Raw genomic sequence first — 46,570 nt, forward strand, 5'->3', positions numbered from 1 at the left:
GCCGGGGCCCGGGCGGGCCTGGCGGAGGCACGCTCCCGCTCAGGAGGCGTCGTGGTTGACCGAGTCCCGGATGATGTTCTTCGCTGGAGGGATCCCAAGCGCCACCTTTGGCTTCTCGCCCTGGTGGTACCCACGCTGCCCTTCCAGGCAGGTGCGCTGGCAGGGCTGACCGGGCTCAGGGCCTTCTGGTGGTGGGGCCCGTTCTTCGCCTTCGTCCTCCTTCCTGCCGTCGACCACTTCACCGGGCCTGACAGGGCGAACCCGCCCGAGGAAGTGATGCGGCGCCTGGAGGCCGACACCTATTACCGCTGGTGCACCTACCTCTACCTTCCTCTGCAGTTCGGCGCACTCGTGTTCGCGTGCGGTGTGTGGGCCCGCGGCACCATGACCGTCGTCGACTGCCTCGGGCTGACCGCCACCACCGGAGTCGTGGCCGGCGTGGCCATCAACACCGCTCACGAACTCGGGCACAAGCGTGAGCGGCTCGAGCGCCGGCTGAGCCGCATGGCCCTCGCCCAGAGCTGCTACGGGCATTTCTACGTGGAGCACAATCACGGGCATCACATACGGGTCGCCACCCCGGAGGACCCGGCCAGCTCGCGCATGGGAGAAGGCTTCTGGCGTTTCCTGCCGCGTGCGGTTCTGGGCAGCGCCCGTTCGGCCTGGTCTCTGGAGCAGCGCAGGCTGAGCCGACGCGGACGTCGGACGTGGAGCCGGCACAACGACATTCTGACGGCGTGGGCGCTCTCAGTAGCTCTCTTCGGCGCCCTTGTCGCGGCGTTCGGCTGGACGGTTCTGCCCTACCTGATCCTCCAGGCCGTGCTCGGGTTCTGTCTCCTGGAGACCGTCAACTACCTGGAGCACTACGGTCTTTCGCGCCAGCGACGTCCAGACGGTCGCTACGAACGAGTGAGCCCACGGCACAGCTGGAACAGCAACAACACGATCAGCAACCTCCTGCTGTTCCAGCTCCAGCGCCATTCCGACCACCACGCCCATCCCCTGCGCCGCTACCAGACCCTCAGGCACTTCGACGAAGCACCCCAACTGCCTTCTGGATACGCGACGATGATCGTGCTGGCGTGGTTTCCTCCGCTCTGGAGGCGCGTCATGGACAGCCGGCTTCTCACGCACTACGAAGGAGACGCGAGCCGCGCCAATCTGCACCCGGCGGCGCGCGGCAGACTGACCGAACCTCACCGAGGTCCGGCCTCTCCGGGGTCGGCGAGTACCGCGCACGCCGCGCGAGCGACACGCTCCGGGGCGGCTTCCAGCCCGGGTGAGGGCAACAGCATGTGACTGAGGGTCAGCCGCACAACCAGGTCGGCGGCTTCGAGACGCCGAGCCTCGCTCGCCCGGGCCGCTTTGACGCCCAGCCAGGCGGCCATCATGTCCCAAGCCTGGGAGAACACCGGCTCCGGCCGACTGGTCAGGAAGGGAAGCAGGGCATCGGTGCCGCCTCGAGCGGCCGTGACCACCGCGCGGATGAACGGGCTGTCCGCCGCCTCGGCCAGAGCGTGCGCCACACCGGCTTCCAGGGCCGCGGCGAGGTCATCATGCTCTTCGAGCACCTTTGCCACCCCCAGCAGGAATCGCTCCGTCTCCCGGTGCACGAGTGCTCGCCCGATGCCGGCCCGATCACCGAACTCGGCGTAGATGGAGGGGCGTGACACTTCCGCGCGCAAGGCGAGGTCGGCCACTCGGACCCGATCCCACCCGGCCCGGGAGGCAAGCTGCCATGCCTCTTCCAGGACCCGGGCGCGCATCTCCTTTCGCCAGGCCACGCGGGGCGGATCAGGAGGCGGGGAAGGTGTGAGCCGCGCGTGCGGCGACCGCGCGGATCGCATGGCGTCCAGTCTGCTTCACCTTCGCTCGATCCTGCGGGAGCGCCGTCATGGACGGCGGCCCCCCACCCCCTGATGACACCATGCAGCCGGCCCGGCGGGGCTACCCGCCATTCGTGCTCCCGCCGTTCAGGGCGGCGTTCAGGTCCAGCGGTGTGGAGGTCGGGTTGGGCGGCGGGTTGAGGACGACCTGGGGCTGGCCGGGCGCCGGCACCGGCGGGGTCGTGTCGGAGCTGGGGAGTTTGGGCGGGGTGGTCTGGTTGAAGACCGTGGTGTCGAAGTCGACGAGGCCGGTCTTCTCCATCACGGTGATGTGGTCGAGGACCGTGTTGTTAGCCTGATCGGCCAGAGCGCGGATCAGCGTGTTCTTGGTGGTCGAGCGGACCTTGGCGATCGCGTTGAAGATCGAGCCGTGGGTCATCCGCAGGATGTTGGCGAAGTCGGTGTCGAACTGCTTCCCCGACTCCGACTTCAGCTGGGTGACAAAACCTTCCTGCTGGGGGCTCGCCACGTTGGGCAGCGTGATGTTCAGCATCGGTGCGATCTTGCGGCAGCTGGTGTCCAGGGCGGCGTGCCCGTCCACGAGGTGCTGGCTGGCGGTCTTGACGGCCTTGCTCTGTCCCTTCTGCAGGCCGATCAGGCCGAGCGGGTGCTCCCACAGGCCGGCCGCGCGCACCTTGACCACGAAGTCCCGCTCTCCTTCCGTCAGCGGTCCCCACTGTGTGTTGGCGATGATCCGGTCGTTCGAGGTCGACACCGTGCTGATGCCGAGCATCGCCGGGTAGGCGAGAGCCGCCAGGGTCAGCGTGAGAGCACCGCCCACGAAGAGTGTTCCGATCACATTGCCCGAACGCTGCACCGTTCCTCCTGCCCGTCGGCTTCTCGCCGATCTGTCGTCGCCTGGTCGGGGCGGCCGAAGAACAGTACGCACGGGGAGCCGTTTGGACTCAGCGCACCGGGTGAAAAAATTCATGGGCGGCCAACGCGGCCAACGCGGCCGCCGCGCGCCGAGGGCGGTGTCGGGGGGACAACGCGTCCGCGCGACGGCTGCGCGGCGCGCAGGGGGGCGGCGCGCAGGGGGGCGGCGACGATCGTCCGAAACGATCTCCTCCTCCGCTCGCCCCCAACTAGGCTCGTCCGTATGGAGATTCTGGGAGCCACGCTGCGCGTCTGCGTCGACGACCTGGAGACTGCGGTCCCCTTCTACGAACGGCTCGCGGGCGGCAGAGCCCTCCGCTTCGAGCGCGGCGGGGTGTCGGTCGCCGCGATCGGCTGCTTCCTGCTGATGAGCGGGCCCGAGTCCGAACTCGACATGCTGCGCAAGGTCGCGGCGACCATCGCCGTCAAGGACGTCGAGGAGACCGGTCGGGTCCTCACCGACCTCGGTGCCCGCGTGGTCGCGGGCCCGGTGGAGACACCCGGCGGCCGCAACCTGATCGCCGTGCACCCGGACGGGTCGGTGTACGAGTACGCGGACCGCCGCGTCTGAACCGCGCCGGGTTCGGGTGCTCCGCCGTGCGGCGGAGCACCCGAGACCGTGGCCCGGCGGACTCGGGCTCCGGACGGCGTTGGACTCGGGCTGCGGACGGCGGCGGACTCAGGTGGCGGACGGCGGACGCATGCGGAAGTCGTAGCGCGCGGGCAGCGGCTCGTCGCTGAGCCGGGACCACAGACGCCCGATGGTCTCCGCGCCCTCGCGCAGGTCGGCGACCTCGAAGCCCGCGTCGAAGACCGCCCGCGCGTCCTCGCGACGGCCCTCGGCGAGCAGCAGTTCGGCCTCGACGAGACGGAACCGGCCGCGGTCCCGGGTCGCCGGGCGCAGCCGTTCCCACACGGCACGCGCGTCCGCGGGCCGGCCGGCCGTCAGCAGCGCCTCGATGGCCTCGCGGCCGAGCGCGGCGGTCGCCGCGGTCCACCGTTCCCCGTCGTCGCGCCGCTCCCGGCACAGATCGTCGAAGGCCTCGGCATAACGGTCGGCGGCGCGCTCGTGGTTGCCGGCCTCCTGGTCGGCGACAGCGAGGCAGCGCAGCAACGGCCACAGGGACGGGGCGAGTCCGAGCGCGCGCTCCCAACTGCGCACGGCCTGGGCGACATCACCGGCATGCCACTGGGCCACTCCGAGGTGGTACTCGGCGATCGGTACGGCCGGTGCCGTCTCCAGCATGTCGCGCCAGTGCGACGCCACCAGGGTCTCGCCGGGCGGTCCGACCCGCCGGGGCTCCGGGAACGCGCCGGACCGCAGCAGTTCCCGCCACGGCGCCTGGTCGTCGCCGAGCGTGCTCTCGTCGAAGGGCGTACCGGGCAGCTTGTGGGCGGCTCGCAGCACTTCGAGTGCTCCCCAGCCGGATCCGACGGCGAGCACCTCGCCGGGATCCGTGTCGGCGTACGGCAGCCAGGCGGCGTACGCGGCGTCGACCGCGTCCCGGGAGAGCGCGCTCTCCAGCCTGCCCTCGACGTCCGCCCGCGCGGCCTCCCAGTCCGCCCCGTGCGCCGTCTCCGCGTTCACGGACAACGGCCCGTACGCCTCCAGCCAGGAGACCTCGCTCTCGGCTTCGAGCCGTACGTGTTCGAGCTGCGTGCGGGCGAGCCCGGCCTGTATCTCGCAGTACCCGCCGGTTCCCGGCTCGGTGAGCCACTCCTGCCAGCGCCGCCCTCCGGGCCCCGAGCCCCAGACGAACAGCTTGCGCCCGCGCAGGGCATCGGTCGACGTCTGGACCAGCCCCTCGCCCGTGGCGTCGATCGCGGCGATCCAGCGGCGCCGCCCGTCGGGTACCTCGTAGAAGTAGTCGGCGGGGAACGTGCTGCTCAGCGGATACGTGCGGTCGATCCCGTCGTACGTCGGCACGGGCACCCGGCGCAGCCGCCGCTCGTAGCCGAAGTGCCACGCTTCCTGAGCCGGGGCGAGCACCCTGCGCTCCTCGGGGACCGCGATGTTGGACCACCAGTACAGCGGGGCGGGCTTCTCGTGGGGATTGCGGACGCGCACGCCGATGTACAGGAAGTCGGAGCCGTCCGGCAGCCACAGGTCGACCTGGAAGGGGAGGTCGCGCAGCCGTTCCCACTCCCACAGGCGCAGCATCTCGCCGCCGTCGGGGGCGGGAACGCGGGCGGCGTGGACGGGTGAGCACGACAGGGTGGTGTGCCCGGTGGCGCCGATGTTCCACTCGATGCCGCCGGAGAACCAGGCACCGTTGAGGGCGAAGCAGGCCGGCTGGAGCACCGGGTTGCTGTAGAGGAGTTCCGTCGCGGTCGGTTTGTGGAAGAGTGAGACGATACGGCCGCCGAAGCCGGGCAGCACGGTGGCGCGCAGCCGGTCGTTCTCGATCACGATCGTGTCGAGTTCGCGGTTCGGGCGCTCCCGTTCGTAGCCGTCCCGGATGCGTTCCGGCAGCACGCTGCGCAGCGGCTCGTACCCGATCTGCCGCGCCATGTCGCGCGGCAGGCCGACGCGGTCGCGGTCGTCGATGGTGTGCATCTCGTCGAGGGTCCGCAGGGGCGGCAGCGGGTTGTTCGGGCCCAACTCCGCCGCCGGGAGGTTCAGTACGTCACGTCGGATCGTCGTCACGATGACCATGGAACATGCTGATCGGCCTGCTGACCAGGGTCTCCGCTCGTCAGAATCGGGTCAGGATTCCGCAAAGGCGGCGACGATCAGGTCCGCGAGGAGCGCGCCCGCGGTCCCGTCGGGGTCCAGGTCGGGGTCGTAGATCGTGACGTTGAGGCCGACGCAGTGCGGCGAGCGGACCAACGGGCGTAGCAGCGCGAGGAGTTCGTCGGGCAGCAGGCCGTCCGGGTCCGGGCTGTCCACGGCGGGCATCACGGCCGGATCGAGCGAGTCGGCGTCGAGGTGCACCCAGAAGCCGTCCAGGTGCGGGAGTTCGAGGGTGCCCAGGGTGGCCCGGGCGATCGCGTCCGCGCCCCAGGTGCGCAGCTCGCCGACGGTCGTCGTGGGGATCTTCAGCGACGCGAGTTCGTCGCGATCGGTGTCGTAGTCACGGATGCCGAAGAGCCGTAGGTCCTCGTCCCGCAGATAGGGCTTGAGCCCTTCGATGTCGGACAGGTCGTCCTGGCCACGGCCGGTGGCGATCGCGAGTTCCTCGCCGCCGGCCGCCCCGATGCGGTCGGAGTTCCCGGCGTGCCGGAAGTCGGCCGAACCGTCGATGGCGGCCAGCCCGAACCGGCCGATGCGGCGCAGGGCGAGGGACGCGCCGAGCTGGATGGAGCAGTCGCCGCCGAGGACGACGGGGAGGTCACCGACGCGGACATGGCGTTCGACGCGATCGGCGAGCGCACGGGTGTACGTGGCGATGGCCGCCGCGTTGAAGACGCCGTCGCCTTCCTGCCAGTCGCCCCGGTCGTAACGCGGCGGTACGACCACTCCGCCCTCCAGCGCACCGAGCCTCTGCACGATCCGCTGCTCGCGGAGCGCGCCGGCCAGTTTGTAGCAGCCGGGGACGGTGCCGGGCGCGGGCGGGCGCAGGCCGAGGTTGGAGGGGGCGTCCAGCACGACGATGTTCCGCATGGATGCATCCTCACCCGGGCGGACCACCTCGGGGAAGGGCGCCGCGGGAAGCCCGGGGCCCGAGGGAGACGCCCTCACCGGGAGGGTACTGACCCGCCCGGTCGTCCGCGGGGCGCGACCATCTCCGCGGTGATCGCCCAGCGCTCGTGGTCCCGCCAGGCGCCGTCGAGGTGGATGAAGTCCGGCGAGAAGCCTTCGAGCCGGAAGCCGCAGCGCCGGGCGAGCGCGATCGACCCCGTGTTGCCGGGCTGCGCGTTGATCTCCAGCCGGTGCAGCCCCATCCGCCCGAAGGCGTACCGCACGACGAGGTCGAGCGCCTCGGTCATCAGCCCGCGTCCGGCGGCATGCGCGAAGGCGCCGTAGCCGAGGGCTCCGCACAGGAAGCCGCCCCCGACGATGTTGTTGATGTTGATGAAACCGGCGATTCCCCCGCCGTCCCGTTCGCAGACGAGGAACCCCGCCTTGGTCGGGTCCTCGATGAGCCGCCCCGCGTAGACGGCGTAGCCGTCGGCGCTGCCCGGAGGGAAGAGCCACGGCTGGTGCAGGCTCTTGCTCTCCCTGGCCCGTGCGGTGAACTCCGCACCGTCATCCCGGGTGAAGTGCCGGATGCCCACGCGAGGACCCTCGGCGAGATATCCGGCGTTCTCAGGCATCCCGTCACCCTACGCGGGCGCCTTCAGCGCCTGCGCCTCATGGCGTACGCACCGCACAGCGCCCCGATCAGTCCGGTGGCGAGCAGCGCCATCCACAGCGGCATGGTCACCTCGGGGACGAGCAGCCGGATCTTGGTGCTCCGGGTGTTCTCGAAGACGAAGATCAGAGCGAGGACGGCCAGCAGGGCCACGGTGACCCTGACCGGCGTCAGCAGCCCTTCGCGGGGGCTGCTCTCGCCGCCGCTCGCACCGACGCTCTCGGAGGTCTTCGGACTCATGCGCCCAGCATGATCCGGAAGGCGCCGGCACGCGCGGCGGAGCATCCTCCCGGGTGACTGCCCGCCGGGACGTCCGGCCCCCCGGACCGGCGACCGGCGCGCGGTCACGTCAGACCGACGCCCCGTCCACGACGGCAGGCCGGCGCGGGGCGCGACCGGGACATCAGGCCCGAGCGGGGGCGCGACCACGGCGTCAGACCCGAGCGGGGGCGCGACCGCTAGGGCAGGCCCGAGCTGGGCGCGACGCGGCGTCAGGCCAGCGCGGGCTCGTCCAGTGTCAGGGTCCCCGCGTCCGCGTCGAGTTCCGCCCGGAGACCGAAGGGCATCGTCAGCGCCCCCTCGGCGTGCCCGAACCCGAAGTGCTCGACGACCGGCACACCGAGCCCACCGAGCCGGTCGGCGAACACGGCGCGCAGCCCCTCGTACGGTCCGCAGTCCACCCACGAGCCGAGCGCGACCCCGGCCACCCCGTCGAGCCAGCCGGCGCGCAGCAGTTGCGTCAGGATCCGGTCCAGCCGGTAGGCCTCCTCGCCGATGTCCTCGATCAGGAGCAGTCCGCCCCGGGCGGACGTACGGGCGTGCGGTGTGCCGAGGTCCGCGGCCAGCAGACTCGCGCAGCCGCCGAGCGTGACACCGCGGGCCTTCCCGGGGACCAGCGCGACGGCTTCGACGGAGGCGATGGTCCGTACCGACTCGGGTTCGAGGAGAGTCGCCCGCAGATGGTCCTGCGCCCGGGTGTTCTTCAGGAAGTCGACGGCCGCGACCATCGGCCCGTGCAGGGTCGCGAGCCCCACCCGCGTCGCGAACGCCTCGTGCAGTGCGGTGATGTCGCTGAACCCGAGGAAGACCTTGGGGCCGGCCGCCCGGACGGCGTCCCAGTCGAGCAGGTCGACCATGCGCTGAGCGCCGTACCCACCGCGGGCGCACAGCACGGCCGCCACGTCCGGGTCGCACCACGCCGCCTGGAAGTCGGCCGCCCGGTCGGCGTCCTTCCCGGCCAGGTAACCGAACTCGCCGTGCCGGTCCAGGACGTGGGGGGCCACGACCGGGTCGAGGTCCCAGCCGCGGAGGATGTCGAGGCCGGTCTCCAGCCGTTCCTCGGGGACGGGCCCGCTGGGCGCGACGACGGCGACCCGGGCCCCGGGGGCGAGCCGCGCGGGCCGGGTCAAGGGGGTGATCGCTGCGGTCGTTCGGGTCACTCGTACTGCTCCCGTTCCTGGTGGTTCTTCCGGTCGCCCTCGTCTCGCGCCCGGGTTCGTGAAGGGTTCCGCCCGGTCCGGTCCCTGGCGGGCGGCGGCTTCATCCGGACAGCTCCAGCTTGGGGATCCCGGGCGGGTTCAGCCCGAAGACCTGCGCGTACAGGGAGAGTTCGGACTCCAGTGCCCGCACCATCGTCTCGGCGCGCCGGAAGCCGTGCCCCTCCCCCTCGAAGGTGATGTAGGCGTGCGGGGCTTGGCGGTCCTGTTCCTCCAGCACGGCCAGGAAGCGTTCGCACTGCACGGGCGGACAGACGGTGTCGTCGAGTCCCTGGAGCAGCAGGAAGGGTGCGGTGATGCCGTCGGCGTGTGTGGAGGGCGACCGCTCCAGATACCGCCCCGGCACCTCGGCGATCGGACCGACCAGCGACTCCAGGTACCGCGACTCGAAGTCGTGGGTCTCGCCCGAGGCCCATTCGCTCAGGTCGAGGACGGGATAGAGGATCGTGCCGCAGGCGTAGACGTCGGTGGTGGCCAGCGAGGCGGCGCTGGTCCAGCCGCCCGCGCTGCCGCCGCGGATCGCGAGTCGGCGCGGGTCGGCGGTGCCCTCGTCGGCGAGCGCGAGCGCCACGGCCGCGCAGTCCTCGACGTCGACGACACCCCACTGTTCGCGCAGCCGGTTGCGGTACTCCCGTCCGTGGCCGCTCGATCCGCCGTAGTTGACCTCGGCCACGCCGATGCCGCGCGAGGTGAAGTAGGCGATCCCCAGGTCGAGGACGAGGGGCGAGCGGCCGGTGGGGCCGCCGTGCACCCATACGACGTACGGCGGGAGTTCGTCGCCGCGCGCTACGTGGTCGGGGTGGTGCGGCGGGTAGATGTGCGCGTGGATCTCGCGTCCGTCGGGGCCGGTGAAGGCGCGGATCTGGGGCTCCGGGTAGTACGCGGGGTCGACCGGGTCGTCGTGCGCGGCGCCGATCACCCGGGCCCGCCCGGTGCTGGCGTCCAGCTCGACGACCTCGGGGGCGCTGCGGGGGCTGGCGCCGACACCCACGACCCTGCTGCCGTGCACCGCGAGCGTCGGCGCGAACTCGGTCCAGGGGCCGGCCGTGTCGACGAGCTCGCCGGTCTCCGGGTCGAGTATCCCGAGCGCGGTGGCGCCCCGTCCGTGCACGACGGCGACCAGGCCGGTCTCCAGGGGCGCGAACCAGCGGTATCCGACCTTCCAGAGGGGGCCGCCGAACTCCTCCTCGCGCGGACAGACGGCGATCGCCTCGCCGTCCGCGCCGAGACGGTGGAGGTTCCACCAGCCGGTGCGGTCGCTGACGTAGAGCAGAGTGCCGTCGGCCGCCCAGTCGGCCTGGACGACGGACTCCTCCGGGCCCCCCGCGACGGGCCGCGGGCGGGACAGAGTGCCGTCCTCGGTGACGTCCGCGAGGATCACCTCGGTGCCGTCCCACGGCATCCGCGGGTGGTCCCAGGCGAGCCAGGCCGCCTGCCGGCCGTCGGGCGAGAGCCGGGGTCCGGTGACGAACCGGTGCCGCCCGTCGGACAGTTCCCGCACGGCGTCCCGGTCGTAGGCCGCCGTTCCGTCCAGCGGCACCGCGACGACGGCCCGGCGCAGATCGCTGGGTCCGTCCCCGGTGAACTCCTCCATGACGCACCACACTTCGCCCCGCTCCACCCGGATCTGCGGGTCGACCCAGCGCAGTCCGCCGCCCACCGGCGAGAGGGGGGTCAGCGGGAGCGGTTCCCCGCCGGGTTCGCAGTGGTAGAGGCGCTGGTCGGCGAAGTTCACGAACACGAACAGCGGGCCTTCGGGGCGCATGACTCCCGCCCAGGGGTGACCGCCGTACTCGATGACGCGACTGCGCACGTTCCAGGGGGTCGGGAGCAGCGGCTCCTCGGTGCCGTCCGCCTTCCGCCGGACCAGCGTGCGCCGTCCGCCCTCGGTCGGCCGCGGCTCGGTCCACCAGGCCTCGTCGCCGACGAAACCGACGAACTCGGGATGTCCGTCGTGCGCGGCGGCGAGCGCCGCGTCGATGGGTGAGGGCCATGAACCGTATGACAAGGTCTGCATCTCGTCCCCTCTAGGCCGTGCGCAGAAAGCGGTCGAGAACGCGGACGCCGAAGTGGAGCGCCTCGACCGGTACGCGCTCGTCGACTCCGTGGAACAGTGCCTGGTAGTCGAAGCCCTCGGGGAGCTTCAGCGGTGCGAAGCCGTATCCGGTGATGCCGAGCCGGGAGAACTGCTTGGCGTCCGTGCCGCCCGACATGCAGTACGGGACCACATGGCCCTCGGGCGCGAACTCCTCCACGGCCGCCCGCATCCGCGCGTACGTCGGCGAGTCCAGGGGTGCCTGGAGGGCCACTTCGTGGTGGTGGAACTCCCACTCCACGTCGGGCCCGGTGAGCCGGTCCATCGTCGTGCGGAACTCGTCCTCGCCGCCGGGAAGATAGCGGCCGTCCACGTACGCGACGGCTTCTCCCGGGATCACGTTGACCTTGTAACCGGCGCTCAGCATGGTCGGGTTGGCGCTGTTACGGACCGTCGGCTCGACGAGTGCGGCGGCCGGGCCGAGCTTGCGCAGGAGGGCGTCCACGTCGTCCAGGCCGCCGTCCACGCCGTACAGGGCGGCGAGTTCGGTCAGGGCGGCCCGCACGGTCGGGGTGATGCGCAACGGCCACTCGTGGGCGCCGATGCGGGTGATCGCGGCGGCGAGGCGGGTCACCGCGTTGCTCCGGTTCACCTTGGAGCCGTGTCCCGCCCGGCCCCGGGCGGTGAGCTTGAGCCAGCCGGTGCCGCGCTCTCCCGCGGCGATCGGATACAGTTGCCGGCCGCTGCCGTCGTGGAAGGTGAACGCCCCCGACTCGCTGATGCCCTCGGTGCAGCCCTCGAAGAGTCCGGGGTGCTCGTCGGCGAGGAAGCCCGAGCCGTCCTCGGCGCTCGCCTCCTCGTCGGCGGTGAAGGCGATCACCAGGTCACGCCGGGGCCGCACCCCCTCGCGCGCCCAGGCTCGGACGACAGAGAGGATCATCGCGTCCATGTTCTTCATGTCGACCGCGCCCCGCCCCCAGACGACGCCGTCGCGGATCTCCCCGGAGAACGGGTGGACGCTCCAGTCCTCGGCCTGCGCGGGCACCACGTCCAGATGACCGTGGACGAGCAGCGCGTCGGCGGACGGGTCGGTGCCCTCCAGGCGGGCGACGACGTTCGTACGTCCCTTGGTGCGCTCCAGGAGTGTCGGTTCGAGGCCCGCCTCGGCCAGCCGCGCGGCGGCGTACTCGGCGGCCGGGCGCTCCTGGCAGTCCCCGCCGCCCCTGTTCGTGGTGTCGATCCGGATGAGGTCGGAGGTGAACCGAACGACCTCGTCGAGTGCCCGTGCGTCAGCCATACTGCTCCTCCACCGCGGCCGAGACGATCGTGGTGACCGCCTTGAAGGTCCGAATCCCCTCGTACATGGTGCCGCTGGTGTACGCGATCTTCCGCTCGCCGACGCGGCCGACACCCGGCACGACGGTGGCGGCCATCGCCAGGTGCTCGGCGTCGAACTCCAGAGCGATGGTGAACGGGCCGGCGACGACCGGCTCGTGCCGCACCGCGAGCGCCGCCGCCTCCTTGGCCGCGGCCCGGATGTCCGCGGCGGTCCTGGCCGGTGTGCGGCACACGGCCGCGTACCGCGAGACGTGGTCCTTCACGGCGACCTTCAGCGCCTCGGACGCGTACCCGAGGGCGTCCTCGCACGCCACGTCGTCGCCGGTCACCAGCACGACCGGCACTCCGTACTCGGCGACGACATGGGCGTTGAGCAGGCCCTCACTGGCCCGCACGTCGTTGATCCACACCCCGGTGATGGAGTTCGCGAGGTAGGTGTGCGCGAGGACGCCCTCCATGCCCGCACCCGCGTGATAGCCGACGAACGCGATGCCGTCCACGTCGTCGTGCTGCACGCCCTCGACCATGGAGAGCGACTTGTGCCGCCCGGTGAGCATCTCCGCTCTCTCGTCGAGCCTCTCCAGCAGCAGGTTCCGCATGGTCCAATGGGCCTCGTTGATCAGCACCTCGTCGGCGCCGCCGTCGAAGAAGCCGAGCACCGCGGCGTTCACGTCCGAGGTGAACATCGCGCGGCACCGCTCCCACTGCGGAGTCCCCGGCAGCACGTCGGCCGGCCAGGTCACACCAGTGGCGCCTTCCATGTCGGCGCTGATGAGGATCTTCATGCCCGAAACCGTACGCGCTTCGGCCCGGGCCCGGCAGAGCCTGTGGACAACTCTCACCGGTCCAGACCACTGGTGTCACCCGGAGCGGCCCGCCACCAGCCATTTCGACGGAAGTTCGATCCGCGTGCCGTCGGGCAGGTGCTCGGTCGTGACGAGCGGGAGATCGCCGCTCGCGAGGACCGTGAGGCCCGCCGCGCGCAAGTACTCGGGGACCGCCGCGTCCGCGACCTCGCCCGGGGCGAGGCCGTGCCGGAACACCGGGGCCAGCTTGGCCGGAGGGCCGTCCGGGCTCTGGGCCAGCCCCCGCAGGAGTGCGCCGGCGGCCTCGGCGAGCTCGACCAGGAAGACCCGGCCACGCTCCCCCGCCAGAGTGGCCAGACCGTCCGCCAGCAGCTGCCGGTCGTCCGTCTCGGCCTGATGGAGCACACCCCGCATATAGACGTTGGCGTCGCCGAGCTCAGCGTGCAGCGCCTCGGCCTCGGTCTTGTCCGCCGCGTCGAGCAGCCGGTACCGGGCCCGGCCCGCCGGGTCGGCGCCCTGGGCGAGGTCGAGCGCGGCGGGGGCGAGGTCGGTGCCGACGACCCGCGGGAATCGGTCGGCGAGGAAGCGGGTCTGGGTGCCGTTGCCGCAGCCGAGGTCCACGAAGGGCAGGTCGTGGGCCGCCAAGTACGGTTCGAAGAGGCCGAGATGGACCCCGACCGTGAGCGCGGGCTCGGCGTCCCAGAAGACCTCGCCCTGCTCTCCGGGGGCCTCGCGCCAGAAGCCCTCCCAGGCTCCCCTGTACCGACTGCTCACGCTCATGCCCGCTCCCGGGGTCGCGACCGCGCCCGCCGGGACCTGGCGGGCCTGATCGGTCTATCGCGCCCGACGCGCGGCGACAAGCGGACAGGGCATTCCTTCACCCCTCATTCGAAGCCCGTACGTCGTCGCACGTCGGGTTTCGAAGCCCGTACGCCCTCGCACGTCGAGCCCGACCCATGCTCAAGCCCGCCCCGTGCCGCGCGGACGTCACGCGAACGGATCAGCCTCGCGGGAGTGTCAGTTCGAACCACACGGTCTTGCCCGCGCCGGTCCGACTGGCGCCCCACTCACGGGACAGCGCGCTGACGAGTCGCAGGCCGCGTCCGAACTCGTCGCCGGGACCCGCGCTCAGCAGTGTCGGGAGTGTCTGGTCGTCGTCGTCCACCTCGCACAGCAGGGTGTCGCCGCGAACGAGTCGCAGCTCGATCCGGCGGCTGTGCGCGTGCCGTACGGCGTTGGTGACGAGCTCGCCGACCATCAGTTCGGCGTTGTCGGCGAGCCCGGTGAGGCCCCACTCCCGCAGCTGTTCGCGGACCACGGCGCGCGCCCGGCCGGCCTCGATCGGGTCGAGCGCGAGGCGCCATACGGCGACGTCCTCGGGTTCGATTCCGTTGAGCCGGGCCATCAGCAGCGCGACATCGTCCTTGCGCCCGCCGCGGGTGTTGAGCGCGCGGATGATGGTGTCGCAGGCCTGGTCCATGGAGGCGGCCGGGTGGGCGGCGGATTCACAGAGGGTGGCGAGGCCGACACCGATGTCCTCGCCGCGCACCTCGACGAGCCCGTCGGTGCACATCACGAGCCGGTCGCCGGAGGCCACCGGCACGCGGACCGCCTCGAAGGGAACCCCGCCGACCCCGATGGGCGCGCCGGTCGGCAGTTCGAGCAGCTCGCTGCGGCCGTCCTCGGCGCGGACCAGGACCGGCGGGATGTGGCCCGCGTTGGCGATGTGCAGCTCGCCGCCGATCGGGTCGTAGACGGCGTACAGGCAGGTCGCGAGATAGTTGTCGCCGAGGCGCTGGGCGAGGTCGTCGAGGTTGCGCAGGAGCTGGGCGGGCGGCAGGTCGAGCGCGGCCATCGTCTGCACGGCGGTGCGCAACTGGCCCATCATCGCGGCGGAGTTGAGGCCGTGGCCCATGACGTCGCCGACCACCAGGGCGGTGCGCGAGCCGGGCAGCTTCACCGAGTCGAACCAGTCGCCGCCGACCCGTCCGAGGAGCGTGCCCGGCAGATAGCGGGTGGCGATGTCGCAGCCGGCCATGCGGGGCGCGATGGTCGGCAGCATGCTGTCCTGGAGGGTCTCGGCGACGCTCTCCTGGTAGGTGTACATGCGCGCATTGTCCAGCACCAGACCGGCGCGGGCGGCCAGTTCGGCGCCGGTGACGCGGTCCATGTCGTTGAACTCGACGCGCTCCGGGTGACGCAGCAGGATCATGAACCCGAGCACCACATTGCGGGCCTTGAGCGGCACGACCAGCATCGAGCGGTGGGTGATGAGCGGCCTGATGTCGCGCTTCTCGAACTGCGCGGCGATCATGTGCCCCATCTGCTCGCTGATACGCGGCACGAGGACGGGCTCACCGGTGGTCATGCACTGGAAGAACGGCGTGTGCGCCGGGAAGGGCATCGCCTCGCCGACCGGCACGACGTCGTCCCAGCGGCCCGGCTCGTCCGTGTGCTCCAGGGCGACCCGGTGCCACATGGTGGTGGTGTCGGGCACGCCGTCGGGGAAGCCCTCGCCGGCGACGACCTGCTCGCGCAGGTAGGTGCCCGCCACATCCGTGAAGCGCGGCACGACGGCCCGGCTGACCTCCAGGATGGTCTGCGACAGGTCGAGGGAGGTTCCGATGCGCCCGCTGACCTCGTTCAGGAACTCCAGGCGCTCGCGCACCGCGACGTACTCGAGGTCCTCGGCCTCGTCCGCGACGCCCCGCGCCAGGGGCACGCCGGAGACGGCCGCCCGGGCCGCCCGCTCACGGCGCGCCATGCGTTCGGCACGCCGGGGCACGCCCCAGTCCGGGGTGACGGGCACCCGGTCGTTCTGGCTGAACTCCAGGACGGGATAGCCCAGTTCCAGGACCTGCGAGACGATGCGGGCGCTCTCGCCGACGCTCATGCTGGGCAGGATCTCGGGGAGTCGGCGGGCCAGCTCCTCGGCGCCGGGGAAGTCGGTGTGCAGCGCGAACCCGGGCGCGATGCGCTCGAAGGAGACGTCGTCGTCCTCGCGGCGCAGGGTGGTGGCGTCGGCGGCGAGCACGAGCAGCCGCTCCCGGCCGGGACCCACCAGCGGGTAGGCCCACCACAGGACGTCGATCCGGTCGGGACCCGCGGCGGTGAGCCGGGCGCGTCCGGCGGCCGGGTAGGAGATCCTCCCGTCCAGGGACGATTCCAGGCCGGGTCCGAGGCCGTCGTAGGCCGCGTAGCTCCCGAAGGGGGCCGCGTCATCGGGCAGCGCGCCGGAGACGGGGAGCAGGTCGGCGACGGGACGTCCCAGCGCCTCCTCCTTGGGGGCGCCGAACAGACGCCTCGCGCCGCTGCTCCAGTGCGAGACGAGCCCGTCGCGGTCCACGACCACCACGGCCAGCGGGATGCGACCGGCGGCGTGCTCCGCCGCGCCGTCCGCAGCTCCGCGGCCGGGAGCTGCGCCGACTTCGGTGCCACGGTCCATGGCCCAGGCCCTCTCTCCCCACGGCTCCGCAAGATCTGTGCCGCCTCCACTACCGTACGGCGGCGGCCTGTCGCGATGTGTGGCAATAGGTGAATTGACCTCCGCGGGGGCGGCTCCGGCGCGCGGCGCGCCCCTCGACGCCCGGCGGCTCCGGACCGCCCGGCCCGCGCGCCCGGCCCGCGCGCCCGGCTCGCGCCTGACCTGGTGTCAGTCCTCGTGCCCCAGTTCCAGGTCTCGTTCCGTCCGGCCGCCGCCCGCGACCTGGAGCACGGTGGCCACCGGCGGATAGCCCGCCGCGATGACGGTGTACTCGCCGGATGCCAGATCGACGAACCGGAACGTTCCGTCAGGGCCGGTGGTGAGGGTGTCCACGACATTGCCTGCGGCGTCCAGGAGCGTCACGCGCGCGTCCTCGACGGGCCGTCCGCCGACCGCCCGGACGGTGCCGCGCAGCACGGCGCCACCGGCGAGTTCGACGTCCTGGCGGGTCTCCCGGGCCGCCTGGACGGTCACCGGGAGCGCGGCCGGACGGAACACGGGCGCACCGGCGGCGAGGGTGTACTCCCCGGCCACCAGTTCCGTGATGACATAGCAGCCGTCGCGACCGCTGCGGGTGGTGGCCACCACTTCGCCGTGCACATTGGTGAGGGTGACGGCGGCCTCCCGCACCGGGGTGCCGTCGGCGGTCAGCACACTGCCGGTGAGGCGCCCCGCGCCGCCCAGCACGACGTCGAGTTCCACCGGCCGTTCGCCGACGGTCACCGAGACGGCCTGCGGCTGGTGCCCGCCCGCCGCGGCGATCAGCACGTACGAGCCCGCCCCGGGCGTCGACAGCGCGTACCGGCCGTCCTCGGCGCTGGCGCCCCGCCCGATCTGCTGTCCCCCGACGTCGATGAGGGTGAGCGCGGCGCGCGCCACGACGGTGCCGTCGGGGTGCCGCACCGTGCCGCAGACGGGGGTTCCGGCGGCGTACCCCGAACGGGCGGGCGGAATCCGGTCGTTCACCCGCGCGGCCTCCGGGTCGGCGGTGGGAGCGTTGTGGGACACCAGCGGTTTCTCCTTGAGGAAGAAGGCGATGAACAGCCCGAGGACGAGGACCGGCACGAGGTAGAGGAAGATCCGCGGCATGGCGTCCGCGTAGGCGCCGATGTACTGGTCGCGCAGGGCGGCGGGCATCGCGTGGACGAGCTGCGGGGTGATGGACTCGGAGTCCGGGGTCGCGGCGCCCGCGCGCGCGGGGAGGCGGTCGGCCAGCGCGTCGGCCAGCCGGTCGGCGAAGAGCGTGCCGAAGACGGCGGCCCCGACGCTGCCGCCGATCTGCCGGAAGTAGTTGTTGGCGCTGGTCGCCGTACCGAGGTCGGCCGGACGCACGGAGTTCTGCACGGCGAGCACCAGGACCGGCATCACCATGCCGATGCCCACGCCGAGGACGGCCATCCAGACGCTGTAGTGCAGCCGGGGGGTGCCGGCGTCGAGGTGGGACAGCAGCCACATGCCGACGACCGAGAGGGCGCTGCCGATGATCGGGTACGGCTTGTAGCGGCCGGTACGGCTGATGAGCTGCCCGGAGACGATGGAGGCGGCGACGATGCCGCCCATCATGGGAAGCATCAGGAGCCCGGACTCCGTGGCGCCGGCGCCGTCGACCATCTGAAGGAAGGTCGGGAGGTAGCCGGCGGCTCCGAAGAGCGCGACTCCGACGACCAGGCCGACCAGCGCGGTGACGTTGAAGACGCCGTCCCTGAACAGCCGCAGGGGGATGAGGGGTTCGGCCGCGAAGCGTTCGGCGACGACGAAGAGCGCCGTCGCGGCGACGGCACCCGCCGCGAGTCCCAGGACGACCCGCGAGCCCCAGGCGTACTCGGTGCCTCCCCAACTGGTCAGCAGGATCAGGCAGGTCGACGCGGTGGCGAGGAGCAGCACTCCGAGGAGGTCGACCCGCCCTCTGACGGCGGGCTTCGGCAGCTTCAGTACGACGGTGACGACGGCCAGCGTGAGCAGGCCGAAGGGCACGTTGATGTAGAAGCACCACCGCCAGGAGAGGTGGTCCGTGAAGTAGCCGCCCAGCAGGGGTCCCGCGACCGAGGCGAGACCGAACGCGGCGCCGATCAGCCCCATGAACCGGCCGCGCTGCCGCGGCGGCACGATGTCCGCGATGATCGCCTGGACGCCAATCATGAGGCCGCCCGCTCCGACGCCCTGGACCGCGCGGAAGGCGATCAGCTGGTCCATGGTCCGCGCCCGTCCGGCGAGCGCGGACCCGACGACGAAGACCACGATGGCGAACTGGAAGACGCCCTTGCGTCCGAAGAGGTCGCCGAACTTGCCGTAGACCGGGAGTCCGACGGTGGACGTCAGCAGATAGGCGGTGATCGCCCAGGACATCCTGTCGAGGCCGTGCAGCTCTCCGACGATCTTCGGGAGGGCGGTGGCCACGATCATCTGCTCGAGTGCGGCGAGGAGCAGGGCCGTCATGAGACCGAGGAACACCAACCGCACCTGACGCGGGGCCATTCCGGTGGGTTCCACGGCCACCGCAGCGGCCGCGGGCGGGGGTGCGACGGCCGGTTCGTCCTGCACCAGAGTGATCCCGCCCACGTAACGCTCCCCTCGTCGCGCCCACCGCACAATTCCCGCTAATCGCGACAACTGCGAGCAAGCACGACGAGTTACGGCGTCCTGTCGTGCGACAGGGAGATCCACTCGAAACGGTGAGAGCGCAACACGCCTTCAGGGACGGCCTCTTGGCGAGCGGCTTCGGGGCCCGCCGCCCGCCCCGCGAGGGTCATTGCCCGGCGTGCGGGGCTACTTCTCGGTCTCCTTGGCGAGGTTGGCGAGCAGCACGTCGTAGATGCGGCCGAGGCCCTTGGGCGCGAAGGTCCGCTCGAAGAAGCCGCCGATGCCGCCCGCGCCGTTCCAGACGCTGGTGACGACGACGCGGGACTTCCCCTCGCCGGCCGGGGTAACGCGCCATGTGGTGACCATGGAGGAGTTGCGGTCCTTCTCGACGAGCTCGCCGTCGGTGGGCTCGCTCACCTCGAGCAGGCAGTCGCGGACGCGCTTGCTGGTGGCCTGGAGCTTCCAGTGGACGAGGGTGCCCTCGCCGTCACCGCCCTCGCGCACCTCGTACTCGCTGAAGTGCTCGGGCAGCACCTTCGCGCGCGTGCCGTTGTAGTCGGCCAGGGCGTCGAACACCGCCTCCGCGTCCGCCGCGATGACCCGCTCCGTCGTGGCCTCGACCTGCGCCATGGCACTTCCTCCAGCACTTGGTTCCTCGGGGGTGTGCGGTCAGCCAACCACCCGGCGCCCCGGCCGCCCAAATCGGGGTGCCCCGGGGTGCGGGCGGTATCGACGGAGCGCCACGGCAAACATGTCGCACGATCAAGGGAACATGTGTTCTATTCTCTGCTCAGTGCTACCGAGGAGGCGCCATGCGCTGGGAGAACCTGACAGCGGACCCCGCCGGGGGACCGGCCCGGGACGCCGCGCTGTTCGGCGCGGAGGCGGTCACGACGAGAACCTTCGACACTCCGGAGTTCCGTGGGATCACGTTCCACGAGATCCGGGCGCGGTCGATCGTGAACCGGGTGCCGGGGGCCTCCCGCATGCCGTTCGAGTGGACGGTCAACCCGTATCGGGGCTGCACACACGCGTGCGTCTACTGTTTCGCCCGCAAGACGCACAGCTATCTGGACCTCGACACCGGACTCGACTTCGACTCGCAGATCGTGGTGAAGGTCAACGCGCCGGAGCTGCTGCGCCGCCAGCTCGCCTCGCCCCGCTGGCACGGGGAGCACATCGCGATGGGCACCAACGTCGACTGCTACCAGCGCGCCGAGGGCCGGTACGGGCTCATGCCGGGCATCATCGCGGCCCTGCGCGACCACGCGAACCCCTTCTCGATCCTGACGAAGGGCACGCTCGTCCTGCGCGACCTCGACCTCCTGAGGCAGGCGTCCGAGGTCACCGACGTCGGGATCTCGGTCTCCGTGGGCTTCACGGACACCGAGCTGTGGCGCACCGTGGAGCCGGGCACACCGGCCCCCGAGCGCCGCCTGGACGTCGTGCGGACGCTGACGGACCTCGGGATCGGCTGCGGCGTCCTGATGGCCCCCGTGATCCCCTTCCTGGGCGACCACCCCGCCCAACTGCGCGCCACCGTACGGGCCGTCGCGGCCTCCGGAGCCACCTCGGTGACCCCGCTGGTCCTGCATCTGCGGCCTGGCGCCCGCGAGTGGTTCATGGCCTGGCTGGAGCACCACCACCCCCACCTCGTACCGCGCTACCGGCGGCTGTACGCGGAGGGCGCCTACGCCCCGAAGTGGTACCAGCGCCGGATCACCCGTCAGGTCCACGAGCTGGCGCAGGAGTACGGCATCGGCCCCACGCGCGCGGGAATGGCGCGCCGGATCACCACCCCCGAGCCGGCGGCACCCACGGCACCCCCGGCGCCCGGCCCGACTCAGCTGACCTTGCTCTGACGGGCCGTCACTGCGGCTCGTCGCCCGCCTTCGCGATGCCGTCCGGTCCCTGAGGCCTCCCGGGAGCGCTTCGAGCGGCATCCGAGGGCATCCCGCGATCCAATCGGGTCGAGTCTTGCCGGAACGCGTTCCTCCGGGGCCCCTCTCCGGGACGATACGGCGAAGGCCGTGGCGTGCACGGCTCAAAATCCTCCGTCCTGGGAGGCCTTGTGAAGAAACGCGCAGCTGCTCTGTGCGGAGCGGCCGCCGTACTGGCCGGGATGATCACGTCGGTCCCCGCCGACGCGAGCGCCGGCTCCGCGACCGCACCGCGCACCACCCAGACCCCGAAACTCAGCTGGAAGAAGTGCGGTACCAGCAACTATCCGACGCTGCAATGCGCGTCCCTGAAGGTGCCGCTGGACCACGCGAACCCCTACAGCAAGCGGATCAGCCTCGCCCTGTCCCGCGTCCCGCACACCGCGAAGAAGTACCAGGGACCGCTGCTGGTGAACCCGGGCGGCCCCGGCGGCAGCGGGCTCACGCTGGCCGGATTCGTCGCCTCCTCCCTGCCCAAGGCCGTGGCGGCGCAGTACGACGTCATCGGCTTCGACCCGCGAGGCGTCGGCAGGAGCAAGCCCGCGCTGGACTGCGAGCCGGGGCACTTCAAGCCCGTCCGTCCGGACTCCGTACCGAGCACCCGGGCCATCGAGAAGGCCAACCTCCACCGCGCCAGAGCCTTCGCCAAGGCGTGCGGCACGAAGTACGCGGACCTGCTGCCGTACCTCGACACCGGGAGCGCGGTCCGGGACATGGACGCGATCCGCGTCGCTCTCGGCGCCAAGAAGATCAACTACTTCGGTTACTCGTACGGCACCTACCTGGGGGCCGTCTACGCCAAGTTCTTCCCGGACCGGGTCCGCCGGCTCGTCCTCGACTCCATCGTCGACCCCACCGGCGTCTGGTACGACGACAACATCAGCCAGGACTACGCCTTCAACGACCGTCACCTGGCGTTCCTGGCCTGGGTCGCCAAGAACGACGCCGCCTACAAGCTCGGCACCGATCCGGCCAAGGTCGAGGCCAAGTGGTACGCGATGCGCGCGGCGCTCGCCAAGAACCCCGCGCAGAAGACGGTGGGCGCCTCCGAACTGGAGGACACGTTCATCCCCGGCGGCTACTACAACGGCTACTGGCCCTACCTCGCCCAGGCGTTCGCGTCCTATGTGAACAGCAAGGACTCGGACCCGCTCGTGGAGGCGTACGACAACTTCGCCGCCGTCGACGCCGCGGGCGACAACGGCTACAGCGTCTACACGTCCGTGCAGTGCCGTGACGCGTCCTGGCCGCGCGACTGGCACCAGTGGCGCGAGGACAACTGGGCGGTGTACGACAAAGCGCCGTTCATGGCCTGGAACAACGCCTGGTACAACGCTCCGTGCGCGTTCTGGCCCACGGACTCGCTCCGGCCGGTGGACATTTCCAACCGCCACCTGCCGCCGACACTCCTCTTCCAGGCGACCAACGACGCCGCCACCCCGTACGAGGGCGGTGTCACCGTCCACCACCAGCTGCGCGGCTCCAGCCTGGTGGTCGAGCAGGGCGGAGGGAACCACGGCATCACGCTGAGCGGCAACGCCTGCCTGGACAAGTACCTGGCGACGTATCTGACCAACGGCAAGGTGCCGCACGGCGACGGCGAGGTCGACGCGGTGTGCAAGGCACTGCCCGACCCGAAGCCGCTGAGCGCGAAGGCGGCGACCGGCTCCTCACGGGGTTCGGCGCTGCACGGACTGCTCGGCTACCGGGGCTGAACCGCCCCCGGACCGCGACCCGTCGGGGGCGCTGTCGGACCCATGGTCCACGATGGACCCATGAGTGAGCCGACGCGTATCTCCGCCCCCGACGGGGTCGCTCCCGCCGCCGCCTACTCCCACGTCGTGACGGGCACGGGCCGCTTCGTCGCCGTGTCGGGCCAGCTCCCCCTGGACGAGGACGGCAAGCTCGTCGGCGCGGGTGACGCCGAGGCGCAGGCCCGCCAGGTCTTCGAGAATCTGCGCCGGTGCCTGGCGGCGGCGGGTGCCACCTTCGACGACGTCGTCAAGCTCACCTTCTTCGTCACGGACATGGCCCACATGCCCGCGATCCGGGCCGCCCGCGCCGCGCACATACCGGCCGACCGCCTTCCGGCCGCCTCGGCGGTCCAGGTCGCCGCGCTGATCCGACCCGAGTTCCTGATGGAGATCGAGGCGTACGCGGTGGTCGGCGCGTGAGCGGGCCGCGGGTCCGTGAGACGACCCTCGACGACTGTCCGCGCGTGGCCGAGATCCGGGTGCGTGGCTGGCAGAGCGCGTACAAGGGCCTGATACCGCAGTCGTACCTGGACGGGCTCAGCGTGGCCGAGGACGCGGCGCGCCACCGCCGCCGCCTCGAACAGGGCGACGGCAGCGTCGTGAACCTGGTCGCCGAGCATGACGGCTGCGTCGTCGGCTGGGCCTGCCACGGACCACACCGCGCCAGCGAAGTGCGCGCCGGAGACGTCGAGTTGTACGCCATCTACGTACAACCCGACCTGTTGGGCCAGGGGGTCGGGCGCGCCCTGCTGCGGGAGTCCACCGACCGTTGCGCGGCCGCCGGGTACGCGCGGATGCTGCTGTGGGTCCTCAGGGAGAACACCCCGGCCCGTCTCTTCTACGAACGGGCCGGCTTCCGCCCCGACGGCGCCGAGGAGCCCTTCGAGGCGGGCGGGTCCGCGGTGCCCGAGGTGCGCTACGCGCGCGTGCTGACCGGCACCGGGCTCGGCTGACGGACTCCGGGCTCGCCCGACGGCCGACCGGTTCGGGCTGCCGCCGAGGAAGGACGCCACGTCCGGGCTCACGCCGGACTCGACCCACGGACCGCGGGTCCGGCCTGACGGCGGGCGAGGTGCGCCGGCACACGCACGCCGACCGACGTGAGCGGGCGGACGTACGGTCACGTGCGCCTAGTGCCGCTCCTTGGGCAGCCGGGCCAGCGCGCGGACGGCCGTCTCCGCGAGCGCCGGGTGGGCCAGGGCCTCGTTCAGGACGACTCTCGCGCGGACGTCGCCCAGGGCGCCCAGACCCTCCGCGCAGGCGAGGGCGACCTTGCGGTGGGGGTCGTGCGGGCGGAGTCTGCGTTCCAGGGTGGTGATCAGCGCGGGTACGGCCTCCGGGGCGCGCAGTTCGACCAGGAGCCGTACGGGCTGGAGCGCGTAGGCGACCCGCAGTTCGTTCGTGGCGAGCGCCGCCGCGGCGCGGGCCGTGCGCGGATCGCCGAGCCGGGCCAGGGCGTGGGCGGCGGACGCGCAGCGCTGCGGATCACGGTGGTTGAGGAGCAGGACGAGCGTCTCGAAGGCCCGCCGGTCCCCGGCAGTGCCGAGCCGGAAGGCGACCAACTCCCGGGCCCAGAGTGGTTGTCCGGGCTCGGTCAGCGCCGCCGCCAGCGCGTCCGGGTCCTCGGTCGCCGCAAGCCGTTCGTACGCCGCCGAGGCCCCGGCCTCGGTCCGTAAACGCTCCGTGAGGGATCGCAACGCTTCGTCCATGGGCCGAGCCTATGCAGGCCCGTGAGGTGCGGGGACGTACATCACAAAGTCAGGGGCTGGCGCGCTCGTTACTGGCGGGTTAAGCTCAGACGAGCGAGTTACCCACTCGCATCCAACTCACGGTGGCCTGGTGACGCAGCCACCGCGAGTGCAGTCGGTTCGGTACCTCAGGTACCGCAGTACGACCTGGCTCCGGGACAGGGCCGGTCGACTTTCACCGCCCATGGGCGCCCGTTCGACGGCGCTCGGGGACGGCACCGGGCGTGTGCGCTCGTCAGCCCGGCAACACCCGCAACCTTCGCACTGTGTGCGCCCGTCGGCGTACCCGCGTGCGCTCCTCAGTCGTCACCCTCTTCCAGGAGTCCCGCGATGGCCACTCCCCTGTCCGACACCCCTCTGTCCCCGCTCAAGACCGTCGCCGTCGTCGGCCTCGGCACCATGGGCACCGGCATCGCCGAAGTCCTGGCCCGGGCCGGCCGCGACGTGATCGGCATCGACATCAGCGAAGCCGCGGCCGCCCAGGCCGTGGCCACCCTCGAAGCCTCCACCGCCCGCGCCGTGCGCCGCGAGCACCTCAGCGAGCAGGAGCGCACGGACGCCCTCGCCCGCTTCCGCACCTTCACCGACCTCGCGGCCGCCGCCGACGCCGACCTCGTCATCGAGGTGACGCCGGAGTCGTACGACATCAAGCAGCAGGTCTTCCGGGCTCTCGACACCATCGTGCGACCCCAGGCGATCCTCGCGACGGGCACCAACGCCCTGTCCGTGACGCGCCTCGCCGCCGACTCGGCCCACCCCGAGCGCGTGCTCGGCCTGCACTTCTTCAACCCGGCGCCCGCGATGAAGCTCGTCGAGGTCGTCTCCTCGGTGCTGACCGCGCCGGGGGCCGTCGCCGCGGTCACCGACCTGGCGATCGAACTCGGCAAGGAGCCCGTCGCGGTCGGCGACCGCCCCGGTTTCGTCGCCGACGGACTGCTCTTCGGCTACCTCAACCAGGCGGCCGCGATGTACGAGGCGAAGTACGCCTCCCGCGAGGACATCGACGCGGCGATGAGGCTCGGCTGCGGGCTGCCCATGGGCCCGCTCGCGCTGCTCGACCTGATCGGCGTGGACACCGCGCGGACGGTCCTGGAGGCGATGTACTCCGAGTCGCACGACCGGCTGCACGCCCCCGCGCCCATCCTCAAGCAGCTCAGCGAGGCGGGTCTGACGGGGCGCAAGTCCGGCCGCGGCTTCTACTCGTACGAGGTCCCGGGCAGCGACGCTGTCGTGCGGGACGCGCTGACGCCGCTGGAGGGCGCCGCCCTGGCGGAGGGCCGCACGATCCGCTCGGTGGGTGTCGCGGGCTCCGGCACGATGGCGTCCGGTATCGCGGAGGTCTTCGCGAAGGCCGGGTACGAGGTCGTCCTCGCGGCCCGTACCGAGGAGAAGGCGCAGACCGCGAAGGCCCGTATCGGCAAGTCGCTCTCGCGCTCCGTCGACAAGGGCCGGATGACGGCCGAGGCGGCGGCGCGGACCCTGGAGCTGATCACGCCGACCGGCAGCTACGACGACTTCGCCGAGGTCGATCTGGCGCTGGAGGCGGTCGCCGAGGACCTGGAGATCAAGCAGCAGCTGTTCGGCACGTTCGACAAGGTCTGCAAGCCCGGCGCGATCCTCGCCACCACCACCTCCTCGCTGCCCGTCGTCGCCTGCGCCCGCGCCACCTCGCGCCCGCAGGACGTGATCGGCATGCACTTCTTCAACCCGGCCCCGGCGATGAAGCTCGTCGAGGTCGTGCGGACCGTGCTGACCGCGGACGACGTGCACGCCACCGTGCGCGAGGTCTGCGCGAAGATCCGCAAGCACCCGGTGGACTGCGGTGACCGCGCCGGCTTCATCGTGAACGCGCTGCTGTTCCCGTACCTGAACAACGCGATCAAGATGGTGCAGGAGCACTACGCCTCGCTCGACGACATCGACGCTGCGATGAAGCTGGGCGGCGGCTACCCGATGGGCCCCTTCGAGCTGCTCGACGTGGTCGGGCTCGACGTCTCGCTGGCCATCGAGAAGGTCCTGCACCGCGAGTTCCGCGACCCGGGCCTGGCCCCCGCGCCGCTCCTGGAGCACCTGGTGGCCGCGGGCTGCCTCGGCCGCAAGACGGGCCGCGGCTTCCGCGAATATGCCCGCCGCTGAGCGTCCGGGCGACTGGTTCGCGGACGACGCCGACTGGGGCGGACTGCTCGACCCCGCCGGAAACCCCCCGCCCTTCCCGGGCGGGGGGATCCCCGGACATGCGCGCTCTCCTGCGCACATGCAGTACGTTCGGGTCATGCCCCAGCCCGCCAAGTCCTCACGTACACCAGCCACGCCCGACGCGCCGGAGAGTGCCGCCGGCAGTCGCGCGGCGGCCCAACGGCTCAAGATGCGCCGGGAGCTGGCGGCTGCGGCCATGGAGCTGTTCGCGGCCAAGGGGTACGAGGCGACCACCGTGGACGAGATCGCGGCCCAGGCCGGGGTGGCCCGCCGCACGTTCTTTCGCCACTTCCGCTCCAAGGAAGAGGCGATCTTCCCCGATCACGACGACACCCTGACCCGGGCGGAGGCGGTGCTCAACGCGGCGCCCGCGCACGAGCATCCGCTCGACACCGTGTGCCGGGGCATCAAGGAAGTCATGAAGATGTACGCGGCCCAGCCGGAGATCTCCGTCTCGCGCTACAAGCTGACGCGCGAGGTGCCGACGCTGCGCGAGGCCGAGATCGCCTCGGTGGCCCGCTACGAGCGGCTCTTCACCCGCTACCTCCTCGGCCACTTCGACGAGCACGCGCACGACGACGACGCCAATGACGATCCGCTGCTCGCGGAGGTCGCCGCGTCGGCCGTGGTCACGGCCCACAACCACGTCCTGCGGCGCTGGCTGCGGGCCGGCGCTCAGGGCGACGTGGAGACGCAGCTGGACCACGCCTTCGCCATCGTCCGCAAGACGTTCGGCACGGGAATCGGCGCGGGACGGGAGACCGCGCCGCGACCGGCGCCGGCCTCGTCCTTCACCGAGGGGGACGTGCTGGTGACCGTGGCCCGTGTCGACGCGCCCCTGGACCAGGTGATGCGCACCATCGAGCAGGCGCTCAAGGAACGGTCCTAGCGGCCCCCTCGCCCGCCACGCCAGCCCCTCACACCCACTCTCGGCAACACCGCCCGTTCACACTCGCCGGACGGGTGGGCCCCTTCGCCGGACGTGCTCAATTCGAGCGCGTCCGGCGTTTTTTGCGTCCTGATCTGGGCGTTTTTGTACCCGATCTGATCGATCATCGCTCACGTGTTACGTAAAGATTTCACCTGAGCGCAACTTCTGGCACTCCGTGCCTTGTCAGGTGACACGGCGTGCCATACGTTGAATGTGTCCGGGCGGCCGGCGTGCAGAGACCCTTCGTACGCCGGCTGTCCCCGCAAGCACCATGGCCTGCGCGCCCGGACGCCTGCGTCACAGGCAACCTCCTGCGCCAACCACAGCGCTGCCACAGCACCACCTCCGCCGAACCGACGGCACACCCCTCAGCAACAGCACCGATGTAACCCTCAGCGTCTCCCTCGGACGCGCATCGCCGGAGGCAACACCGTGAAGGAAATCCTGGACGCGATTCAGTCGCAGACGGCCACGTCCGCCGACTTCGCCGCACTTCCGCTCCCCGAGTCCTACCGCGCGATCACCGTGCACAAGGACGAGACGGAGATGTTCACCGGGCTCAGCAGCCGCGACAAGGACCCCCGCAAGTCGATCCACCTGGACGACGTGCCGGTGCCGGAGCTCGGCCCCGGCGAGGCCCTGGTGGCCGTCATGGCCTCCTCCGTGAACTACAACTCGGTCTGGACGTCGATCTTCGAGCCGGTGTCGACCTTCGGCTTCCTGGAGCGCTACGGACGGCTCAGCGACCTCAGCAAGCGCCATGACCTGCCGTACCACATCATCGGCTCGGACCTCGCGGGCGTCGTCCTGCGCACCGGTCCGGGAGTGAACTCCTGGAAGCCCGGCGACGAGGTCGTCGCGCACTGTCTGTCCGTCGAGCTGGAGTCCTCCGACGGGCACAACGACACGATGCTCGACCCCGAGCAGCGCATCTGGGGCTTCGAGACCAACTTCGGCGGCCTCGCCGAGATCGCGCTCGTCAAGTCCAACCAGCTGATGCCGAAGCCGGACCACCTGAGCTGGGAGGAGGCCGCCGCTCCCGGACTGGTGAACTCCACCGCGTACCGGCAGCTGGTCTCCCGCAACGGCGCCGGCATGAAGCAGGGCGACAACGTGCTGATCTGGGGCGCGAGCGGCGGACTCGGCTCGTACGCCACGCAGTTCGCGCTCGCCGGCGGCGCCAACCCGATCTGCGTCGTCTCCAGCGAGCAGAAGGCGGACATCTGCCGGAAGATGGGCGCCGAGGCGATCATCGACCGCAACGCCGAGGACTACCGGTTCTGGAAGGACGAGCACAACCAGGACCCCAAGGAGTGGAAGCGCTTCGGCAAGCGCATCCGCGAGCTCACCGGCGGCGAGGACGTGGACATCGTCTTCGAGCACCCGGGCCGCGAGACCTTCGGCGCCTCGGTGTACGTCACCCGCAAGGGCGGCACCATCGTCACCTGTGCCTCGACCTCCGGCTACAACCACGAGTACGACAACCGCTACCTGTGGATGTCGCTGAAGCGGATCATCGGCTCGCACTTCGCGAACTACCGCGAGGCCTGGGAGGCCAACCGCCTCGTCGCCAAGGGCAAGATCCACCCCACGCTCTCCAAGGTCTACTCCCTGGAGGACACCGGGCAGGCCGCCTACGACGTGCACCGCAACCTCCACCAGGGCAAGGTCGGCGTGCTCGCGCTGGCGCCCCAGGAGGGCCTGGGTGTGCGTGACGAGGAGAAGCGCGCCCAGCACATCGACGCCATCAACCGCTTCCGGAACATCTGAGGTCCACCCATGACAGAGCGTCAGACCACAGAGGTGCGCAGGGAGAAGGACCGGCCGTGGCTCATGCGCACGTACGCCGGCCACTCCACGGCCGAGGCGTCCAACGAGCTGTACCGGCGCAACCTCGCCAAGGGGCAGACGGGTCTCTCCGTGGCCTTCGACCTGCCGACGCAGACCGGCTACGACCCCGACCACATCCTCGCCCGCGGCGAGGTCGGCCGGGTCGGCGTGCCGGTCTCGCACCTCGGTGACATGCGCCGGCTGTTCCAGGACATCCCCCTGGAGCAGATGAACACCTCGATGACCATCAACGCCACCGCCATGTGGATGCTGGCGCTCTATCAGGTCGTCGCCGAGGAGCAGGGCGCCGACATCACCAAGCTCCAGGGGACGACCCAGAACGACATCGTGAAGGAGTACCTCTCGCGGGGGACGCACGTCTTCCCGCCGGTGCCCTCCCTCCGTCTCACGACGGACATGATCACGTACACGGTCAACCACATCCCCAAGTGGAACCCGATCAACATCTGCAGCTACCACCTGCAGGAGGCGGGCGCCACGCCGGTCCAGGAGATCGCGTACGCGATGTCCACCGCGATCGCCGTCCTGGACGCGGTGTTCGCGTCCGGGCAGATCGCCGAGGACCGCAAGGGCGATGTCGTGGCCCGTATCTCCTTCTTCGTGAACGCGGGCGTCCGCTTCATCGAGGAGATGTGCAAGATGCGGGCGTTCGGGCGGATCTGGGACAAGATCACGCGCGAGCGGTACGGCATCGAGAACCCCAAGCAGCGGCGCTTCAGGTACGGCGTCCAGGTCAACTCCCTCGGTCTGACCGAGGCCCAGCCGGAGAACAACGTCCAGCGGATCGTCCTTGAGATGCTGGCCGTGACCCTCTCCAAGGACGCTCGTGCGCGCGCCGTCCAACTGCCTGCCTGGAACGAGGCGTTGGGCCTGCCCCGCCCGTGGGACCAGCAGTGGTCGCTGCGTATCCAGCAGGTGCTGGCGCACGAGAGCGACCTGCTGGAGTACGAGGACATCTTCGAGGGCTCGCACGTCGTCGAGGCCAAGGTGGCGGCCCTGGTCGAGGAGTCGCTGGCCGAGATCGACCGGATCGAGGAGATGGGCGGCGCCATGGCCGCCGTCGAGTCCGGCTATCTGAAGTCGCAGCTCGTCTCCTCGCACGCCGAACGCCGGGGCCGTATCGAGTCCGGCAAGGAGAAGATCGTCGGCGTCAACATCTACGAGTCGACCGAGCCCAACCCGCTCACGGCCGACCTGGACGCGGCGATCCAGACCGTCGACCCCGCGGTCGAGGCCCGGGTGATCTCCGCGCTCCAGAACTGGCGGGACACGCGCTACCAGCCGCCCTTCAACCACCCGCGCCCGTGCAAGGCACTGGAACGGCTGAAGGAGGCCGCGAAGGGCACCGCCAACCTCATGGAGGCCACCCTGGAGTGCGCCCGCGCCGGTGTCACGACCGGTGAGTGGGCCGGGGCCCTGCGCGAGGTGTTCGGCGAGTTCCGCGCCCCGACCGGTGTCTCGTCCGCGCCCGTCGCGGTCACCGCCGAGGAGGGCACCGGGCTCGCCCTGGTGCGCCGCAAGGTGGAGCTGACCGCGAAGGACATGAACGTCGGCAAGCTCCGCTTCCTGGTGGGCAAGCCGGGCCTGGACGGTCACTCCAACGGCGCCGAGCAGATCGCCGTGCGGGCCCGTGACGCCGGCTTCGAGGTGGTCTACCAGGGCATCCGGCTCACCCCGGAGCAGATCGTGGACGCGGCCGTGGCCGAGGACGTGCACGCCGTGGGCCTGTCCATCCTGTCCGGCTCGCACGCCCAGCTGGTGCCGGACGTCCTGGAGAAGCTGCGCACGGCCGGCGCGGGCGACATCCCGGTGATCGCGGGTGGGATCATCCCGAACGCCGACGCCGAACAGCTGCGGGCCGCAGGAGTGGCCGCGGTCTTCACCCCGAAGGACTTCGACATCACCGGAATCATCGGCCGTATCGTCGACGAGATCCGGAAAGCGAACAAGCTCGACCCCCTGGAGGTCCCCGCATGACCAGCCCTGTTCCCCAGGTCAACCGCCTTCGCCCGCGGCGCTCCTGTCTCGCCGTGCCCGGCAGCAACCCCCGCTTCCTGGAGAAGGCGCAGGGGCTCCCGGCGGACCAGGTCTTCCTCGACCTGGAGGACGCGTGCGCGCCGCTGGCCAAGCCCGAGGCCCGGCACACCATCGTCAAGTTCCTCAACGAGGGTGACTGGACCGGCAAGACGCGGGTCGTGCGCGTCAACGACTGGACGACCGAGTGGACGTACCGCGATGTCGTCACGGTCGTCGAGGGCGCGGGGCAGAACCTCGACTGCATCATGCTGCCGAAGGTGCAGACGGCCGAGCAGGTCGTGGCCCTTGACCTGCTGCTGACGCAGATCGAGAAGACGATGGGCTTCGAGGTCGGCAAGATCGGCATCGAGGCGCAGATCGAGAACGCCCAGGGCCTGAACAACGTCAACGAGATCGCCACTGCCTCCCAGCGCGTCGAGACGATCATCTTCGGCCCGGCCGACTTCATGGCGTCGATCAACATGAAGTCGCTGGTCGTGGGCGAGCAGCCGCCCGGTTACCCGGCGGACGCCTACCACTACATCCTGATGAAGATCCTGATGGCCGCGCGCGCCAACAATCTCCAGGCGATCGACGGTCCCTACCTGCAGATCCGCAACATCGACGGCTACCGCGCGGTCGCCCAGCGCGCCGCGGCGCTCGGCTTCGACGGCAAGTGGGTGCTGCACCCGGGCCAGGTGGAGGCCTCCAACGAGATCTTCTCCCCCTCGCAGGAGGACTTCGACCACGCCGAGCTGATCCTGGACGCGTACGACTACTACACGTCCGAGGCGGGCGGCAAGAAGGGCTCCGCGATGCTCGGCGACGAGATGATCGACGAGGCCAGCCGCAAGATGGCGCTCGTCATCTCGGGCAAGGGCCGGGCCGCCGGCATGCAGCGCACGTCCAAGTTCGAAGCCCCGGAGGCCTGAGCACCATGCAGTTCGGACGCACCTACGAAGAGTTCGAGGTCGGGGCGGTCTACAAGCACTGGCCCGGGAAAACGGTCACGGAGTACGACGACCATCTCTTCTGTCTGCTGACCATGAACCACCACCCGCTCCACATGGACAGCAACTATGCGGAGAAGACGACCGATTTCGGTAAGAACGTCGTCGTCGGGAACTACATCTACTCGCTGCTCCTCGGCATGTCCGTGCCGGACGTCTCGGGCAAGGCGATCGCCAACCTGGAGGTCGAGTCGCTGAAGCACGTGGCGCCGACCTTCCACGGCGACACGATCTACGGCGAGACCACGGTCCTCGACAAGACCCCCTCCCGGTCCAAGTCGGACCGCGGGATCGTCTACGTCGAGACCAAGGGCTACAAGCAGGACGGCACGCTGGTCTGCGTGTTCCGCCGCAAGGTGATGGTCCCCACCGAGACGTACATCAAGGAGCGCGGCGGCGAGCAGCCCGGCCGGCCCGAACTCACCGCACCCGCGGAGAAGAAGACGGAGAAGTAGTCATGGCGCGACTCGCCCAGACCGCCGGTCTGACCGACGTCCAGAGGGAGATCCTCTCCACCGTCCGCGACTTCGTGGACAAGGAGATCATCCCGGTCGCGACCGAGCTGGAGCACCGCGACGAGTACCCGCAAGAAATCGTCGACGGCCTCAAGGAGCTGGGCCTCTTCGGGCTGATGATCCCCGAGGAGTACGGCGGCCTGGGCGAGTCCCTCCTGACGTACGCGCTGTGCGTCGAGGAGATCGCCCGCGGCTGGATGTCGGTCTCCGGCATCATCAACACCCACTTCATCGTGGCGTACATGCTCAAGCAGCACGGCACGCAGGAGCAGAAGGACCACTTCCTGCCGCGCATGGCGCTCGGCGAGGTGCGTGGCGCGTTCTCGATGTCGGAGCCGGCGCTCGGCTCGGATGTGTCGGCGATCACGTCGAAGGCGGTGAAGGACGGCGACGAGTACGTCCTGAACGGCCAGAAGATGTGGCTGACGAACGGTGGATCGGCGAATCTGGTGGCCGTTCTGGTCCGAAGTGACGAAGGACACCCCGAGGGCACGGCGCCCCACAAGTCGATGACGACCTTCCTGGTGGAGAAGGAGCCCGGCTTCGGAGAGGTCCGACCCGGCCTCACCATTCCCGGGAAGATCGACAAGATGGGTTACAAGGGGGTCGACACCACCGAACTCATCATGGACGGACTGCGCATTCCGGAAAATCGGATCCTCGGCGGCACCACGGGCCGAGGGTTTTACCAAATGATGGACGGAGTCGAGGTCGGCCGCGTCAATGTCGCCGCTCGTGGCTGCGGCGTCGCTCAGCGTGCATTTGAGCTCGGCGTCTCCTATGCCCAGCAACGTCACACTTTCGGCAAGCCGATCGCCCAGCACCAGGCGATCCAGTTCAAGCTGGCCGAGATGGCTACCAAGGTCGAGGCCGCCCATGCAATGATGGTGAACGCAGCACGCAAAAAGGACTCCGGGGAACGAAACGACCTCGAAGCAGGGATGGCGAAGTACCTCGCCTCCGAATACTGCAAGGAGGTCGTCGAAGATGCGTTCCGGATCCACGGCGGCTACGGCTTCTCCAAGGAGTACGAGATCGAGCGCCTCTACCGTGAGGCGCCGATGCTGTTGATCGGCGAAGGTACCGCCGAGATCCAGAAAATGATCATCGGGCGCCGACTGCTCGAAGAGTATCGACTCCAGGGCTAGATGTCCGGGTTCGGGGTGTTTTCTTCGCGAAGAAGATCACACCCCGTCAACACTCTTCAGCCGTCGACTCCGCTTCCTGGCTTGCCCAGTTGCGGTCTGCGACCGGTACGATCGCGTGAAAGCCGCCGTCCCCCGTTCGAGCGCGGCATCATCCGCTACGAAGGTCATCCATGCCCCACAGCCAAACCTCTGCACCTCGCGGCCGGGTCCGCCTCGCGCGCGGAGCATCGCCGTGGCTTCTCCCGACCGTTGCCACCGCAGCACTCAGCCTGGCCCGTTCGCGCCGTTCCGGCGCGGCCAAGGCCGTGGCCGTACCCGCCACCGCGCTCGCGGCCGGGATGCTGTGGTTCTTCCGCGACCCCGAGCGCGAGATCGCCCAGGGCCGTGTCATCTCGCCCGCCGACGGTGTGGTGCAGAGCGTCATGCCGTGGAAGGACGGACGCACCCGCGTCGCGATCTTCATGAGCCCGCTCAACGTCCACGTCAACCGCGCGCCTCTCTCCGGCACGGTGACGTCGGTCGAGCACATCCCAGGTGGGTTCGTTCCGGCGTTCAACAAGGAGAGCGAGAACAACGAACGCGTCGTCTGGCACTTCGACACCGAGCTCGGTGACATCGAGATGATCCAGATCGCCGGCGCGGTCGCCCGCCGCATCGTTCCCTACATCCCTCAGGGCACGAAGGTCGAGCAGGGTGACCGGATCGGCCTGATCCGCTTCGGTTCGCGTGTGGACATCTATCTCCCCGAGGGTGTCGAGGTCGACGTGGAGGTCGGTCAGAAGACCGTGGCTGGGGTGACTCGAATTGACCGTGATTGATCCCGAGACACAGGCCGGCTGGGTGCCGGAGGCCGACGAGGCGGACGACGAGGAGGAGATGCCCCTCTCGCTCCGCCTCTCGATAGCGGACACGCTCACCCTCGGTAACGCCACGTGCGGCTTCATGGCGGTGTACTTCACCACCACCGGCATCCTGATCCCGCACCTCACGGGCAGCGACGAGTCGGGCATGGCCCGTCACTCCGCCGCGACGGCCGTGATCCTGATGCTCTGCGCCGCGGTCTTCGACCTGTTCGACGGCCTGGTTGCCCGCAAGCTGCGCTCCTCCCCCATGGGCGCCGAGCTGGACAACCTGTCCGACCTGATCAGCTTCGGCCTGGCACCGGCGTACTTCGTCCTGGTGTACGGCATGGTCGCGGACGACGCGTACCAGAAGGTGGCGGCGGTCGGAGCGATCGTGGTGCTGCTGGCCGTGGTGCTGAGGCTCGCGAGATTCTCCTGCGTCACGGTGAAGGACGGCACGTTCCAGGGCATGCCGAGCCCCTTCGGCGCGCTGACGGTGGTCTCCATCGTGCTGCTCGAGCTGCCGTTCGCCGCCACGCTCATGGCGATCATCGGCACCGCCTGGCTGATGGTGAGCCGGGTCGAGTACCCCAAGCCGCGGGGTCGCCTCGCGGTCGCGATGCTCTCCTGGATCGTGCTCTCGATGGGTCTCCTGGCCGCGTGGGCGTTCGACGCCCCGGGCGGCCAGCTGCTCCTCCAGACCGGCTGTGCGCTGCAGCTCGTCATGGGCGCGGTGATCCCGCTGTTCGCCACGGCCCGCCGGGTGAACAACTTCCGGGGCAACCGGCGTGAGGCACGAGCCGCGCAGCTCCCGTAACACCCCGTACGCAGCGGAAGGGCCCCGAACCACACGGTTCGGGGCCCTTCCTCGTGAGCGGGGGAGGTCAGCCGCCGGGTGTGTACCCCTCGGCGACGGACGAGGCCTCGGCCTCACGGACGACCTTCATACCGCCCACCGCGTCCTTGGCGGGCTGCAGGATGACGCTCTCCTTCGAGGACGCGGCCTTCGGGTCGGTGAAGTCCTGGGTGATGCCGAACCCCGGGTCGAACGCGTCGATGGTCAGCAGGGCCTTGTCGACGCCCTCGCGGGTGAGGTCCTTGGCCGCGCAGGCCTTCTTCAGCGCCTCGCCGAACGCCGACGCGGCCGTCCAGCCGGCCACCACGCCGTTGTCCAGGGAGTCCTTCGGATAGGCGGCCTTGTAGTCCGCGACCAGCTTCTTCGCCTCCGGGGTGTCCGCCCCGATCGGCAGCGAGGGCGAGGCCACGTAGTAGTTCGCCTCCAGGGCCGGGGCGGCCGCGGTGCCGAGGAGCTGCGGGGCGAACGCCGAGTTGTTGCCGATGATCGGCACATTGAACTTGCCGGCCGCCGCGACCCCGACGAGCGAGGCCGCCTGCCGCGGTCCCGCACTGATCACGACGGCCTTCACCCCGGCCTTCTTCAGCGCGACGACCTGGCCGGTCATGTCGTTGTCCGTCGGCTTGATCTTCTGCTCGACGACCTTGAGCCCGGCCTGCTTGGCGATGTACCGGGAGCCCGTCAGGGCGTTCTCGCCGTAGTCCCCCTCGAAGTACACATGGCCGATCTTGTCGCCCTTCTTGAGACCCTTCTCCTTCATCAGGAAGTCGATCGCGTTGATCGTCTCGATGTCGTACGTGGAGCCGATGGGCCGGATGTAGGGGCTGCCCAGCAGGGTGGCCGACCAGGCCTGCGGCAGGACCAGAGCCTTGTCCTGGCCGTCGATGCGCTGCTTGACGGCCGCGACGAAGGGCGAGCCGATGAACTGGGTGAAGCCCAGCACCTTCGGCGCCAGCTCCGTGTAGCCGGAGACGGCCTTCTGCGGGTCGTAGCCGTGGTCGCGGACCGTCAGCGCCAGCTTGTAGCCGCAGACGCCGCCGGCGGCGTTGGTCTGCTTCACATAGAGCTGCTGGGCCTGGGTGACACTCTTGCCGAGCGTCGCGTAGACGCCCGTCATGTCGGTGAGCACCCCGAGCCCGATCGTCTTGCCCGAGATCCCTTCGCCGGTCTTCACCCCGCCGGCCGCCTGCTTGCCGTCACCGTCGTCCTTGGCCTTGGAGCTGCAGCCGGCCAGCACGAGCAGGGCTGCCAGCGCCCCCGCGGCCAGCCTCGCCGTGTGTGTCGTTCTCATCGTTCCTCCCCTGGAGTGGCCCCGGGACGGGGTTTGACGCGAAGCCGGGCGGCCACCCTGACCAGGCCGCCCGGAAGAAAGAGCACCACCGCCACGACGGCGGCGCCGTACAGGTACCGGGCCGCCTCGCCGGGCGCGATCCCGCCCGTGCCCGGGTCGGAGACCAGGGGCAGCGCGTCGCTGTAGCGGGTCAGCAGCTGCGGCAGCAGCGAGACGAAGACGGCCCCCACCACCGCCCCGGCGACCGAGCCGAGCCCGCCGATGACGATCATGGCGAGGTATTCGAGCGAGAGCGTGATCCCGAAGTAGTCGGGCACCGTGCGCTGGAAGACCAGGGCGAGCAGCACCCCCGCCAGGCCCGCGTACATCGAGGACAGGACGAAGACGGCGGCGCGGTAGCGGGCGACGGGTACGCCGATCACCCCGGCCGCGATCCGGTGGTCGCGGATCGCGTTCATCGCCCGGCCGGGTCGCCCGCGCAGCACCCCGCGGGCGAAGAGCCCGCAGCCGAGAAGCAGCACCAGACCCGCGTACCAGAGCTTCTCGGCCGAGCCGAACGGCACCGCCGCGACGACGAGCTCACGGTCGTCGAAGGTGAGGCCGAAGAGGCTCAGCGGCGGTACGTCGCGGCCGTTGAAGCCACCCGTCACGTCCCGTGCGTTGAACAGGACGTGCTGTCCGATGAAGATCAGGGCGAGCGTGGCGATGCCGAGGTAGGCGCCGCGCAGTCGCCCCGCGATCGGGCTGAACACACCGCCGGCGATTCCGGAGAAGGCCACGGCCAGCACGGCCGCGAGCCAGGTCGGCAGCCCCAGACCGGTCAGTCCGTCGCCCCCGTCGGCCGCGAACACGCAGTAGCCGTACGCACCGACCGCGAGGAAGAAGGCGTGCCCCATGGAGAGCTGCCCGGTCGCTCCGGTGAGGAGGTTGAGGCCGATCGCGCCGATCGCCGCGGCCATCGCGAACAGACCGGCCTGGAGCCAGAAGCGGTCGAGGTAGAACGGCAGCGCCAGCAGCAGGACGGCTCCGGCGGCCCGGAGGACGGTCCGGGTGCCGGGCAGCCGGACCGTGCGGTGGCGAGCGGTCCTGGGCGCGCTGCCCGCCTCGTCGCGGGTGAGGACCTCAGACACGGGCGAGCTCCTTCGTACCGAACAGCCCGGCGGGCCGGATGAGCAGGATCGCGACCATGACCACATAGGGCGCGAGATCGCCGAGGCCGCGCCCGAGGAAGGTGAGGTCGCTCTGGTAGCCGGTGGCCAGGGACTCGGTGACCCCGACGAGGAGACCGCCGACCAGCGCGCCGGTCGTCGAGTCGAGGCCGCCGAGGATCGCCGCGGGGAACGCCTTGAGCGCGGCCAGCGAGGTGGCGCGTTCGAGGCCGGGTGTCGGGAAGACGGTCAGGAACAGCGCGGCGACGGCCGCGAGGCCGCCCGCCACCGCCCAGGCCCCGAGGGACACCCGGCCGAGCCGGACCCCCATCAGGGCCGCGGTCTCCGGGCTCTCCGCGGCGGCGCGCATCGCCACGCCCCAGGACGTGTAGCGGAAGGCCAGCAGAAAGGCCGTGATGAGCAGGGCCGCCGCGACGAACGCCGCGATCCGGGTGTGGGCGATGGAGACCGGCCCGACGGTGAGGACGGCGTTGCCCCAGGGGTCGCCCAGCGCGAGGACGTCCGTGCCGATACGGCGGGTCAGCTCGGTGGTGAGCAGGATGTCGACGCCGATGGTGACGATGGCGAGGACGCTCTGGTCGGAGCCCCGGTAGCGGCGCATCACCAGGAACTCCACGGCGGCCCCCACCAGCGCGGCGCCCGCGACACCGGCGAGCAGGGCGGGCCAGAAGCCGATGTCGTCGTGGAGGGTCGCGGTGACATAGCCGCCCGCGAGCAGCAGGGAGGCGTGCGCGAAATTGACGACCTCGGTGGCCCGGAAGATGACGACGAAGCCCAGGGCGATGAGGGCGTAGACCGAGCCCATGGACAGGCCGTTGAGCAGGAGTTCGACGAAGGTGCTCATGACGCGGTCTCCTCTGGCTCGGCGCGCTCGCCCAGATAGGCACGCACCACCGCCGGATCGTTCTGTACGTCTCCGGGGGCGCCGTCGGCGATAAGGCGCCCGAAGTCCAGTACGGTCACCGAGTCCGCGAGCCGCATGACCACCCCCATGTCGTGTTCCACCAGCACGATCGAGATGCCGAGGCTGTCGCGGACCCCGGCGACGACCGCGGCGGTACGGCGCCGTTCGTCGGCGGTCATGCCCGCGACGGGCTCGTCCAGGAGCAGGACCCGCGGCTCCATGCACAGGGCCCGGGCGAGCTCGGCGAGCTTCTGCTGCCCGTACGGGAGCGAACCGGCGGGCCGGCCGAGCTGCTCCTCCAGACCCACGAACGCGGCGATCTCGCGGACGCGTTCGCGGTGCCGCCGGTCCTCGCGCGCCGCCGCGGGCAGCCGCAGCCCCGCGGCGAGGAATCCGGCGCGGGTCAGCCGGTGACGGCCGAGCAGCAGACAGTCCTCGACGGTGGCGTGCGGTGGCAGGGCGAGGTTCTGGAAGATTCGGGCCACCCCGAGCCCCGCGATCCGGTGCGGCGGCAGGCCGGTGAGCTCGTGCTCCCCGAGGCGGACGCTTCCGGCGGCGGGCCGGCAGACACCGGACAGCACGTTGAAGCAGGTGGATTTCCCGGCACCGTTCGGGCCGATGAGGGCGTGTACGGTGCCCGGTCGCACGGTGAAGCTCACCGCGTCGAGCGCGGTCAGTCCCGCGAACCGGACCGTCACGTCCCGGACGGCGAGCGGCGGGATGTCGGAGGCCACGGCGGTCCCGGTGACCCCGGCGGTCTCGGCGGCGGCGTGTGTCGCCGCGCTGTGGTGTTCTTCCACGGTGGGTTCACCCCTTCCATCGGGACAGGGACGGGAGGCCGTCGCGCGCGGGTGCCCCGTCGGCCGCGGCGTCCTCGTCGACCACGCCGAGATAGCGACGCCGCACCTCGTCGGAGGCGGCGAGCTCGGCCGCGGGGCCGGACAGGGTCACCTCGCCGACCTCCAGGACGTAGGCCCTGGAGGCGAGTCGCAGCGCGAGGGCCGCGTTCTGTTCGACGAGCAGGACGGAGGTGCCCTGTTCGTTGATCTCCCGCACGGTGTCGGCGATCCGCGCGGCCATCAGCGGGGCGAGCCCGAGGGACGGTTCGTCCAGCAGCAGCACCTTGGGGGCGCCCATGAGGGCCCGGCCGACCGCGAGCATCTGCTGCTCACCGCCGGACAGCAGTCCCGCGCGCTGCTGGGCGCGGTCGGCGAGGACCGGGAACAGGTCGTGCACGCGCCGCAGTGCGCGTGCCCGGTCCACTCGGCTGCCGGTGCCGCCGAGCGCTCCGGCGCGCAGATTGTCCGCGACCGTCATCCGGCTGAACACCCGCCGCCCTTCCGGGACTTGGGACACCCCGGCGGCCACCACCCGGTCCGGCGCCAGCCGGTCCAGCGGTCGTCCGCCCAGCGTGACCGTGCCGCCGGTGACCGCTCCTCCGTGGAAGGAGAGGGTCCGGCACACCGCCCGCAGCAGCGTCGACTTGCCCGCGCCGTTGCCGCCCAGGACCGTCACCACGGTTCCCTCGGGAACCTCCAACGACACGTGACGCAGCGCGCGTACGGGGCCGTATCCGACCGACAGTTCCCGCACGAGCAGAGCGGAACCGCCCATGGCACCTCCCTTGTCCTTGCTCGGTGTGGCGCTCACCTCAGCACCGGCGGACACCCCCGTCCACGGGGTACGGCCGAAACGCGGCGGGAGCCCAGCGGTGGCGCCCGCCCGTTGTGCACGCGCACAACACCGCGTGTCAGGGGCCTGTGCGACCCCGTCTCCGGGTGGCATCCTCCGGCCATGGGAGGGCGCAGACCGCGGACCGGTCATGACTGGAAGCTGCTCGCGGAGTCGTGTACGGCTCTGCTGGACCGGCTGCCCGAGCTCGTCGACGAGCACGTCAGGCAGCTCACCGAGTACTCCGCCGTCTACGGACAGGTGCTGCCGTACGACCAGCAGTGGCGGGAGGCGGAGACCGCGACGCGGATCGGCATCCAGGCGATCTCCGCGCCGCGGGACTCACCACGCCGCGATCTGGAACACGCCGAGGCGGCGGGCCGGCGGCGGGCCCAGCAGGGGCTGCCGCTCGAACTCCTCGTACACGCCTACCGTGCCGCGGGCTATCTGGTGTGGGACGCGCTGATGGAGAGCGCGGCGAGCCGGGAGCCCGAGCGCCTCGCGGTGCTCATGCGGTGCGCCACGATGGTCTGGTCGGCCGTGGACGCGCAGGCCACGACCGCGTCGGAGTCCTACCTAGCCACCGAACGGGAGTTACGGCGGCGCACCGACGAGCAGTTGCAGGCCCTGCTCGACGCTCTGCTGGAGGGCCAGGAGGCACCGGGGCTCGCGGCACGGGCGGCCGCCGGGCTCGATCTGCCCGAGCACGGACCGTACGCGGTCGTGGTGCTGCGGACGGAGCGCCACGACGGACGGGACGGCTGCGTCCGGCCGATGCTGGGGGCGGGGCTGCGGTTCATCTGGCGGATGCGGGCCGACTGCGAGATCGGGGTGGTGGCGCTGGACGCCGACCAGGGCCTGGACGCGGTGGCCCGGCTGCTCGACGGACGGCGCTCGGGTCCGGGCGGTATCAGCCCCGTGGTCTCGGGACTCGGCGAGCTGGGCCGGGCGCGGCGGTGGGCCGAGCTGGCGCTGCGCACCTGTCCGCCGGAAGCGACCGCCGTCGTACGCCTCGATCAGCGGATGCCGACGGCGCTCGTCGTCAGCCAGCCGGAGCTGGCGGACCGGCTGGTGTCGGACGTGTTCGGCGCGCTGCTGGAGCTCGAACCGGGCGACCGGGCCGTGCTGATCGAGACGCTGGACATGTGGCTGGCCTGCGAGGGGTCCGCGGGACGGGCCGCGGGACGCCTGTACTGCCACCGGAACACCGTCTTCAACCGCCTGCGCCGGCTGGAGCAGCTGACGTCCCGCTCACTGGCCCGCCCCCGCGACCTGATCGAGATGACCCTGGCCCTGGACGCCTACCGGCTGGCAGGCACGAGGGCGGTCGCGGGGACGGGTACGGGGATGGGGATGGGGACGGGACGGTGAGACGGCGGCGTCGGACGCCTGTCGTCAACCGTCAGGCGCCCGACGACAGGTGTCCGACAACAGGCGACAGCCATCAGGCGTCCGGCGACAGGCGACAGGCGACAGAGCAGGGCGGCGGACCGCCCTGGGGGCCGAAGGGGCGACGAACCCCTCGGGCCTCAGACCAGGAAGTCCCGGCCGATGTTCTCCGCCACCCGCTCCAGGATCGGCCCCGCGTCGGAGATGCACTTCGCGATGTCGGGCTCGACCTCGGTGAGGGGATACGCCCGCCGGATGCCGGCCCTGCCGAGCGCCTCCGGCGGGAGCGCGAGGCGGCCGCAGACCGCGACGACCTCCTTGCCCTCGGCACGGGCGGCCGCCGCGACCCCCGCGGGCGCCTTTCCGTGCAGCGTCTGCTCGTCGAGGGACCCCTCACCGGTGATCACCAGCGTGGCGCGCTCCAGCGCGACCGCGAAGCCGAGGACCTCGAGCATCACCTCGATGCCGGGCCGGAAGCGGGCGCCGAGCACCAGAGCCCCGTAGCCGATGCCGCCGGCGGCGCCCGCGCCGGGCGCGGAGGCGTACCCGGCCCCCTTCGGCCCGATCGCCTTCTCCAGGACGGTCGCGAAGTGGGCGAGCGCGGTGTCCAGCGTCGCCACGTCGTCGGGACCCGCCCCCTTCTGGGGGCCGTACACGGCGGGCGCGCCCTTGGGGCCCGTCAGCGGGTTGTCCACATCGCTGGCGAGGACGAGGTCGACCGCGGAGAGCCGGTCGTCCAGGCCCGACAGATCTGCGGTCTCCACGTCACGCAGTGCCGCGCCGCCGGGAGCCACCGGCTCACCGCGCGCGTCGAGGAAACGCGCGCCGAGCGCGGACAGCATGCCCGCGCCGCCGTCCGTCGTCGCGCTGCCGCCCACGCCGAAGACGATGGTGCGCGCACCGGCGTCCAGTGCCGCGCGCAGCAGTTCCCCGGAGCCGTACGTCGAGGATGAGAGAGGGGCGAAGACGCCCTTGGGCAGCCGCTGCAACCCGCTCGCCTCGGCCATCTCCACGACCGCGATGTCACCGCGCAGCGCGTACGCGGCGGTCACCTCGTCGCCCAGCGGTCCGGCGACGCGCACCTCGCGGCGCTCGAATCCGGCCGCGACCGCCGCGTCGACGGTGCCGTCACCACCGTCGGCCACGGGCAGCGACTCGACCTCGACCCGCGGCGCGACCCGGCGCAGTCCGGCCGTCACCCGCTCCGCGACCTGCACGGCCGTCAGCGATCCCTTGAACTTGTCCGCGGCGATGAGCACACGCGGGGTCCGATTCACTGCAGCGTCCGCCACCTTGCATTCCCCTTGCTTCCGGGCCTTGCACACGTCAAGGCAGTCGCGCCGCTGCGACCTTAACCGGAGGAAGCCCCCGCCGTCATGCCCCGCCCAGCCCGCGGGACGAGCTGCGGGACGGGCTACGGGGCGGGCTCCGGGACGGGTTGCGGGGCGGCCCGCTGCCGACGCTCCCGGGTGCGTGGCATCGGCGGCGTCGAGGGCGCCCGGAGCGCCCGCTTCCGTGCCCCAGCGAGCATCCCCGCCCGGAATTGGGTAGACCGGAGCCATGACCCCTGTGGGCACAGACATCGCCGACCGCGTCCTCGGGGGCTGGCTGGGCCGGATCGCGGGCAACATGCTCGGCAAGCCGGTCGAGCAGGGCGACCACTGGACGCGGGACCGGATCGACCGCTATCTGCGGCAGGCCGCGGCCCTGCCCCTGACCGACTACCTCCCCGCGCCCGCCGAGGACGCCCCCGGCGGCGAGTTCGAGCTGCGGCCCGAGTGGCGCAGCTGCGTGCGCGGCCGCATCCACGGCAGCTGCCGTGACGACGACGTGGACTACGCGATCCTCGGGCTCGACCTCCTGGAGACGCACGGCTTCTCGTTCAGCACCGAACAGGTGGGTGACCTGTGGCTGCTGCGCCTGCCCTATCTCCAGACGTTCACGGCGGAGCGGGCCGCGTACCGCAACCTCGCCCAGGGTCTGAAACCCCCGCTGACAGCGACCTACGAGAACCCGTACCAGGAGTGGATCGGCGCGCTGATCCGCGCCGACGTCTACGGCTGGACCTGCCCGGGGCTGCCGCAGCGCGCCGCCTCGCTGGCCCGCCGGGACGCCGTCCTCTCGCACACCGGCAACGGCGTGTACGGCGCGATGTGGGCGGCGGCGCTGATCTCCGCGGCCTTCACCGCCCCGTCCGTCCGGGACGCGCTGGACACGGCACTCACCGTGATCCCCGCGAGCAGCCGCCTGGCCCGCACCGTACGCCGGGTGCTCACGCTTCACGAGACCCGGATGACCTGGGAGGACACGCTCACCACGGTGTCCGAGGAGACCGCCGGGATGGGCTGGATCCACACGGTCCCGAACGCGGCGGTCCTGACCGCCGGGCTCCTGTACGGCGACGGCGACTTCACGCGCACGATCACGCTGACCGTCCGCGGCGGCCTGGACACCGACTCCAACGGCGCGACCGCCGGCTCCGTCGCGGGCGTCCTGTGCGGGGCGGAAGCGATTCCCGCGCAGTGGAAGGACCCGCTGGAAGACACCGTCCGCAGCGCGGTGTTCGGCTTCGACGGGGTACGGATCAGCGAGCTCGCGTCGCGCACGGTCGCGTTGGCGGAAGTCGGGGCCGGAGCCCGGATCTAGCGTGCGGCGGGCCGGTTCGTCCTGACCGCGGGGGCCGAAGTGCCGTACGTCCGAAGGGTGTTGGAGTCGGTGCCCCGGCTCGCTCCCTTGTGTATCCGCGCGCGGCCGGGCAGCGAGTCCGGGGAGCATCCGCGTCCGGGGAACGTCGGGACGCGCTCGATACCCTTCCTGGGTGACCACTTCGGACTTCGCCGCATACATCGCCGGTCTGCCCCGTGTCCTCGCCGGGGCCGCCGCTCTCTTCCTCGACGCCGAGGGGCGGGTACTGCTCGTCGAGCCGAACTACCGCGAGGGCTGGGCGCTGCCGGGCGGAACCGTGGAGTCGGACGCCGGGGAGAGCCCCCGGCAGGGTGCGCGCCGCGAGACGGCCGAGGAGATCGGCCTCGACGTGGAGCTCGGACGGCTGCTGGCCGTCGACTGGGTCCAGGGGCCGGGGCGCCCGCCGCTGGTGGCGTATCTGTACGACGGCGGAGTGCTCGGCGAGCACGAACTCAAGGCGATCCGCCTGCAGGAGGAGGAGCTGCTGTCCTGGCGGCTGGTGCCGCGCGAGGAACTGGCCGCGTATCTGCCGGGCGCGCTGGGCCGTCGTGTGCTCGCCGGACTCGACGTCCTGGCGAACGGCTCGGGGACGGCGGAACTGGAGAACGGCCACCGGGTGGGCTGACCCGGGCGCAGGACGCGCGGGGCTCGGCACAGCGACCTGCCCCTGGGCCACCCGGCACAGGGACCTGACCCCCGGTGGCCCCGGGCGTGCCCGTGTGCGCCCGCCTCACACGCGGGACCGCGGCGCGCGCCATGCCTCGGCGGCCGAGGGCTCACCCCCTCGGCCGCCGGGCCCGCGTTCTGGTCTCCCGTCGAGGATCGTGCGCGGGTCAGCCGAGGATCCTGCGCTTCTGTTCCTCGAATTCGGCTTCGGTGAGGACGCCCTGGGCCTTGAGGTCCCCCAGCTGCTTCAGCTGATCGATCTTGCTGGTCATGTCGTCCGCCGGCGCGGCGGGCGGGGGCGGGGGCGCAGCGGCGGGCGGCGGCTCCTGGTACTGCTGCTGGGCTTCCTGCTGAGCCCATCGCCCCTGCTGACGACGTGACACACGGTTCGAGACGGCGGTGGCGGTACCGGCCACGACGGCGGTGCGGGCGACCCCGCGGAGGAGACCTGGCACGGTGGTTTCCTTTCAGGCACGAGGCGAAGGGAATGCCCCTCAAGGGATTCGATCCCTCTCGGTGTGCCGAATTCCCGGCGCACCGGACAGGTCCATTGGAGCACCGTACGCATTCCCCCGCACATCGGTCTCGGCCCCGACCGGCGCGGTTTCCGACGATCTGCCGGTCCGTCATTCTCGTGGCAAGCTGAAATGTGGCCACCGACCGTCACCCGATCGGTGGCGAGGTCTATCAGAAGGAGCTCGCAATGGCTACGACGGGTACGCACCGGCAGGGAACCGCCGGCAGTTCGGGCGCGTGGGTGTCCGGCTGGACCGCCTTCGCCGGGGTCATGATGATCTTCGGCGGTGCGATGGCGATCTTCCAGGGCATCGCCGCCATTGCCGAGGACGACGTCTTCGTCACCACCCGCAACTACGCCTACAGCTTCGACCTCACGAGCTGGGGCTGGATCCACCTCACCCTCGGCGTCCTGGTCGTTCTCGCCGGCATCGCCGTGTTCCGCGGACTGCTGTGGGCCCGCATCGTCGGCATCACCCTGGCGGGCCTGGCCATGATCGCCAACTTCATGTGGCTCCCGTACTCCCCTGTGTGGGCCAGCGTTCTGATCGCCATCGACGCCTTCGTCATCTGGGCGCTGTGCGTCGGGTCCGGCCGGGACGCCCGTACCGACTAGAACCTGACCGGCCGCGCTTCCTCAGCGCGCTCCGACCGGCAGCGGCCCCGCACCGAGGTG

At 71.1% G+C, this 46,570-nt stretch carries 41 protein-coding genes; 19 read left to right on the forward strand and 22 right to left on the reverse strand.

Annotated features, from left to right (window positions below; translation table 11 throughout):
• The first annotated feature begins 51 nt into the window (after nt 1-51).
• On the forward strand, nt 52-1,299 hold the full coding sequence (locus ACFWBT_RS15000; RefSeq protein ID WP_385699861.1) for an alkane 1-monooxygenase: 1,248 nt from the start codon (nt 52-54) through the stop codon (nt 1,297-1,299).
• On the opposite strand, the gene ACFWBT_RS15005 is transcribed toward ACFWBT_RS15000, so the two are convergent.
• Nucleotides 1,197-1,766, reverse strand: a complete 570-nt coding sequence (locus ACFWBT_RS15005) for a TetR family transcriptional regulator (RefSeq protein ID WP_385699864.1) — start codon at nt 1,764-1,766, stop codon at nt 1,197-1,199. The two genes, ACFWBT_RS15000 and ACFWBT_RS15005, sit on opposite strands and share 103 nt — an antisense overlap.
• Before the next feature lie 181 nt (nt 1,767-1,947).
• On the reverse strand, nt 1,948-2,667 hold the full coding sequence (locus ACFWBT_RS15010) for a DUF4142 domain-containing protein (protein WP_385699951.1): 720 nt from the start codon (nt 2,665-2,667) through the stop codon (nt 1,948-1,950).
• Nucleotides 2,668-2,985: 318 nt separating this feature from the next.
• Between ACFWBT_RS15010 and ACFWBT_RS15015 the strand changes: the two genes are divergently transcribed.
• Nucleotides 2,986-3,333 carry a VOC family protein gene (locus ACFWBT_RS15015; protein ID WP_385699866.1) on the forward strand — a complete coding sequence of 116 codons (348 nt, stop codon included), beginning with the start codon at nt 2,986-2,988 and terminating at the stop codon, nt 3,331-3,333.
• Nucleotides 3,334-3,441: 108 nt separating this feature from the next.
• On the opposite strand, the gene ACFWBT_RS15020 is transcribed toward ACFWBT_RS15015, so the two are convergent.
• The 12 genes from ACFWBT_RS15020 to ACFWBT_RS15075 all read right to left on the reverse strand — a co-directional run bounded on the left by ACFWBT_RS15020 (nt 3,442) and on the right by ACFWBT_RS15075 (nt 19,426).
• Nucleotides 3,442-5,418 (reverse strand): DUF5107 domain-containing protein, encoded by a 1,977-nt coding sequence (locus ACFWBT_RS15020; protein WP_385699869.1) that lies wholly within the window; start codon nt 5,416-5,418, stop codon nt 3,442-3,444.
• A gap of 51 nt (nt 5,419-5,469) precedes the next feature.
• Complete coding sequence (locus ACFWBT_RS15025; protein ID WP_385699871.1) at nt 5,470-6,366, reverse strand: arginase family protein; 897 nt, start codon at nt 6,364-6,366, stop codon at nt 5,470-5,472.
• Between the two features lie 74 nt (nt 6,367-6,440).
• Nucleotides 6,441-7,019: a GNAT family N-acetyltransferase gene (locus ACFWBT_RS15030; RefSeq protein ID WP_385699874.1), complete on the reverse strand. Its 579-nt coding sequence runs from the start codon at nt 7,017-7,019 to the stop codon at nt 6,441-6,443.
• 23 nt (nt 7,020-7,042) lie between these two features.
• Nucleotides 7,043-7,297, reverse strand: coding sequence for a DUF1049 domain-containing protein (locus ACFWBT_RS15035; RefSeq protein ID WP_385699877.1), 255 nt, complete (start codon nt 7,295-7,297; stop codon nt 7,043-7,045).
• Nucleotides 7,298-7,548: 251 nt separating this feature from the next.
• On the reverse strand, nt 7,549-8,496 hold the full coding sequence (locus ACFWBT_RS15040) for an LD-carboxypeptidase (protein WP_385699880.1): 948 nt from the start codon (nt 8,494-8,496) through the stop codon (nt 7,549-7,551).
• 100 nt (nt 8,497-8,596) lie between these two features.
• Entirely contained in the window at nt 8,597-10,570 is a 1,974-nt protein-coding gene (locus ACFWBT_RS15045; RefSeq protein WP_385699882.1) for an LpqB family beta-propeller domain-containing protein, read from the reverse strand.
• Nucleotides 10,571-10,580: 10 nt separating this feature from the next.
• Nucleotides 10,581-11,885: a M20/M25/M40 family metallo-hydrolase gene (locus ACFWBT_RS15050; protein ID WP_385699885.1), complete on the reverse strand. Its 1,305-nt coding sequence runs from the start codon at nt 11,883-11,885 to the stop codon at nt 10,581-10,583.
• A complete protein-coding gene (locus tag ACFWBT_RS15055) occupies nt 11,878-12,711 on the reverse strand; it encodes a M55 family metallopeptidase (RefSeq protein WP_385699887.1) in 834 nt (277 codons plus the stop codon). The genes ACFWBT_RS15050 and ACFWBT_RS15055 overlap by 8 nt, the downstream gene beginning before the upstream one ends.
• Before the next feature lie 75 nt (nt 12,712-12,786).
• Nucleotides 12,787-13,512 carry a class I SAM-dependent methyltransferase gene (locus tag ACFWBT_RS15060; RefSeq protein ID WP_385699889.1) on the reverse strand — a complete coding sequence of 242 codons (726 nt, stop codon included), beginning with the start codon at nt 13,510-13,512 and terminating at the stop codon, nt 12,787-12,789.
• 220 nt (nt 13,513-13,732) lie between these two features.
• Entirely contained in the window at nt 13,733-16,177 is a 2,445-nt protein-coding gene (locus ACFWBT_RS15065; RefSeq protein WP_385699891.1) for a SpoIIE family protein phosphatase, read from the reverse strand.
• A 207-nt stretch (nt 16,178-16,384) separates the two neighbouring features.
• Nucleotides 16,385-18,775 (reverse strand): MFS transporter, encoded by a 2,391-nt coding sequence (locus ACFWBT_RS15070; RefSeq protein WP_385699894.1) that lies wholly within the window; start codon nt 18,773-18,775, stop codon nt 16,385-16,387.
• A gap of 207 nt (nt 18,776-18,982) precedes the next feature.
• Nucleotides 18,983-19,426, reverse strand: a complete 444-nt coding sequence (locus ACFWBT_RS15075) for an SRPBCC family protein (protein ID WP_385699897.1) — start codon at nt 19,424-19,426, stop codon at nt 18,983-18,985.
• Nucleotides 19,427-19,608: 182 nt separating this feature from the next.
• On the opposite strand from ACFWBT_RS15075, the gene ACFWBT_RS15080 reads away from it, so the two are divergent.
• The 4 genes from ACFWBT_RS15080 (at nt 19,609) to ACFWBT_RS15095 (ending at nt 23,443) form a co-directional block, all read left to right on the forward strand.
• Nucleotides 19,609-20,658: an Rv2578c family radical SAM protein gene (locus tag ACFWBT_RS15080; protein WP_385699900.1), complete on the forward strand. Its 1,050-nt coding sequence runs from the start codon at nt 19,609-19,611 to the stop codon at nt 20,656-20,658.
• A 209-nt stretch (nt 20,659-20,867) separates the two neighbouring features.
• The gene (locus ACFWBT_RS15085) at nt 20,868-22,451 is read left to right on the forward strand and encodes an alpha/beta hydrolase (protein WP_385699903.1); all 1,584 of its coding nucleotides are present in this window, start codon (nt 20,868-20,870) and stop codon (nt 22,449-22,451) included.
• A gap of 60 nt (nt 22,452-22,511) precedes the next feature.
• Nucleotides 22,512-22,910: a RidA family protein gene (locus ACFWBT_RS15090; protein WP_385699906.1), complete on the forward strand. Its 399-nt coding sequence runs from the start codon at nt 22,512-22,514 to the stop codon at nt 22,908-22,910.
• On the forward strand, nt 22,907-23,443 hold the full coding sequence (locus ACFWBT_RS15095) for a GNAT family N-acetyltransferase (RefSeq protein ID WP_385699909.1): 537 nt from the start codon (nt 22,907-22,909) through the stop codon (nt 23,441-23,443). Before ACFWBT_RS15090 ends, ACFWBT_RS15095 begins: the two co-directional genes overlap by 4 nt.
• A 177-nt stretch (nt 23,444-23,620) precedes the next feature.
• Here the strand turns inward: ACFWBT_RS15095 and ACFWBT_RS15100 are convergent, their stop codons facing one another.
• The gene (locus ACFWBT_RS15100) at nt 23,621-24,199 is read right to left on the reverse strand and encodes an adenylosuccinate lyase (RefSeq protein ID WP_385699911.1); all 579 of its coding nucleotides are present in this window, start codon (nt 24,197-24,199) and stop codon (nt 23,621-23,623) included.
• A gap of 369 nt (nt 24,200-24,568) precedes the next feature.
• Between ACFWBT_RS15100 and ACFWBT_RS15105 the strand changes: the two genes are divergently transcribed.
• The 9 genes from ACFWBT_RS15105 to pssA all read left to right on the forward strand — a co-directional run bounded on the left by ACFWBT_RS15105 (nt 24,569) and on the right by pssA (nt 35,564).
• Complete coding sequence (locus ACFWBT_RS15105; protein ID WP_385699914.1) at nt 24,569-26,374, forward strand: 3-hydroxyacyl-CoA dehydrogenase family protein; 1,806 nt, start codon at nt 24,569-24,571, stop codon at nt 26,372-26,374.
• Between the two features lie 136 nt (nt 26,375-26,510).
• Nucleotides 26,511-27,323 carry a TetR family transcriptional regulator gene (locus ACFWBT_RS15110; protein WP_385699916.1) on the forward strand — a complete coding sequence of 271 codons (813 nt, stop codon included), beginning with the start codon at nt 26,511-26,513 and terminating at the stop codon, nt 27,321-27,323.
• Between the two features lie 474 nt (nt 27,324-27,797).
• Entirely contained in the window at nt 27,798-29,135 is a 1,338-nt protein-coding gene (gene ccrA / locus ACFWBT_RS15115) for a crotonyl-CoA carboxylase/reductase (RefSeq protein WP_385699919.1), read from the forward strand.
• 9 nt (nt 29,136-29,144) lie between these two features.
• The gene (locus ACFWBT_RS15120; RefSeq protein WP_385699922.1) at nt 29,145-31,193 is read left to right on the forward strand and encodes a protein meaA; all 2,049 of its coding nucleotides are present in this window, start codon (nt 29,145-29,147) and stop codon (nt 31,191-31,193) included.
• A complete protein-coding gene (locus tag ACFWBT_RS15125; RefSeq protein ID WP_385699924.1) occupies nt 31,190-32,164 on the forward strand; it encodes an HpcH/HpaI aldolase/citrate lyase family protein in 975 nt (324 codons plus the stop codon). Before ACFWBT_RS15120 ends, ACFWBT_RS15125 begins: the two co-directional genes overlap by 4 nt.
• Before the next feature lie 5 nt (nt 32,165-32,169).
• Nucleotides 32,170-32,697 (forward strand): MaoC family dehydratase, encoded by a 528-nt coding sequence (locus ACFWBT_RS15130; RefSeq protein WP_261705053.1) that lies wholly within the window; start codon nt 32,170-32,172, stop codon nt 32,695-32,697.
• Nucleotides 32,698-32,699: 2 nt separating this feature from the next.
• On the forward strand, nt 32,700-33,905 hold the full coding sequence (locus ACFWBT_RS15135) for an acyl-CoA dehydrogenase family protein (RefSeq protein ID WP_385699927.1): 1,206 nt from the start codon (nt 32,700-32,702) through the stop codon (nt 33,903-33,905).
• Between the two features lie 170 nt (nt 33,906-34,075).
• Nucleotides 34,076-34,723 carry a phosphatidylserine decarboxylase gene (locus ACFWBT_RS15140; protein ID WP_385699929.1) on the forward strand — a complete coding sequence of 216 codons (648 nt, stop codon included), beginning with the start codon at nt 34,076-34,078 and terminating at the stop codon, nt 34,721-34,723.
• Nucleotides 34,724-34,745: 22 nt separating this feature from the next.
• A complete protein-coding gene (gene pssA / locus ACFWBT_RS15145) occupies nt 34,746-35,564 on the forward strand; it encodes a CDP-diacylglycerol--serine O-phosphatidyltransferase (RefSeq protein WP_266765926.1) in 819 nt (272 codons plus the stop codon).
• 67 nt (nt 35,565-35,631) lie between these two features.
• Here pssA and ACFWBT_RS15150 read toward each other — a convergent pair whose 3' ends face one another.
• The 5 genes from ACFWBT_RS15150 to ACFWBT_RS15170 all read right to left on the reverse strand — a co-directional run bounded on the left by ACFWBT_RS15150 (nt 35,632) and on the right by ACFWBT_RS15170 (nt 40,581).
• On the reverse strand, nt 35,632-36,894 hold the full coding sequence (locus ACFWBT_RS15150) for an ABC transporter substrate-binding protein (RefSeq protein ID WP_385699932.1): 1,263 nt from the start codon (nt 36,892-36,894) through the stop codon (nt 35,632-35,634).
• Complete coding sequence (locus ACFWBT_RS15155) at nt 36,891-38,024, reverse strand: branched-chain amino acid ABC transporter permease (protein WP_385699935.1); 1,134 nt, start codon at nt 38,022-38,024, stop codon at nt 36,891-36,893. Before ACFWBT_RS15155 ends, ACFWBT_RS15150 begins: the two co-directional genes overlap by 4 nt.
• Nucleotides 38,017-38,907: a branched-chain amino acid ABC transporter permease gene (locus ACFWBT_RS15160; RefSeq protein WP_266763814.1), complete on the reverse strand. Its 891-nt coding sequence runs from the start codon at nt 38,905-38,907 to the stop codon at nt 38,017-38,019. Before ACFWBT_RS15160 ends, ACFWBT_RS15155 begins: the two co-directional genes overlap by 8 nt.
• Nucleotides 38,904-39,689: an ABC transporter ATP-binding protein gene (locus ACFWBT_RS15165; RefSeq protein ID WP_385699954.1), complete on the reverse strand. Its 786-nt coding sequence runs from the start codon at nt 39,687-39,689 to the stop codon at nt 38,904-38,906. Before ACFWBT_RS15165 ends, ACFWBT_RS15160 begins: the two co-directional genes overlap by 4 nt.
• Nucleotides 39,690-39,774: 85 nt before the next feature.
• Nucleotides 39,775-40,581 carry an ABC transporter ATP-binding protein gene (locus ACFWBT_RS15170; protein WP_385699957.1) on the reverse strand — a complete coding sequence of 269 codons (807 nt, stop codon included), beginning with the start codon at nt 40,579-40,581 and terminating at the stop codon, nt 39,775-39,777.
• A gap of 180 nt (nt 40,582-40,761) precedes the next feature.
• On the opposite strand from ACFWBT_RS15170, the gene ACFWBT_RS15175 reads away from it, so the two are divergent.
• Nucleotides 40,762-42,009, forward strand: a complete 1,248-nt coding sequence (locus ACFWBT_RS15175) for a PucR family transcriptional regulator (RefSeq protein ID WP_385699938.1) — start codon at nt 40,762-40,764, stop codon at nt 42,007-42,009.
• Between the two features lie 158 nt (nt 42,010-42,167).
• Here the strand turns inward: ACFWBT_RS15175 and ACFWBT_RS15180 are convergent, their stop codons facing one another.
• On the reverse strand, nt 42,168-43,319 hold the full coding sequence (locus tag ACFWBT_RS15180) for a glycerate kinase (RefSeq protein WP_385699941.1): 1,152 nt from the start codon (nt 43,317-43,319) through the stop codon (nt 42,168-42,170).
• A gap of 268 nt (nt 43,320-43,587) precedes the next feature.
• Between ACFWBT_RS15180 and ACFWBT_RS15185 the strand changes: the two genes are divergently transcribed.
• Together ACFWBT_RS15185 and ACFWBT_RS15190 are read left to right on the forward strand one after the other, a co-directional pair.
• Complete coding sequence (locus ACFWBT_RS15185; protein WP_385699942.1) at nt 43,588-44,673, forward strand: ADP-ribosylglycohydrolase family protein; 1,086 nt, start codon at nt 43,588-43,590, stop codon at nt 44,671-44,673.
• A gap of 172 nt (nt 44,674-44,845) precedes the next feature.
• Nucleotides 44,846-45,337: an NUDIX domain-containing protein gene (locus ACFWBT_RS15190; RefSeq protein ID WP_385699944.1), complete on the forward strand. Its 492-nt coding sequence runs from the start codon at nt 44,846-44,848 to the stop codon at nt 45,335-45,337.
• 208 nt (nt 45,338-45,545) lie between these two features.
• Here the strand turns inward: ACFWBT_RS15190 and ACFWBT_RS15195 are convergent, their stop codons facing one another.
• Nucleotides 45,546-45,833, reverse strand: coding sequence for an SHOCT domain-containing protein (locus ACFWBT_RS15195; protein WP_385699947.1), 288 nt, complete (start codon nt 45,831-45,833; stop codon nt 45,546-45,548).
• Between the two features lie 248 nt (nt 45,834-46,081).
• Here ACFWBT_RS15195 and ACFWBT_RS15200 point away from each other — a divergent pair, with 248 nt between their 5' ends.
• Nucleotides 46,082-46,510, forward strand: a complete 429-nt coding sequence (locus ACFWBT_RS15200; protein ID WP_385699950.1) for a hypothetical protein — start codon at nt 46,082-46,084, stop codon at nt 46,508-46,510.
• Nucleotides 46,511-46,570: the final 60 nt, after the last annotated feature.

This window comes from Streptomyces sp. NPDC060027 (assembly GCF_042737005.1).
Taxonomy (GTDB): domain Bacteria; phylum Actinomycetota; class Actinomycetes; order Streptomycetales; family Streptomycetaceae; genus Streptomyces.

What these genes read in the sequence shown, in the direction of transcription:
- ACFWBT_RS15100 (WP_385699911.1), bottom strand. Translation starts at nt 24,199, where the DNA reads ATGGACGAAGCGTTGCGATCCCTCACGGAGCGTTTACGGACCGAGGCC.
- ACFWBT_RS15140 (WP_385699929.1), top strand. Translation starts at nt 34,076, where the DNA reads ATGCCCCACAGCCAAACCTCTGCACCTCGCGGCCGGGTCCGCCTCGCG.
- ACFWBT_RS15065 (WP_385699891.1), bottom strand. Translation starts at nt 16,177, where the DNA reads ATGGACCGTGGCACCGAAGTCGGCGCAGCTCCCGGCCGCGGAGCTGCG.
- ACFWBT_RS15090 (WP_385699906.1), top strand. Translation starts at nt 22,512, where the DNA reads ATGAGTGAGCCGACGCGTATCTCCGCCCCCGACGGGGTCGCTCCCGCC.
- ACFWBT_RS15185 (WP_385699942.1), top strand. Translation starts at nt 43,588, where the DNA reads ATGACCCCTGTGGGCACAGACATCGCCGACCGCGTCCTCGGGGGCTGG.
- ACFWBT_RS15075 (WP_385699897.1), bottom strand. Translation starts at nt 19,426, where the DNA reads ATGGCGCAGGTCGAGGCCACGACGGAGCGGGTCATCGCGGCGGACGCG.
- ACFWBT_RS15015 (WP_385699866.1), top strand. Translation starts at nt 2,986, where the DNA reads ATGGAGATTCTGGGAGCCACGCTGCGCGTCTGCGTCGACGACCTGGAG.
- ACFWBT_RS15125 (WP_385699924.1), top strand. Translation starts at nt 31,190, where the DNA reads ATGACCAGCCCTGTTCCCCAGGTCAACCGCCTTCGCCCGCGGCGCTCC.
- ACFWBT_RS15025 (WP_385699871.1), bottom strand. Translation starts at nt 6,366, where the DNA reads ATGCGGAACATCGTCGTGCTGGACGCCCCCTCCAACCTCGGCCTGCGC.
- ACFWBT_RS15035 (WP_385699877.1), bottom strand. Translation starts at nt 7,297, where the DNA reads ATGAGTCCGAAGACCTCCGAGAGCGTCGGTGCGAGCGGCGGCGAGAGC.
- ACFWBT_RS15200 (WP_385699950.1), top strand. Translation starts at nt 46,082, where the DNA reads ATGGCTACGACGGGTACGCACCGGCAGGGAACCGCCGGCAGTTCGGGC.
- ACFWBT_RS15160 (WP_266763814.1), bottom strand. Translation starts at nt 38,907, where the DNA reads ATGAGCACCTTCGTCGAACTCCTGCTCAACGGCCTGTCCATGGGCTCG.
- ACFWBT_RS15105 (WP_385699914.1), top strand. Translation starts at nt 24,569, where the DNA reads ATGGCCACTCCCCTGTCCGACACCCCTCTGTCCCCGCTCAAGACCGTC.
- ACFWBT_RS15045 (WP_385699882.1), bottom strand. Translation starts at nt 10,570, where the DNA reads ATGCAGACCTTGTCATACGGTTCATGGCCCTCACCCATCGACGCGGCG.
- ACFWBT_RS15175 (WP_385699938.1), top strand. Translation starts at nt 40,762, where the DNA reads ATGGGAGGGCGCAGACCGCGGACCGGTCATGACTGGAAGCTGCTCGCG.
- ACFWBT_RS15120 (WP_385699922.1), top strand. Translation starts at nt 29,145, where the DNA reads ATGACAGAGCGTCAGACCACAGAGGTGCGCAGGGAGAAGGACCGGCCG.
- ACFWBT_RS15135 (WP_385699927.1), top strand. Translation starts at nt 32,700, where the DNA reads ATGGCGCGACTCGCCCAGACCGCCGGTCTGACCGACGTCCAGAGGGAG.
- ACFWBT_RS15050 (WP_385699885.1), bottom strand. Translation starts at nt 11,885, where the DNA reads ATGGCTGACGCACGGGCACTCGACGAGGTCGTTCGGTTCACCTCCGAC.
- ACFWBT_RS15170 (WP_385699957.1), bottom strand. Translation starts at nt 40,581, where the DNA reads ATGGGCGGTTCCGCTCTGCTCGTGCGGGAACTGTCGGTCGGATACGGC.
- ACFWBT_RS15030 (WP_385699874.1), bottom strand. Translation starts at nt 7,019, where the DNA reads ATGCCTGAGAACGCCGGATATCTCGCCGAGGGTCCTCGCGTGGGCATC.
- ACFWBT_RS15060 (WP_385699889.1), bottom strand. Translation starts at nt 13,512, where the DNA reads ATGAGCGTGAGCAGTCGGTACAGGGGAGCCTGGGAGGGCTTCTGGCGC.
- ACFWBT_RS15005 (WP_385699864.1), bottom strand. Translation starts at nt 1,766, where the DNA reads ATGCGCGCCCGGGTCCTGGAAGAGGCATGGCAGCTTGCCTCCCGGGCC.
- ACFWBT_RS15020 (WP_385699869.1), bottom strand. Translation starts at nt 5,418, where the DNA reads ATGGTCATCGTGACGACGATCCGACGTGACGTACTGAACCTCCCGGCG.
- ACFWBT_RS15080 (WP_385699900.1), top strand. Translation starts at nt 19,609, where the DNA reads ATGCGCTGGGAGAACCTGACAGCGGACCCCGCCGGGGGACCGGCCCGG.
- ACFWBT_RS15110 (WP_385699916.1), top strand. Translation starts at nt 26,511, where the DNA reads ATGCCCCAGCCCGCCAAGTCCTCACGTACACCAGCCACGCCCGACGCG.
- ACFWBT_RS15055 (WP_385699887.1), bottom strand. Translation starts at nt 12,711, where the DNA reads ATGAAGATCCTCATCAGCGCCGACATGGAAGGCGCCACTGGTGTGACC.
- ACFWBT_RS15150 (WP_385699932.1), bottom strand. Translation starts at nt 36,894, where the DNA reads ATGAGAACGACACACACGGCGAGGCTGGCCGCGGGGGCGCTGGCAGCC.
- ACFWBT_RS15130 (WP_261705053.1), top strand. Translation starts at nt 32,170, where the DNA reads ATGCAGTTCGGACGCACCTACGAAGAGTTCGAGGTCGGGGCGGTCTAC.